46 protein-coding genes, 1 tRNA gene and 1 pseudogene are annotated in these 49,888 nt (G+C 72.5%); 24 read left to right on the top strand and 24 right to left on the bottom strand.

The features are described from left to right. Positions 1-126 (top strand): annotated as a pseudogene (locus ACFQSB_RS37940) (IS630 family transposase); the annotation flags it as partial. Here ACFQSB_RS37940 and ACFQSB_RS37935 read toward each other — a convergent pair. Next, positions 123-680, bottom strand: a complete 558-nt coding sequence (locus tag ACFQSB_RS37935) for a thioredoxin family protein (RefSeq protein ID WP_380832011.1) — start codon at positions 678-680, stop codon at positions 123-125. The pseudogene ACFQSB_RS37940 and the gene ACFQSB_RS37935 overlap by 4 nt on opposite strands. 360 nt (positions 681-1,040) lie before the next feature. Between ACFQSB_RS37935 and ACFQSB_RS37930 the strand changes: the two genes are divergently transcribed. Beyond that, positions 1,041-1,415: a VOC family protein gene (locus tag ACFQSB_RS37930; RefSeq protein ID WP_380832009.1), complete on the top strand. Its 375-nt coding sequence runs from the start codon at positions 1,041-1,043 to the stop codon at positions 1,413-1,415. A 217-nt stretch (positions 1,416-1,632) separates the two neighbouring features. On the opposite strand, the gene ACFQSB_RS37925 is transcribed toward ACFQSB_RS37930, so the two are convergent. Beyond that, entirely contained in the window at positions 1,633-4,149 is a 2,517-nt protein-coding gene (locus ACFQSB_RS37925; RefSeq protein WP_380832007.1) for a DNA gyrase/topoisomerase IV subunit A, read from the bottom strand. Positions 4,150-4,383: 234 nt separating this feature from the next. Between ACFQSB_RS37925 and ACFQSB_RS37920 the strand changes: the two genes are divergently transcribed. Both ACFQSB_RS37920 and ACFQSB_RS37915 read left to right on the top strand, forming a co-directional pair. Continuing rightward, the gene (locus ACFQSB_RS37920; RefSeq protein ID WP_380832005.1) at positions 4,384-6,600 is read left to right on the top strand and encodes a RecQ family ATP-dependent DNA helicase; all 2,217 of its coding nucleotides are present in this window, start codon (positions 4,384-4,386) and stop codon (positions 6,598-6,600) included. 65 nt (positions 6,601-6,665) lie between these two features. Further along, on the top strand, positions 6,666-6,836 hold the full coding sequence (locus tag ACFQSB_RS37915) for a hypothetical protein (RefSeq protein ID WP_380832003.1): 171 nt from the start codon (positions 6,666-6,668) through the stop codon (positions 6,834-6,836). A gap of 13 nt (positions 6,837-6,849) precedes the next feature. Here ACFQSB_RS37915 and ACFQSB_RS37910 read toward each other — a convergent pair whose 3' ends face one another. Continuing rightward, positions 6,850-7,743 carry a carbohydrate kinase family protein gene (locus tag ACFQSB_RS37910; RefSeq protein WP_380832001.1) on the bottom strand — a complete coding sequence of 298 codons (894 nt, stop codon included), beginning with the start codon at positions 7,741-7,743 and terminating at the stop codon, positions 6,850-6,852. A gap of 153 nt (positions 7,744-7,896) precedes the next feature. Between ACFQSB_RS37910 and ACFQSB_RS37905 the strand changes: the two genes are divergently transcribed. From ACFQSB_RS37905 to ACFQSB_RS37895, 3 genes are all read left to right on the top strand, one after another. After that, positions 7,897-10,674 (top strand): bifunctional acetate--CoA ligase family protein/GNAT family N-acetyltransferase, encoded by a 2,778-nt coding sequence (locus ACFQSB_RS37905; protein WP_380831999.1) that lies wholly within the window; start codon positions 7,897-7,899, stop codon positions 10,672-10,674. A gap of 257 nt (positions 10,675-10,931) precedes the next feature. After that, positions 10,932-11,522: a DUF5998 family protein gene (locus tag ACFQSB_RS37900; protein ID WP_354848421.1), complete on the top strand. Its 591-nt coding sequence runs from the start codon at positions 10,932-10,934 to the stop codon at positions 11,520-11,522. Between the two features lie 324 nt (positions 11,523-11,846). Then, complete coding sequence (locus tag ACFQSB_RS37895; RefSeq protein WP_354917683.1) at positions 11,847-12,650, top strand: sulfurtransferase; 804 nt, start codon at positions 11,847-11,849, stop codon at positions 12,648-12,650. Between the two features lie 82 nt (positions 12,651-12,732). On the opposite strand, the gene ACFQSB_RS37890 is transcribed toward ACFQSB_RS37895, so the two are convergent. From ACFQSB_RS37890 to ACFQSB_RS37870, 5 genes are all read right to left on the bottom strand, one after another. Beyond that, positions 12,733-15,018, bottom strand: coding sequence for a polysaccharide lyase 8 family protein (locus tag ACFQSB_RS37890; protein WP_380831996.1), 2,286 nt, complete (start codon positions 15,016-15,018; stop codon positions 12,733-12,735). Positions 15,019-15,225: 207 nt separating this feature from the next. Next, positions 15,226-17,844: a CHAT domain-containing protein gene (locus tag ACFQSB_RS37885; RefSeq protein WP_380831994.1), complete on the bottom strand. Its 2,619-nt coding sequence runs from the start codon at positions 17,842-17,844 to the stop codon at positions 15,226-15,228. Next, positions 17,841-18,533, bottom strand: coding sequence for a hypothetical protein (locus ACFQSB_RS37880; RefSeq protein ID WP_380831993.1), 693 nt, complete (start codon positions 18,531-18,533; stop codon positions 17,841-17,843). The genes ACFQSB_RS37885 and ACFQSB_RS37880 overlap by 4 nt, the downstream gene beginning before the upstream one ends. Beyond that, the gene (locus tag ACFQSB_RS37875) at positions 18,530-19,075 is read right to left on the bottom strand and encodes an RNA polymerase sigma factor (protein ID WP_380831991.1); all 546 of its coding nucleotides are present in this window, start codon (positions 19,073-19,075) and stop codon (positions 18,530-18,532) included. Before ACFQSB_RS37875 ends, ACFQSB_RS37880 begins: the two co-directional genes overlap by 4 nt. Before the next feature lie 43 nt (positions 19,076-19,118). After that, complete coding sequence (locus tag ACFQSB_RS37870; protein ID WP_380831989.1) at positions 19,119-20,147, bottom strand: S8 family peptidase; 1,029 nt, start codon at positions 20,145-20,147, stop codon at positions 19,119-19,121. 203 nt (positions 20,148-20,350) lie between these two features. Here ACFQSB_RS37870 and ACFQSB_RS37865 point away from each other — a divergent pair, with 203 nt between their 5' ends. Beyond that, positions 20,351-20,845 carry a DUF3145 domain-containing protein gene (locus ACFQSB_RS37865; protein WP_354917701.1) on the top strand — a complete coding sequence of 165 codons (495 nt, stop codon included), beginning with the start codon at positions 20,351-20,353 and terminating at the stop codon, positions 20,843-20,845. Positions 20,846-21,032: 187 nt separating this feature from the next. Here the strand turns inward: ACFQSB_RS37865 and ACFQSB_RS37860 are convergent, their stop codons facing one another. From ACFQSB_RS37860 to ACFQSB_RS37820, 9 genes are all read right to left on the bottom strand, one after another. Beyond that, entirely contained in the window at positions 21,033-22,460 is a 1,428-nt protein-coding gene (locus ACFQSB_RS37860) for an acyl-CoA carboxylase subunit beta (RefSeq protein WP_380831987.1), read from the bottom strand. A gap of 12 nt (positions 22,461-22,472) precedes the next feature. After that, positions 22,473-23,705, bottom strand: a complete 1,233-nt coding sequence (gene fabF, locus ACFQSB_RS37855; RefSeq protein WP_380831986.1) for a beta-ketoacyl-ACP synthase II — start codon at positions 23,703-23,705, stop codon at positions 22,473-22,475. A gap of 79 nt (positions 23,706-23,784) precedes the next feature. Continuing rightward, complete coding sequence (locus ACFQSB_RS37850; RefSeq protein ID WP_347632694.1) at positions 23,785-24,024, bottom strand: acyl carrier protein; 240 nt, start codon at positions 24,022-24,024, stop codon at positions 23,785-23,787. A 73-nt stretch (positions 24,025-24,097) separates the two neighbouring features. Then, positions 24,098-25,054, bottom strand: a complete 957-nt coding sequence (locus ACFQSB_RS37845) for a beta-ketoacyl-ACP synthase III (protein WP_380831985.1) — start codon at positions 25,052-25,054, stop codon at positions 24,098-24,100. Then, complete coding sequence (locus tag ACFQSB_RS37840) at positions 25,051-25,995, bottom strand: ACP S-malonyltransferase (RefSeq protein WP_380831983.1); 945 nt, start codon at positions 25,993-25,995, stop codon at positions 25,051-25,053. The genes ACFQSB_RS37845 and ACFQSB_RS37840 overlap by 4 nt, the downstream gene beginning before the upstream one ends. A gap of 117 nt (positions 25,996-26,112) precedes the next feature. Beyond that, positions 26,113-27,222, bottom strand: a complete 1,110-nt coding sequence (locus ACFQSB_RS37835) for a PucR family transcriptional regulator (RefSeq protein WP_354848788.1) — start codon at positions 27,220-27,222, stop codon at positions 26,113-26,115. Positions 27,223-27,350: 128 nt separating this feature from the next. Further along, positions 27,351-27,800, bottom strand: coding sequence for a DUF350 domain-containing protein (locus ACFQSB_RS37830; protein WP_354848451.1), 450 nt, complete (start codon positions 27,798-27,800; stop codon positions 27,351-27,353). A gap of 85 nt (positions 27,801-27,885) precedes the next feature. Further along, a complete protein-coding gene (locus ACFQSB_RS37825; RefSeq protein ID WP_380831982.1) occupies positions 27,886-29,040 on the bottom strand; it encodes a glutathionylspermidine synthase family protein in 1,155 nt (384 codons plus the stop codon). Position 29,041: 1 nt separating this feature from the next. Further along, a complete protein-coding gene (locus tag ACFQSB_RS37820) occupies positions 29,042-29,491 on the bottom strand; it encodes a hypothetical protein (RefSeq protein WP_380831980.1) in 450 nt (149 codons plus the stop codon). Between the two features lie 167 nt (positions 29,492-29,658). Between ACFQSB_RS37820 and ACFQSB_RS37815 the strand changes: the two genes are divergently transcribed. Together ACFQSB_RS37815 and ACFQSB_RS37810 are read left to right on the top strand one after the other, a co-directional pair. Beyond that, positions 29,659-30,690, top strand: a complete 1,032-nt coding sequence (locus tag ACFQSB_RS37815) for a PHP domain-containing protein (RefSeq protein WP_380831978.1) — start codon at positions 29,659-29,661, stop codon at positions 30,688-30,690. A 148-nt stretch (positions 30,691-30,838) separates the two neighbouring features. Further along, positions 30,839-31,537 carry a helix-turn-helix transcriptional regulator gene (locus tag ACFQSB_RS37810; protein WP_380831977.1) on the top strand — a complete coding sequence of 233 codons (699 nt, stop codon included), beginning with the start codon at positions 30,839-30,841 and terminating at the stop codon, positions 31,535-31,537. A gap of 65 nt (positions 31,538-31,602) precedes the next feature. Here the strand turns inward: ACFQSB_RS37810 and aceE are convergent, their stop codons facing one another. Beyond that, the gene (gene aceE, locus ACFQSB_RS37805; RefSeq protein WP_354848466.1) at positions 31,603-34,359 is read right to left on the bottom strand and encodes a pyruvate dehydrogenase (acetyl-transferring), homodimeric type; all 2,757 of its coding nucleotides are present in this window, start codon (positions 34,357-34,359) and stop codon (positions 31,603-31,605) included. 403 nt (positions 34,360-34,762) lie between these two features. Here aceE and ACFQSB_RS37800 point away from each other — a divergent pair, with 403 nt between their 5' ends. Genes ACFQSB_RS37800 through ACFQSB_RS37785 form a run of 4 tightly spaced genes read left to right on the top strand, consistent with a single transcriptional unit; the run spans position 34,763 to position 38,542 of the window. Beyond that, positions 34,763-35,281 (top strand): hypothetical protein, encoded by a 519-nt coding sequence (locus ACFQSB_RS37800; protein WP_380831974.1) that lies wholly within the window; start codon positions 34,763-34,765, stop codon positions 35,279-35,281. After that, positions 35,281-36,333 carry a peptidoglycan-binding protein gene (locus tag ACFQSB_RS37795; RefSeq protein WP_380831972.1) on the top strand — a complete coding sequence of 351 codons (1,053 nt, stop codon included), beginning with the start codon at positions 35,281-35,283 and terminating at the stop codon, positions 36,331-36,333. Before ACFQSB_RS37800 ends, ACFQSB_RS37795 begins: the two co-directional genes overlap by 1 nt. Beyond that, complete coding sequence (locus tag ACFQSB_RS37790) at positions 36,330-37,328, top strand: ABC transporter ATP-binding protein (protein WP_380831970.1); 999 nt, start codon at positions 36,330-36,332, stop codon at positions 37,326-37,328. The genes ACFQSB_RS37795 and ACFQSB_RS37790 overlap by 4 nt, the downstream gene beginning before the upstream one ends. Next, entirely contained in the window at positions 37,325-38,542 is a 1,218-nt protein-coding gene (locus ACFQSB_RS37785) for an ABC transporter permease (protein WP_380831968.1), read from the top strand. Before ACFQSB_RS37790 ends, ACFQSB_RS37785 begins: the two co-directional genes overlap by 4 nt. Before the next feature lie 29 nt (positions 38,543-38,571). On the opposite strand, the gene ACFQSB_RS37780 is transcribed toward ACFQSB_RS37785, so the two are convergent. Together ACFQSB_RS37780 and ACFQSB_RS37775 are read right to left on the bottom strand one after the other, a co-directional pair. After that, a complete protein-coding gene (locus tag ACFQSB_RS37780; protein ID WP_354917728.1) occupies positions 38,572-39,234 on the bottom strand; it encodes a response regulator transcription factor in 663 nt (220 codons plus the stop codon). Further along, positions 39,231-40,892 carry a HAMP domain-containing sensor histidine kinase gene (locus tag ACFQSB_RS37775; RefSeq protein WP_380831966.1) on the bottom strand — a complete coding sequence of 554 codons (1,662 nt, stop codon included), beginning with the start codon at positions 40,890-40,892 and terminating at the stop codon, positions 39,231-39,233. Before ACFQSB_RS37775 ends, ACFQSB_RS37780 begins: the two co-directional genes overlap by 4 nt. A gap of 122 nt (positions 40,893-41,014) precedes the next feature. Between ACFQSB_RS37775 and ACFQSB_RS37770 the strand changes: the two genes are divergently transcribed. The 7 genes from ACFQSB_RS37770 to ACFQSB_RS37740 all read left to right on the top strand — a co-directional run bounded on the left by ACFQSB_RS37770 (position 41,015) and on the right by ACFQSB_RS37740 (position 44,888). After that, positions 41,015-41,209, top strand: a complete 195-nt coding sequence (locus tag ACFQSB_RS37770; RefSeq protein ID WP_354848487.1) for a DUF1918 domain-containing protein — start codon at positions 41,015-41,017, stop codon at positions 41,207-41,209. Positions 41,210-41,219: 10 nt separating this feature from the next. Further along, positions 41,220-41,627: a secondary thiamine-phosphate synthase enzyme YjbQ gene (locus ACFQSB_RS37765; protein ID WP_354848490.1), complete on the top strand. Its 408-nt coding sequence runs from the start codon at positions 41,220-41,222 to the stop codon at positions 41,625-41,627. A gap of 135 nt (positions 41,628-41,762) precedes the next feature. After that, positions 41,763-42,191, top strand: a complete 429-nt coding sequence (locus ACFQSB_RS37760) for a DUF3052 domain-containing protein (protein WP_354848493.1) — start codon at positions 41,763-41,765, stop codon at positions 42,189-42,191. Positions 42,192-42,486: 295 nt separating this feature from the next. Then, the gene (locus ACFQSB_RS37755) at positions 42,487-42,945 is read left to right on the top strand and encodes a peroxiredoxin (RefSeq protein WP_354848496.1); all 459 of its coding nucleotides are present in this window, start codon (positions 42,487-42,489) and stop codon (positions 42,943-42,945) included. A 114-nt stretch (positions 42,946-43,059) separates the two neighbouring features. Then, positions 43,060-43,335 (top strand): hypothetical protein, encoded by a 276-nt coding sequence (locus ACFQSB_RS37750; protein ID WP_380831963.1) that lies wholly within the window; start codon positions 43,060-43,062, stop codon positions 43,333-43,335. Positions 43,336-43,684: 349 nt separating this feature from the next. Next, positions 43,685-44,776 carry an ROK family protein gene (locus ACFQSB_RS37745; protein WP_380831961.1) on the top strand — a complete coding sequence of 364 codons (1,092 nt, stop codon included), beginning with the start codon at positions 43,685-43,687 and terminating at the stop codon, positions 44,774-44,776. A 37-nt stretch (positions 44,777-44,813) separates the two neighbouring features. Next, positions 44,814-44,888: transfer RNA gene (locus tag ACFQSB_RS37740), tRNA-Val, on the top strand. A gap of 79 nt (positions 44,889-44,967) precedes the next feature. Here the strand turns inward: ACFQSB_RS37740 and ACFQSB_RS37735 are convergent. Then, positions 44,968-45,249, bottom strand: coding sequence for a tyrosine-type recombinase/integrase (locus ACFQSB_RS37735; RefSeq protein WP_380831959.1), 282 nt, complete (start codon positions 45,247-45,249; stop codon positions 44,968-44,970). On the opposite strand from ACFQSB_RS37735, the gene ACFQSB_RS37730 reads away from it, so the two are divergent. Continuing rightward, positions 45,200-45,670 (top strand): hypothetical protein, encoded by a 471-nt coding sequence (locus ACFQSB_RS37730; protein ID WP_380832013.1) that lies wholly within the window; start codon positions 45,200-45,202, stop codon positions 45,668-45,670. The genes ACFQSB_RS37735 and ACFQSB_RS37730 overlap by 50 nt on opposite strands. Before the next feature lie 148 nt (positions 45,671-45,818). On the opposite strand, the gene ACFQSB_RS37725 is transcribed toward ACFQSB_RS37730, so the two are convergent. Both ACFQSB_RS37725 and ACFQSB_RS37720 read right to left on the bottom strand, forming a co-directional pair. Beyond that, positions 45,819-46,268 (bottom strand): hypothetical protein, encoded by a 450-nt coding sequence (locus tag ACFQSB_RS37725; RefSeq protein ID WP_380831957.1) that lies wholly within the window; start codon positions 46,266-46,268, stop codon positions 45,819-45,821. Positions 46,269-46,700: 432 nt separating this feature from the next. Beyond that, on the bottom strand, positions 46,701-47,507 hold the full coding sequence (locus tag ACFQSB_RS37720) for a TetR/AcrR family transcriptional regulator (RefSeq protein WP_380831955.1): 807 nt from the start codon (positions 47,505-47,507) through the stop codon (positions 46,701-46,703). Positions 47,508-47,598: 91 nt separating this feature from the next. Between ACFQSB_RS37720 and ACFQSB_RS37715 the strand changes: the two genes are divergently transcribed. Then, entirely contained in the window at positions 47,599-47,922 is a 324-nt protein-coding gene (locus ACFQSB_RS37715) for a putative quinol monooxygenase (RefSeq protein WP_380831954.1), read from the top strand. A 236-nt stretch (positions 47,923-48,158) separates the two neighbouring features. Beyond that, a complete protein-coding gene (locus ACFQSB_RS37710) occupies positions 48,159-48,614 on the top strand; it encodes a hypothetical protein (RefSeq protein WP_380831952.1) in 456 nt (151 codons plus the stop codon). 300 nt (positions 48,615-48,914) lie between these two features. On the opposite strand, the gene ACFQSB_RS37705 is transcribed toward ACFQSB_RS37710, so the two are convergent. Beyond that, on the bottom strand, positions 48,915-49,888 hold a 974-nt coding region (locus tag ACFQSB_RS37705), incomplete at its 5' end, for a CE1 family esterase (protein WP_380831950.1).

Below are 49,888 nucleotides of genomic sequence, written 5' to 3'. Positions count from 1 at the left end.
GACATCCGCGCCTGGATCGCCCACTGGAACCAGAACCCCAAACCCTTCGTATGGACCAAGACCGCCGAGGAGATCCTCGAATCACTCGCTAAATATTTGGGACGAATTTCAGGCGCGGGACACTAGTCGTTCCCCGGCTTCCACTTGATGCCGCAGCCGAGGCTGGGGTTCTGCGGGCCGGGGACCGGCCGCCCGGCGAGCACCGCGTCGATGGCGCGGCGCAGCGACGAGCCGGTCACCGGAACCTGGTTGGACGGCCGCGCGTCGTCGAACTCGCCGCGGTAGGCCAGGCGGCGGCCGGCGTCGTAGAGGAAGAAGTCCGGCGTGCAGGCGGCGTGGTAGGCCCTGCCCACCTCCTGCGACTCGTCGACCAGGTAGGGGAAGCCGAAACCGGCGCGCTCGGCCTGCTCGGCCAGGTGCTCGGCGTCGTCGTCGGGGTAGTTCACCACGTCGTTGCTGCAGACGGCCACCGTGGTGACCCGGTCGCTGTAGTCGGCGGCCAGCGCGCCGATGCCCTCCTCGATGCGGCGCACGTAGGGGCAGTGGTTGGACAGGAAGACCACCAGCGTCGCCGGGGCCTGCCGGAGCCCGGCCAGCGACACGCGGCCACCGTCGATGGACGGCAGGTCGAACTCAGGCGCGGGGGTGCCCAGCGGCACCATGAACGAGGTGACGGCCATGCCGCCATTCTCCCGCACCGGCCCGGCCGAGATCCCCGTCCGCACCGGCCCGGCCGAGATCCCTGTCCGCACCGGCCCGGCCGGGATCCCTGTCCGCACCGGCCCGGCCGGGATCCCTGTGGGCGCCGGCCCGGCCGATATCCTCGTCCGCACCGGATCGGCGGGATCACGTCCCTCTCGCTCGCCGCCGCCGGGTCCCGCTCTTGGGACGCCGTTTGACCTTCTCCCATCGGGTAGGCGGATCACGGCCGCGCTTCGTCGAACCGGCCGGACAGGTGACAACGAAATGCCGGGCCCGGCGACACCACTGTAGGGTGCTCGCTGGTGCCGCACGGGTACGGCGGAGAAACGGGAGTGACAATGGCGGAGATCGCGCGCTTGCGGAATATCGTGCTCGACTGTCCCGACCCCAGGCCGCTGGCCGAGTTCTACGCGTCCGTGATCGGCTGGAAGGTCGCCTACGAGGACGATGAGTGGGTCAGCCTCAGCGACGGCGGCCAGGTCAAGCTGTCGTTCCAGCGGGCCGAGAGTTACCAGCCGCCCAACTGGCCGAGCGCCGAGCATCCCCAGCAGGCGCACCTGGACCTCACCGTGGACGACCGCAAGCAGGCCGAGATCGAGGTGCTCGCCCTCGGCGCCGTCAAGCACCCGCACCAGCCCGGCGAGTTCGACGGCAACTTCACCGTCTTCCTCGACCCCGCGGGCCACCCCTTCTGCCTCTGCGACGCCGGCTGACCCTTCCGCGCGCCGGCCGGCCGGCGCGCGGCTCACCGCCACCCCGGCCCCGGCCACCCCGGCCACCCCCGGTTTCACGCCGAGGAGCGGCCGAGCCCGGCTCAAGTCCATGCCGAGGAGCGGCCGAGCCGGCTCAGGTTCACGCCGAGAAGCGGCCGAGCCTGGAACCCTCACGCTCGTCTCCCCGGGCCGCCGGCGGGCGTCCGGCGGCCGGCGCTCAGGGCGTCTCGGCCGCGTCCAGGGACCGCCCATCGGCGGGGGAGGCGTCCAGGTCGTCGTCCGCGGCGCTGCCGAGCGCTCCGCCGATGGCGGCGACCGGAGCGCTCAGGCGCACGCCCGAGCCGTCGCGGCGTCCCAGCTCGACCGGCAGCTCGACCGGCTTGCCCGTGGACGACACGGCCTTGATCGGGGCCGGGCCCGCCCAGGCGAGGATGAGCACGTCCTCGCCCTTGAGGAAGCGCTGGGCCCGCACGCCGCCCGTGGCGCGGCCCTTGGGCGGGTACTCGGCGTAGTCGGAGACCTTGGCGCCTCCGGTCTCGGTGCCGGGCAGCGCCGTGGCCGCACCGGCGACGGTCACCACGCGGGCCTCGCGCGCCGGGTCGACGACGCCGAACCAGACGACCTTCGCGCCGCCGTCCAGCCGGATGCCGGTCATGCCGCCGGCCGGGCGCCCCTGCGGGCGCACCGACGAGGCGGAGTAGCGCAGCAACTGGGCGTCGGAGGTGATGAACACCAGGTCGTGCTCCTCCGAGGTCAGCTCGACGGCGCCGACCACGCTGTCGCCGGGCTTGAGGCCGATGACCTCGAAGTCGTTGCGGTTGGCCGGGTATTCGGGCACGACCCGCTTCACCATGCCCTGCGCGGTGCCCAGGGCCAGCCCCGCGCCTTCCGGGTCGAGTGAGCCGAGGCCGACGACCAGTTCGCCGGCGTTCAGCGTCACGTACTCGCTGACCGGGTGGCCGCCCGACAGCGACGGCGGGCTCGCCGACGGCGGCAGCGTCGGCAGGTCGACCACCGACACCCTGATCAGGCGGCCGGCGGAGGTCACCACCCCCACCTCGCCGCGCACGGTGGAGCGGACGACCGAGACCAGGACGTCGTGCGCCGAGCGTTCGTCGCCCGACCCCAGCGGCGAGGCGTCCGCGGTGCGGGCCAGCAGGCCCGTCGAGGACAGCAGCACCTGGCACGGGTCGTCGGCGACCTCCAGCGGGATGGCGCCCGGCGTCGTCACCGGGCCGCCTTCCAGCAGGACGGTGCGGCGAGGGGTGCCGTAGGTCTTGGAGACCTCGGCCAGCTCGTCGGAGACGACCTTGCGGAGGCGGTCCTCCGAGGACAGGATCGCGGTCAGCTCGGCGATCTCGTCCTGCAGGGTCTGCCGTTCGCGCTCGAGTTCCAGCTTGTCGTAGCGGGTGAGGCGGCGCAGCGGCGTGTCGAGGATGTAGTTCGCCTGGATCTCCGACAGCTCGAAGATCTGCATGAGCCGCGAGCGCGCCTCGGCGGAGTCCTCCGAGGAGCGGATGACCTGGATGACCTCGTCGATGTTGAGCAGGGCGATGATGAGGCCGTCGACCAGGTGGAGGCGGTCCTCGCGCTTGCGCCGGCGGTAGGTGGAGCGGCGGCGCACCACCTCGATGCGGTGGTCGACGTAGACCTGCAGCAGCTCCTTCAGGCCCAGCGTGCGGGGCTGGCCGTCGACCAGCGCCACGTTGTTGATGCCGAAGGTCTCTTCCATCGGGGTGAGGCGGTAGAGCTCGGCGAGCACGGCCTCGGGGTGGAAGCCGTTCTTGACCTCGATGACCAGGCGCAGGCCCTTGTGCCGGTCGGTGAGGTCCTTCAGGTCGGAGATGCCCGAGAGCCTCTTGGAGGTCACCAGTTCCTTGATCTTGGTGATGACCCGTTCCGGGCCGACGTTGAAGGGCAGTTCGGTGACGACGATGCCCTTGCGGCGCGGGGTGACCTGCTCGATGGTCGCCTTGGCCCGCATGCGGAAGGTGCCGCGGCCGGTCTCGTAGGCGTCGCGGATGCCCGCCAGGCCGATGATCGACCCGCCGGTCGGCAGGTCGGGGCCCGGCACGAACCGCATCAGCTCGTCCAGGGAGGCGTCCGGCCTCTTGATCAGGTGGCGGGCGGCGGCGACGACCTCGACGAGGTTGTGCGGGGCCATGTTGGTCGCCATGCCGACCGCGATGCCCGCCGCGCCGTTCACCAGGAGGTTGGGGAAGGCGCTGGACAGGACCGTCGGCTCGGTCTCCTGGCCGTCGTAGTTGGGCTTGAAGTCGACGACGTCCTCGTCGATCGACTGGACCATGAGCATGGCCGCGGCGGCCAGGCGCGCCTCGGTGTACCGCATGGCGGCCGGCTGGTCGTCGGGCGAGCCGAAGTTGCCGTGGCCGTCGACCAGCGGCAGCCGCATCGAGAACGGCTGCGCCATGCGCACGAGCGCGTCGTAGATCGCGGTGTCGCCGTGCGGGTGGAGCTTGCCCATCACGTCGCCCACGACGCGGGAGGACTTGACGTGCCCCCGGTCGGGGCGCAGGCCCATCTCGCTCATCGAGTAGAGGATGCGGCGCTGAACCGGCTTCAGACCGTCGCGCGCGTCGGGAAGGGCGCGCTGGTAGATCACGGAGTAGGCGTACTCCAGGTAGCTGGTGCGCATCTCGGTCGAAACGTCGATGTCGACGATTCGCTCCTCGAAGTCCTCGTCTTGCGGGGGCGTGGTAGTCCGTCGGGCCATATCGAACATTGTGCCGAAGCCCAGAGGCACTCCGCGACACGAAGCCCTTTTACCTCCCGGCGCACCGCGGATCCCTGGCGCCTTCCCCTCCCCCCTTCCAACCTGCGCCACCGCAGTTCCACCGCCGCTCCACCGCCGTTCCACCGTCCGGGGACGGCGCCTGAGGGGCGCGGGTCGTCCACAGGCGTGGCGCGGGCGGCCGGAAAGGTCGCCCGGACCTGATAGCAAGGAGTCATGGTTGACGACAGTGGCCTGCGGGCCGAGGCCGAGCTGAAGCTGCGGGAGCTCGCGGGCGATCACGCGGCTCTGCGCGATGACCAGTGGTCCGCCATCCGGGCGCTGGTCGTCGATCGGCGGCGCGCGCTCGTGGTGCAGCGCACCGGGTGGGGCAAGTCGGCGGTGTACTTCATCGCGACCGCCCTGCTGCGGGCGCGGGGCGCGGGGCCGACGGTGATCGTCTCGCCGCTGCTCGCCCTGATGCGCAACCAGATCGCCGCCGCCGAACGGGCGGGCGTCCACGCCGCCACGATCAACTCGGCGAACATCGACGAGTGGGACACCGTCCACGCCGAGGTCGAGGCCGGCGAGGTCGACGTGCTGCTCGTCAGCCCCGAACGGCTCAACAACCCCGACTTCCGCGACTTCATCCTGCCGAAGCTCGCGGCCGGGGCCGGCCTGGTGGTCGTCGACGAGGCCCACTGCATCTCCGACTGGGGTCATGACTTCCGTCCTGACTACCGCCGGCTGCGCACCCTACTGGCCGACCTCCCGCCGGGCGTGCCGGTGCTCGCCACCACCGCCACCGCCAACGCCCGGGTCACCCGCGACGTCGCCGAGCAACTGGGCACCGGCTCCTCCGCCGGCGCCCCTTCCGGCTCCGGTGCCCTGTCCGGCGCCCCATCCGATGTCATGTCCGGTGCCTCATCCGATGCCCTCTCCGACGCCTCGTCCGGCTCTTCGCCGCAGGCGCCTTCCGGCGCGTCCGACGGCGGCACGCTCGTGCTGCGGGGCCCGCTCGAGCGCGACAGCCTCCACCTCGGGGTCGTCCGGCTGGGCACGGCCGAGCAGCGGCTGGCCTGGCTCGCCGAGACGCTGCGCGACCTGCCGGGCTCGGGCATCATCTACACCCTCACCGTCGCCGCCACCCAGGAGATCGCGGCCTACCTGCGCGACCAGGGGCACGAGGTGGCGGCCTACTCCGGCCAGACCGACCCGGCCGAACGCCTCGCCGCCGAGCAGGCCCTGCTCGGCAACCGGCTGAAGGCCCTGGTCGCCACCTCGGCCCTCGGCATGGGGTTCGACAAGCCCGATCTCGGCTTCGTCATCCACGTCGGCGCCCCGGCGTCGCCGGTGGCGTACTACCAGCAGGTCGGCCGGGCCGGGCGCGGGGTCGAGCGGGCCGAGGTGATCCTGCTCCCCGGGCCGGAAGACCGCGACATCTGGGCCTATTTCGCCTCGCTGGCGTTTCCCCCCGAGCCGGTCGTGCGAGCCACGCTCGACACCCTGGCCGCAGGAGGCATGATGTCCACGGCCGCGCTGGAGACCCGGGTCGATCTCAGTCGCAACCGGCTCGAGATGATGCTGAAGGTCCTGGACGTGGACGGCGCCGTCAAACGGGTCAAGGGCGGCTGGCAGGCCACCGGCCGGCCGTGGGCCTACGACGCCGACAGGTACGCCCGGGTCGCCGCCGAGCGGGCGGCCGAGCAACGCGCCATGCTCGGCTACATCTCCACCACCGAGTGCCGCGAGGAGTATCTCCGTCGTCACCTGGACGACGCCACCGCCAAGCCCTGCGGCCGCTGCGACAACTGCACGGGCGCGCACCGTCCGGTCGAGATCGCCTCCGCCGCCGTCCACCGGGCCCGCGAGCGGCTGCACCGCCCAGGCGTGGAGGTCGAGCCGCGCCGCCAGTGGCCCACGGGCCTCAAAGAGCTCGGCCTGTCCGGCCGCATCCGCCCCGAGATCGCGGCGGAGCCGGGGCGCGCCCTCGGCCGGCTCACCGACATCGGCTGGGGCAACGTCCTGCGGCGGCTGCTGGCCGAGGGGGCGCCCGACGGGCCGGTGCCCGACGAGGTGTTCGACGCGGTGGTCGCGGTGCTGAGCGCGTGGCGCTGGGCCGAGCGCCCGGTGGCGGTGGTGACCATGCCGTCCGCGACCAGGCCGCTGCTGGTCTCCACCCTGGGTGAGCGGCTGGCCACCATCGGCCGGCTGCGCCACCTCGGCTCACTGACCTACCGGCAGGGCCCTCCCGGGCGTCAGCACAACAGCGCCCAGCGGGTGCGCGCGCTGCGGGGCACGCTGGCGCCGCCGGAGGCCGATCTCACCGGCGGCCCGGTGCTGCTCGTGGACGACCGCGTCGACACGGGGTGGACCATGACCATCGCGGCCGCCCTGCTCCGCCAGTCCGGCGCCCCGGCCGTCCTGCCCCTGGCCCTCGCCACCACCAACTGACAGAGATGAGGTAGACGAGTACCTCCCGATGGGGTCTGACCCATCAACTGACAGAGAGGTCGCACATGGCGAGCCGCACCACCGCCCCGGCGACACCGGTCGGCGACCCCCAGTGGGAACGGTCAGGACGCGGCGAGAAGATCGCGGGCGCGGCGGGAGCGCTCGCCGACGCCCGGCGCACGCCGTCGAGCGGCAGCGCCGAGGCGGGGTGGGAACGGTCGGTGCCGGAGGTGTGAGTGGCGTGGTGGGTCAGAGGCGGGGGCGGGCGCCGAGGTTGCTGATGGCCTTGGCGGCCAGGGCGTTGCCCGCGGCCAGCGCGTCGGCCGGCTGCTTGCCCTCCAGCCACGGCTGCAGGAAGCCCGCGGTGAAGGCGTCGCCCGCGCCGGTGCCGTCGACGATCCGCTCGATGTGATCGGCGGGCGCGCGGACCGGCTCGGGCCGATTGTTGGTGTACCACAGGGAGCCCTCGGCGCCCATCTTGATCACGACCTGCGGGAACCAGGCGGTGAGCACCTTGGCGGCGGAGGCGGGGTCGTCGCGGCCGGTCAGCACCTTGGCCTGGGCGTCGTTGGCGAACAGCAGCTTGGCGCTGTGGGTCCACTCGAGGAACGGCTCGGCGCCGGTGCGCTCGAGCGGTGCCGCCGAGGCGCAGTCGATGGAGATCGACATGCCGGCGCGGCGGGCGTGGTCGAGCGCGGCCAGCCCGGCGTCACGCGAGCCGTCGTTCAGCAGGGTGTACCCCGAGACGTGCAGGTGACCGCCCTGGGCGAACAGGTCGCGCGGCAGGTCTTCGGGAGACAGCGCGGCGTTGGCGCCGGGGTCGGACAGCAGGGTGCGTTCGCCCTTGTGGGTGACGAGCACGACGCAGGTGCCGGTCGGCCGTTCGGGATCCATCACGAGGCGGGCGTCCACGCCGTACCCCATGAGCTCCATGTCACGGTTACGGCCGGTGATGTCGGCGCCGCGGCGGCCGACGAACGCGACCTCGGCGCCCTCGACGGCGAGCCAGGACGCGATGTTCGCCCCGGAGCCGCCACCGTGCATGGTGACGACGGCCGGAGTGTCGCTTGCCCTGGCGAGAGGGTAGCGGGCGCGTGCGACCGCATCGGTCATCAGATCGCCCACCACGACAACCCGGGTCATGATGTCACCACCTTGCTGGCACTACAGGAGGCTGCTGACAGAAAACCTAACAGCTTCAAGCCGGGGCGTGGGGCATAGAGCGGACACCCGTGCACAGTCGATGCACAAGCGTTGCCCAACGAATCGGACAGACGGCCGCTTACCCTCATCAATGTGGAACCTCACTACCCGGCCCACTGGGAGGCCGACGTCGTGCTCGCCGACGGGGGCACCGTACACGTGCGTCCCATCCGGCCCGAGGACGGCGACATCCTCCGCGCCTTCTACTCCCGGCTGTCGGAACAGTCGATCTACTTCCGGTTCTTCGGCCCGCGTCCGCGGCTGTCTGACCGCGAGGTGGCCTGGTTCACCACCGTCGACTACGTGGACCGGGTGGCGATGATCGCGACTCTCGGCACCGAGATGGTGGCGGTCGTCCGCTTCGACCGCCTGGGCCGGCAGGACGCGGCCGAGGTGGCGTTCCTCGTCGAGGACGCCCACCAGGGCAGGGGCGTCGCCTCGGTGCTCATGGAACACCTGCGGGCCGCGGCGCGGGAACGCGGGATCAGGTCCTTCATCGCCGACGTGCTGCCGGCCAACAGCCGCATGATGGCGTTCTTCCGTCACGCGGGCTACACGGCGCAGAGCCAGTTCGAGGACGGCGTCGTGCGGATGACGCTGGACCTGGCGACCACGGAGACCTCCCGCGAGGTCACCATGGCACGCGAGCACCGGGCGGAGGCCCGCTCGATCGAGCGGCTGCTCACCCCCACCTCCGTCGTCGTCGTGGGCGCGGGCCGCGAGGCCGGCGGCATCGGCCAGACCGTGCTGCGCAACCTCCTCGGCGCCGACTTCAACGGTCCGGTGTACCCGGTGCACCGCGAGGTGCGCGCGGTCGCCGGCGTCCGGGCCTACAAGAGCGTCTCGGCGATCGACGGTGACGTGGACCTGGCCGTGGTCGCCGTCCCCGCCGACGCCGTGCTGGACGTGGTCGAGGAGTGCGCGGAGAAGGGCGTCAGGGGCCTGGTGGTCGTCTCGTCCGGCTTCGGCGAGACCGGACCCGAGGGCCGTGCCCGCCAGGACGAACTGGTGCGCATCGCCCGCGCTTACGGCCTTCGCGTGGTCGGGCCGAACTGCCTGGGCATCGCCAACACCGACCCCAAGGTCCGCCTGAACGCCACCCTCGCCGCCCGGCTGCCCGGCAGAGGGCGGGTCGGCTTCTTCAGCCAGTCCGGCGCGCTCGGCACCGCGCTGCTGCAGCGGGTGGCGCAGCGGGGCATGGGCATCTCGACGTTCGTGTCCGCCGGCAACCGGGCCGACGTGTCCGGCAACGACCTGCTGCAGTACTGGGAGCAGGACCCGGCCACCGACGTGATCCTGCTCTACCTGGAGTCGCTGGGAAACCCGCGCAAGTTCGCCCGGCTGGCCCGGCGGACGGCCCGCGAGAAGCCGATCGTCGTCGTCAAGAGCGGCGGCGTCACCCAGGGCGTGCCGGTCGGGCACGCGGCCCCGGTGCTCGGGCTGCCGGACACCGCGCTGACCGCGCTCTTCGAGCAGGCCGGGGTGATCAGGGTGGACGACCTCGCGCAGCTCTTCGACGTCGCGCAACTGCTCGCCTACCAGCCGCTGCCCGAGGGGCCGAGGGTCGGGGTGGTCAGCAACTCCGACGCGATGGCGCTGCTGGCCGTGGACGCGTGCGTGGCGGCCGGGCTGGAGCCGTGCCCGCCGGCCAACCTCGGCGCCCGCGCCGGGGCCCTGGACTACCGCCGGGCGCTGGCGGACATGGACTGCCAGGTGGACGCCATCGTCGCGATCTACATGCCGCCGGTGCCGGGAAACGCCGCCGAGGTCGCGGCCGAGCTGGTCCGGGTGGCCGAGGAGACCGGCAAGCCGCTGCTGGCCACCTTCGAGGGCCGCATGGGGATGCCGGAGGAGCTGCGCGTCCCAGGGGAGGGCGGCGACCCCGGCAAGGGGTCCATCCCGTCCTATCCGGCCGCCGAGGAGGCCGTGCGCGCTCTGGCCCACGTGGTCCGCCACGCCCTGTGGCGCCGTACGCCGCCCGGCATGCCCCCCGGCCTGCCGGACGTCGACACCGCGGCGGCCAGGGTGGTGGTCGACCGCGTGCTCGCCTCTCCCGAGGCGCATGACGGCGCCCGCGGACAGGACCGGCAGGAGCCTTCACGGCGGCCGCCCGAGGAGGGGGCCGCCGATGGGGAGACCACCCCCCCACAGGGGCCGGCGTCCCTGGCCGCCCGCGAAGGGCCGGCGGCGTCGCCGGTCGCCGGGGCGGTGGAGGCCGACGCCACCGAGTTGCTCGCCTGCTACGGCGTGCACGTCTGGCCCTCACGGATCGTCTCCTGCTCGGAGGAGGCCGTCGAGGCGGCGCGGGAGCTGGGCTGGCCGGTGGTGGTGCGCGCCGACGACCCGGAGATCTCCCACCGGGCGGGCACGGTGCGGCTCGGCCTGTCCGACGCCGGCGGCGTCCGGCTGGCCTACGACGACCTGGCGGCGCGGCTCGGACCAGGGGTGAGGCTGTCGGTCCAGCGGATGGCGCCCCAGCCCGCCGTGGCGACCGTGGTCAGGGCCGTGGACGACGCCGACTTCGGCGCCGTCGTGTCCTTCGGGCTCGGCGACATCACGGCCCGGCTGCTCGGCGACGAGGCGTTCCGGCTGGCGCCGCTCACCGCGGAGGACGCCGCGGCGCTGGTGCGGTCGGTCCGCGCCGCGCCGCTGCTGTTCGGGCGCCACGGGTACCCGCCCGTGGCGGTCGGCGCGCTGGAGGACCTGCTGATCCGGGTGGGACGGCTGGCCGACGAGCTGCCGGGAGTGGTGCGGCTGGTGCTGGACCCGGTGCTGGTGGGGGAGTTGGGGGTCAGCGTGGTCGGCGCCCGCGCCCTGCTGCGGGGCGGCGTCGGCCCGCGCCCGGACCGGGGCCCGCGCCGTCTCCGATGAGCCGGGCACCTCCGGCGAAGGGGGGCGCGGTTCCGCCGGGCGTCGCGCTGTTCGTTTCACGACCGGACGCCGCGCGAGCCACACGCTCGCCCTGAGCGTAGAAGGCCGCCTGTGGAAGTGACGGCGGACGTCTGCTGTGGTGGAAGCGGCGGATGGTCGCCGATCGCGGCGCGGCGCGGGCTCTCCCAGGCCGAAGGGCGCCCAAGGTGAGCGCCCATGAGGTGAAACACCGTGCCGAGACAGGGCAGGATGGACCCATGAGGGAAACCCGAGTCTCGGCCGCTGGTTTGCGCGAGGCTATCGAACGCAGCGGTTACTACCCCGATCTCGTGGCCGACGCGGCGGAATCCGCGCTGGGTAAGGAGCAGGTGACGGCGTTCGTCGTCCACCATGAGGCCACATTCGACCCTGCGATGGAGGTCCGCAGGCATGTCACCGTCGTGATCCTCTCACCCACGCGGCTCCTGGTGTGCCACACCGACGAGCACCCGCCCGCCGATGGCATGCCCACCTCTCACGCCTCCACCACCACCGAGGCGGTGCGCCTGAGCCGCGTCCAGTCGGTGGCGGTCACTCGGGTGGTCCCCGACCCCGCGGCGTACGTGCCGGGGGTGCCGCCGACCGAGGTGACGCTCACCATCGGCTGGGGCGCCATCTCCCACGTCGATCTCGAGCCGGCCACCTGCGGAGATGAGAACTGCGAGGCCGACCACGGGTACACCGGCGCCATCACCGCCGACGACCTCTCGCTTCGCGTGAGCGAGGCCGCCGATGGACCGGAGGCCGTCGGCAACGTGCTGGCCTTCGCCAAGGCCCTGTCCGAGGCGACCGCCCGCTCGGCGAGCTGACACCCTCCGGCGCCCGCGCGGCGCCGGCCGCGCGCGGCGCCGCCCCGCCCGGACCGCCGGGACCGCCGAGGTCCCGGCCCGTCCCGGCGGGCGGGCCACCGTGACGCCTCCGTAGGGGTGCCACAGACGACACGCCGATCACCTGGTGCGGCGGACGCCCGGCGTGGTTGACTCCGGGAACGCGGGCCGGTGACCTTCTCACCACCGGTGACGGCCGCGACCAGCAGGGGGCGGGCCGGAGACCGGCCACCACACGCACACGAGAAGGAGGCAAGGGGCTACCTCCCATGGCCGACACGGCAGGGCGTCCGCCCCGGAATTCCCATGAGCCCGTTGATCAGTCCTGGTGACCTTGGCGACGCGACGATCCTTGATGTGCGGTGGCGGCTGGTAGGCGCGCCCGGCATCGACTCCTACCGCGAGGGGCACCTCCCCGGCGCGGTCTTCTGCGACCTGGACCGCGACCTCGCCGCCCCGCCCGGCGCGGGCGGCCGCCACCCGCTGCCGGACGCCGGCGCCTTCCAGGAGGCCATGCGCCGCCTCGGGGTGTCGGCCTCGCGAAGGGTCGTGGTCTACGACGAGGCCGATTCCACGGCGGCGGCCCGCGCGTGGTGGACGCTCCGCTACTTCGGGCACCCCGACGTGCGCGTGCTCGACGGCGGCTACCGCAGGTGGGCCGAGGAAGGCCACCCGGTGACCAAGGAGGAGCCGGCCGTCGAGCCCGGCGACTTCACCGCCCGTCCGGGCGGGATGCCGATGCTGGACGCCGCGCAGGCGGGCGCGCTGGCCGGGGAGGGGGTGCTGCTCGACGCCCGGGGCGCCGAGCGGTACCGCGGCGAGGTCGAGCCGATCGACCCGGTCGCCGGGCACATCCCCGGCGCCGTCAGCGCGCCCACGATGGAGAACGTGGACCCGTCGGGGCGGTTCCACCCCGCCGAGTTCCTCCGCGAGCGCTTCATCTCCTTCGGGGCCCTGCCCGAGGTGCCGGTGGGCGCGTACTGCGGCTCCGGCGTCACCGCCGCCCACGAGGTGCTGGCGATGGAGATCGCGGGCGTCCACGCCGCCCTGTACGTCGGCTCCTGGTCCAACTGGGTCGCCGACTCCTCCCGCCCGGTCGAGAAAGGCTGACCGCCCCGGCCCGGCGCGTCCGTACGGCGGCCCGTCCGCCGTACGGCGGCCCGTCCGCCGTACGGGGGCGGCGCACCGGCGGCTAGCCGAGGCGCACGGTGATCGTGTGGGAGGCGCCTTCCCGGTCCGCGAGCCGGCCGAGGCCGAGGGTGAGCGCCGCGCCGGTCCGCGCGCCGGTCACCAGCGGGTGCCCGTGGAGGACCTCCGCCACCGGGCGGCGCCAGGTGACGGTGAGTTCCGTGAGGTCCCGGCGGGGGTCGGCCACGGTGACCGTGGCCGTGCCGTCGCCGGGCTCCCTGACCAGGACGGCGCACGGCGCGGAGGCGGACAGCCCGCCCGCGGCCCCGGCGTCCCAGAAGTTGACGGCGGTGATGCCGAGCGAGGGGACGTGGACGCTCTGCAGGCGCGGGGTGTTGGCGAGCACCTGCGCCCAGCCGGGGTCGGCGGCGCGGGCCCGCGTGGTCGCGAGGCTCGCGCCCGGCAGGAGCAGGTACACGTAGCCCGCCGAGACGGGGTCCACCCCGTGGTCGAGCCACAGTGTCACGTAATCCCGTCCGGCCGGTTCGGGGCCCTCGCTTCGTCGTCGCTCTCGCACCGTGCGCAGGGGCGCGCCGCCGGGCAGGACGTAACCACCATGCCCGGTCAGATGCGCCCAGGTGGCCTCCACCATGAGCGCCGCGCCGGTGCGGCGGTTGTCGACGATCGTCTCGACCGGGACGCCGTCGCGGGAGGTGATCCCCGCGCCCAGGCACACCACGGCGTCGTCCAGGAACACCCAGGACTTGAACGCCTCCATCGTGCTCTCCAGGCCGTTCAGATGCTGGCCGACCGTGGCGTACACGCCGTCGGTCGCGCCGCCCACCCAGCGCCCCGGCGGGCAGGTGTCGCCCCATCCCTCGCCGGCGCCGTCGGCCAGCCGCCGGGTCGAGACGGTCGTGCCGGGCAGCCGATAGGGGTCCACGGTCGGCCAGAAGGAGTCGGAGTACTGGTCGCCATGACCCTCGGCCCACCAGTAGAGCATCCCCGAGCCGGTGTGCCAGCCCCGCGGGTTCTCGCCGTTGCCGTGCTCGTAGTGGCCGATGCGCGAGGAGGCCATGCTCAGCCCCGCGCACCAGCCGGGCCTGCGGTGCACCGCGCGGGCGCTCATCGCCATCAGCCGGTGCCCGACCGGCTCCGCGGCCGCCGGGACGGCGTCGTCGGCGAGGACCGCGGACAGGCGGGCGTGGAAGCCGAGGTCGACCGCCTCGGCCGTGCCGAGCATGGGCACGCAGGTGTCCCGCAGCGCCCACCCCTTCACCATGGCCCGCCAGCGCGCCCGTTCGGCGGCGGAGGCGGACTCACCGAGCAGCAGGGTCGCGGCGGCGATCTGGTGCCCCCTGCCGTGGTCGCCGTACGGCCTCCTGGCGACGCCGCGTCCGCGCACCATGTCCATGCAGAAGCCGTCGTGCACCACCGGTGCGAACGCGTTCTCGACGCTGTCGAAGACCACCTGCGCGTTCGGGTCGTCGATCTCCCAGGGAGATCCGCGCAGCACGGCGAACAGCGTCGCCAGGCCGGACAGCAGCGATGCCCCGTACGCGCCCTGGTAGGGGACGTAGGTGTGCTGGATGAAGGAGCCGTCCCGGTAGAACCCGTCACCGTCGCGGACGTAGGGGAAGACGGGGGACAGGGCCGAGACCGCCAGGGCCGCCTTGCGCGGGTCGGACCTCAGCATGGCGCACAGCAGCATGACCACGCACAGGTCCACGCGGTTGGCCCCGGTGCTGGTGCCGCTGTAGGAGGCCAGACGGCGCTCGGGGACGAAGTGATCGACCGCGTCCCTGAGTGCCCTGCTCTGCGCGTCGGTGAGGTGGGGGCCGATCAGGACGGCCGCGTCCAGCAGTCGCTTCGGGACGCCGATCTGCCAGTGCCACCAGTTGCCCACCTCCTCGGCGTCCGCCGCGTACACGCGCCGCCGGTAGTGGTCGATGCCCGCCGCCACCGCGGCGGCCAGGCCGGGGTCGCCGGTCAGCCCGGTCCCTGGCAGGGCGTAGGCGCGGGCCATGGCGCGCAGCCGCTCCAGGGTGGAGACGAACGACGGGAACGGCCGGTCCGGCCACACCCACGCGTCGGCGGGCGCCATGGCATCACGGTGCCGTGCGGCCCTCGCCCCGAGGGCGGCCAGCCGGGCGCGGTACGGCTCGGCCGCGGGATCGAACCCCGTCCCGGCCGTCACCTCGCGCCACCGTCGCCGCAACCGGGCGAAATGACCGGCGAACAGAGCGGTGAGGGCGCCTTCCCCCACCGGCCCCGCCGACCCCGGGACCACGAGCCCGGCCGCGACCATCCCGCCGAGCCGAAGAAACGACCGCCTGCTCCGCCCGCCCACGCATGGATTATGACCTGATCTTTCGACCTTTACGGCCCTTCCGGCTCGATGCCCGGCACGTGGCCCCTGTCCGGCGAGAGCCGGCGACCGTCGTCTCGACGGGCCGGGCAGGGGAGGGACGCGGCGTCCTGGAGGAAGAACGGCTTCTCGGCGGCCGTGTGGCCACAAAAGGCGGCGCCCCGGTGTCGTGCGTGTAGAGAGTGCCCCTCATCGGTCGTGCGACCGGAGGGGGTGGCCGAGGGAGCCGAAGCAGGCGAACCCGTGCACGCCGGTGCGCTCCGACGCGATGGCCAGCGCCTCGGCCGGAGCGTGCCCGCGCACCAGCAGCTTGTGCAGCAGCGTCATCAGGGTGAGCGCCTCCTCGTCGCGCACGGGGACCAGTCCGGCGATCACGCAGGCCGAGCCCTGGTCGAGGAAGGCGCCGGCCAGCCCCAGGGCGGTCCCGTCGACCGGCGCGTGGGCCATGCCCGCGTCACAGGCCGACAGCACCACCAGCCACGGCGTCCGGCGCAGTCCCAGCAGGTCGTACGCCATCAGCGCTCCGTCGTCCAGGGCGATGCGCGACAGCAGCGGGCTGCGCGCCGAGAAGAACCCGTGGGCGGCGATGTGCACGACCTCGGCCCGGCCGAGCGCGGCGAGCACGCCGGCCGTGGTGGCGGCGACGCGCACCGCCGTGGCGGCCGGGTCACCGGGCGGCCGGCGGGTCGTCGCGGTGCGGGCGGCCTCCTGGTAGGCGCGGACGACCCTCGCCGCCTCGGTGCCCGCGTGCTCCAGCCCCGGCCCGGCCACGGCCGCCACCAGCGGCGCACCCACCACAACAGGGCCGGCGACACCGTCGGACGGTGGTACCGGCGCGGGGGACGGCCGGACGCCGGAGGGCGGGTCAGGGTGACGGGAGGTGGCGGTGAGCCAGGCGCCGGCGCTGGCGGCGACGCACAGGGCCCGGCCGTGCAACGGCGGCAGCGTCGCCCATGGGAGCGTGTGAAGCGCTCCGGTCGGCACGATCACCAGTGGGCGATCGGCGATGTCGGCGGCCAGCGGGTCCACGAGCCGTGCCGCGAGGGCCCCGGCCTCCACCGCCACCCCGGGCGGGCCGGAGCCGGTGTCGCGCAGACCGGCTCGCCGCAGGCCGTACCGCAGCCGGATCGTCGCCTCGGCCGCCTCGGTGTAGGAGCCGAGCGACCGCAGCACGCGATGTTCGGCGGTGACGACCACGGCGGCGAGCAGGTCGTCGTGGCGCACCAGTTGCACCAGCGCGGCGCCGCCCAGCGCGGCGCGCAGGTGATCGATCGGCATGGCCTCCCCGGCGTGCCCCCGGGCGACCGCGCGGCAGTGCTCGGCCCAGCCGAGGACGGTGTCCGGCCGCCCGTCACGCAGGGCCAGCGACAGGCCGAACCCGGCGAGCCGCTCACCCGCCCGTACCGCGTGCGCCCGCACTCCGGGGTCGCTCAGCCGCTCGCTGCCCGCGGCGGCCTCCCTAAGACCCTCGCGCAGCGCGGAGAACGCGGCCGGCGGATCGCCCCGGAGACTGTGCCGGAGCGCCACCGCATGATGGCGCACGACCCGGTGCGCCCTCCCCGCCGCCGGCGCCCCGTTGATGACGAACTCCAGATCGCCCTCCACCACATCGGGCACCGAACCTCCGGCGTCGGTGGGCCCGGCCGTGGTGAGCTCCGCGGCGGTGAGGCGGAGGGCGGCGGCGGGGGCGGGCCATCCGTGGGCGGCGAGCCGGGCGGCCAGGGAGCGGGCCTGCTCCGCCAGCCGTGGCGACGGCCGCTCGACGGCGATGCGCGAGCGCAGGATCACTTCCTCGGCCAGCGGGACCCAGGCGTCGCGGCCTTGGCCGTCCAGCTCGCGGGCCGCCGCCTCGGCGGCCGCCCGCGCCTGGTAGGGGTCGCCGACGAGCAGTTCGACCTGCGCCAGCAGCAACCGTGACTCGGCCAGCGCGACCAGGGCCCCGGTGGCGGCGAGGTCGGGGACGGCCTGCCTGAGCAGCGCGCGGGCCTCCCCGGGGAGATAGGCGGCCAGCAGCGCGCCCGCGAAGTCGGCGCGCATGGCGGCGAGCCGTTCGGGATATCCCGTCAGCGCGCGCTCGGCTGCCTCGTAGCCGGTGAAGGCGGCCTGGACGTCCCCGCGCCGGGCGGCGACGAACGGCACGTTGGCCTCGGCGAGGGTGGCGATGTGGTCGAGCCCGGCGTCCCGGGCGAGGGCCGCACAGGCGGACAGGTCGCGTGACGCCGCGTCGTAGTCTTCGAGGAAGGTGTGCGCGAGGCCCCGGTTGAGCAGCGCGCCCGCCAGGAAGCGGGGGTCGCCGGCTCCGGTGAGCCGTTCGACGGCCCGGTCGCAGTGCGCCACCGCCTCCCCAGGACGGCCGAGGCGCACCAGGGCCACCGAGCGCTGGACGCCGAGCCGCGCGGCGTCCAGGCCGCCGAGGCCGCCCTCGGCGAGGTCGGCGACGCGGAGGGCGCCGACGGGGTCGCCGAGTTCCGTGCGGACCGCGACCAGCGACATCCGCGCCTGGGCCGCGCGTCCGGGCAGGTCGCGGGCCACGCGGACCGCCTGGTCCAGATGGTCGGCGGCGGGCCGGAGGTCTCCCAGCTCGCGCGCGGCCAGGCCGAGCGCGCGGTGGGCGATCGACTCGGCCTCCCGGCAGCCCCACGCCCTCGCCCGGTCGAGAACGGCGAGCGCGTCCCGGCGCGCCCGTTCGGGGTCGGCCCCCGAACCCTCGACCGCCCGCTCGGCCGCCGCGACCAGGTGGCGGTGCTCGGGCGGCTCGGTCGAAGGGCGGCTGAGGGGGGCGGTCGTCGTCAGGGGGTCGGGGGTCATGGGCGGACGCACTGCCAGCGGGTGGCCACGGGTGGGGCGCCGGTGCGGTGGTACACGACGCTCACCCATCCGTGGGGCAGTCCTGTGGTGGCGAACTCCCCGGTCTCGGTGGGCAGGCGCATCTTGCTGACGTGGGGTGTCCTGATCTCGACGCGGGCTCCTTCGCCCGGGGCGGGGAGCACCTGGCCGGCCAGGTCGAGATGGGAGTCGCAGACCGTGATCTCGACGTCGATGGTGAGCTCCTCGGCGGCGAAGCGCAGCAGGCGCGGCTCTCCCTCGGACGCGTGCCCGTCGGAACGCACCCCGGCCGGCGGCTTGGCCCGCGCGAACGGCGGCCGGACGCCGGAGACGGGCGGCCGGGTGCCGGACGGCGGCGGCCGGGTGCCGGAGAAGGACGCCGCGCCGAGCGGGCGGCCGAACCGGGGCGCGGACCTGCCCTCGCCGGGTGATCCTGGTGGACGGCCGTCGAGCAGGCGATGGACCTCAACCGGGGAGACGTCCCGGTGCGGCGGCGAGTCCTCGGCCTCGGGCCCGGGTGGCGAGTCGTGGAGCGGGACCAGGTCGGCGATGACGGCGTCGGGCAGGCGCAGGGCGTGGACGGCCTGAGCGTCGGTGATGACATGGGCCGGGACGGGATCGGCGCCGGCCGCGAGACGAAGGGCGGCCAGCAGGTGGTCGTCGTCGGTCATCGCTGGTCCTCCACGAGTGATCTCAGGCGTTTGAGGCAGCGGATGCGGGTGGGGCCGATGCTGCCGATGGGCATGCCCAGCCGCCGGGACAGCTGGGCGTAGCTGGCGTCGGGCGCCAGGACGATCAACCGCACCAGGGCCCCGCACGGCCGGGGCAGGGTGTCGACGGCCGCCCAGAGCCGCCGTCCCTGGTCGTCGCTGAGCAACGCCGCGACCGGATCGCCGCCGCCGGAGCCCGGCGGATCGGCGCCGCTGGGGGGTGGCAGGTCGGTGGGCAGGCCGGAGGGCCGGGCGCCCGCCCGCGCCCGGCCGATGCGCATGGCCTCGTGCCGGGTGGTGGTGATCAGCCAGCCGCCGACGCGCTCGGGGTCGCGGATGGTGTGCCCGCTTTCGAGCAGGCGCAGCCAGGCGGCCTGGACGGCGTCGCCCGCGTCGGCGGGGTCGAGCCCGGTGGCCCGGGCCACGGCCCACATGCGGTGCCCGAAGCGGGAGACCAGGTCGCGCCAGGCCGTCTCGTCGAGGAGGTCGAGGTCGTATGGCATGGGAACACTTCGCGTGATGGGGGAATCGCACTCGGTGATCAGACTAGCGAGGACCGGCGACGTGGACCCCGAGATCGGGAAATCGGGTGCCGGTGGCGTGCAGGACCTGGTGTGCCGCCTCGCCGGTTGGCATGCGGCGTGCGGCGGCGGCGATGGCCCCGCCCACGACGGCGGCCGCGAACGACGTACCACTCCACATGGCATAGCCGTCGAATGGGTGAAAGTCCACGAAACTGCTGGTCAAGGCCTCACCACGCGCGCACGCGTCCACCCAGGGGCCGTAGGCGGAGAAGCGGGCCCGGGTGACCTCGGCCGAGTCGAGGGCGCCCACGGCGATCACTCCGGGCAGCGCGGCGGGCCAGAAGGGCCGCGAGGAGGCGGTGTTGCCCGCGCAGGCGACGACCACGGTGCCGGTGAGCGCGGCCAGAGCGCGTTCCACCAGAGGCGACGCCCGGTCGTCGTAGGTGTGGCAGCCGAAGGACAGCACCAGCACGTCGACGGGCGCCTCACGCAGGGCGCCGAGGGCGCGCAGCACGCCGGCCTCGTCGCCCACGCCGTGGCTGTCCAGAGCCCGCACGACGCGCAGCCGGATGCCCGGCGCCTGGCGCAGCAGCAGCCCCGCGATGAACGTGCCGTGCCCCGCCTGGCCGTCGAGAAGGCCGTCGCCGTCGGCGTCGAGGACCTCGCCCGGCTGGCCGGGGAACCAGTCGGCGCCGGTGAACCAGGGGTGCGGGGCGAGGCCGGTGTCCAGCACCGCGGCCGTCACCCCGGACGGCTCGCCGCCGCCCAGGGCGAGGGCGGGCGCGGGCCGCGGGGCGCCGGAGGGGCCGCCGAAGAACAGCGGCTGCCCCACGACGACATGGTTGGGCGAGGCGTCCTGCCCCCTCTCACGCAACGAGGCGGCGATCTCGCACGGGTCCGCCCCGTGCGACAGGCGCAACAGGAACAGTCCGTCGGTGTGGTGCGCCGACTGGGTCCACCGCCCGGCGGCGTCGGGGGAGCGGGCGAGCAGCTCGCCCGGGCGGATGAAGGCGCGGCGGCCGGGGAGGTGTTCGACGGCCTGCACGTTCACGGGGGGACTCCTTATAGGGAGCGCATAGGGACGGCAATCACAGGATGCATCTTTCCCTATGCGGAGAGTTGTCAAGCGTGATTAGGTATGACCCGGCTCTGGTGCCCCGCCACGACGGACGGTAGTCTCTCCCTCAGTCACTTGTGATCATCCCAGTATGAGGACGTTGGGGAAGGCGCACCTCGTACGAAACGGGAGGTCCGGTGTCTGCTCGTGGCGTGCTGTACGTCCACTCGGCTCAGCCCGCGCTGTGCCCGCACATCGAATGGGCGGTCGCGGGTGTCCTTGGCATACCCGTCGACCTGTCGTGGACCCCGCAGCCAGCCCAGCCTGGCACCGTGCGCACACAGGCCGAGTGGGAAGGTCGTCCCGGCACGGCCGCGGCGATCACGTCGTCCCTCATGGGCTGGCAGCGCATCCGTTTTGAGATCACCGAGGATGCCTCGCCGGGCGTGGACGGCTCGCGGCATGCCTACACGCCGACGCTCGGCGCCTTCACGGCGATGATCGGCGTGTCCGGCGACATCATGGTGCCCGAGGACAGGCTGCGCAACGTGATGCTGATGGCGGCGCAGGGCCGGGTGGTCCTTGAGGAGGAACTCGACAAGCTGCTCGGCAAACAGTGGGACGAGGAGCTCGAGCCGTTCCGGTACGCCGGCGACGGCGCCCCGGTCCGGTGGCTGCACGCGGCGGTGTGACGCGGCGGTGCCGTCCGGATCCCGCCGACATGCCGGGCGGCGGCGAACAGCAGGTTCGGCTGCCGCTCGGCCGCCGGGAGGCCGGCGGTGTGACGCGGCGATGTGAGAGGGTTCCGCAACCGGAACGCCGGTGCGGAACCTTTTTCGTGAGCCCCGGTGAGCCTCGGAAAGCAGGGGCCGTTCCCGGCTACAGCGGGATGTTGCCGTGGGCGCCGCGTGCGGGGGTGGCCTGGGCGAGGACCCTGGCGATGGCGCCGCGGGTCTCGGCGGGCTTGATGACCTCGTCCACCACGCCGATCTGGATGGCCCGGTCGAGGCCGCCGGCGATCTTCTCGTGTTCCTCGGCGAGCCGAGCCTCCACGGCGGAGCGCTCCTCCTCGGGGGCGGCGGCGATCTCGCGCCGCTTGAGCACGCGCACGGCGGCCAGGGCCCCCATGACGGCGACCTCGGCGGTCGGCCAGGCGAACACCCTGGTGGCGCCCAGCGCCCGGGAGTTCATCGCGACGTACGCCCCGCCGTAGGCCTTGCGGGTGACCAGCGTGACCCGGGGCACCGACGCCTCGGCGAAGGCGTGCAGGAGCTTGGCGCCGCGCCGGACGACGCCGTCGTGCTCCTGGCCGACGCCGGGAAGATAGCCGGGGACGTCCACCAGGACGACCAGCGGCACCCCGAAGGCATCGCACATGCGCACGAACCGGGCGGCCTTCTCGGCCGAGGCGGAGTCGAGGCAGCCGGCCAGCCGCATCGGGTTGTTGGCGATGACGCCGACCGTGCGGCCGCCGAGGCGGCCCAGCGTGGTGACGATGTTGGGCGCCCACTTGGGGTGCAGCTCCACCCCGGGCTCGTCCAGCAGGCCGGTGACCAGGGGGTGCACGGAGTACGCGCGGCGCGCCCGGTCGGGCAGCAGGCCGGAGAAGTCGACGTCCTGCACCGACTCGGGGCGCAGGCGGCCCTGGTGGCCGAGCAGCACGGCCAGGCGGCGTGCCTGCAGCAGGGCCTCGCCGTCGGTCTTGGTGACGACGTGGACGACGCCGCTGCGCCTGCTGTGCGGCTCGGGGCCGCCCAGGGCGGCCATGTCGATCTGCTCGCCGGTGACGCTGCGCACGACGTCGGGGCCGGTGACGAAGATGCGGCCCTGGTCGGACAGGATCACCAGGTCGGTGAGGGCCGGCCCGTAGGCGGCGCCGCCGGCGGCCGGACCGAGCACCACGGAGATCTGCGGGACCAGCCCCGAGGCGCGGGTCATCGCGGCGAAGACCCGGCCGACGGCGTGCAGGGACTCGACGCCCTCGGCGAGCCGGGCGCCGCCGGAGTGCCACAGGCCGACGACCGGGACCCGCTCGCGGACCGCGACGTCGTAGGCGTGCACGATGTGCTCGCAACCGGCGGTGCCCATGGCACCGCCCTGGATCCGCGCGTCGCTCGCGAACGCCACCACCGGCACGCCCTCCACGCGCCCCATGGCGGCCAGCGTGCCGCTGCGGTCGTCGTCGGGGGAGAGCGGCTGGACCGTGCCCTGGTCGAACAGGGCGGTCAGACGCGCATGCGGATCGCGAGGGTCGGCAGGCTGCTGTTCGTGAGCCTGGGCCGTCACCCCGTCGTCGAGCACGGTCACGGGCTCTCCCACTCAGGCGCTGGTGAAGGCCACGGCGACGTTGTGCCCGCCGAAGCCGAACGAGTTGTTGATCGCGGCGATCTGGCCCTCGGGGAGCTTGCGCGGCTCGCCGCGCACGATGTCGACCTCGACTCCTTCGTCGAGGTCGTCGATGTTGATGGTGGGCGGGACCACGCGGTCGTACAGGGCCTTGATGGTGAAGACCGACTCGATGCCGCCGGCGCCGCCGAGCAGGTGTCCGGTGGAGGACTTGGTGGCCGTCACGAACGGGTGGTCACCGATGATCTCCTGGATGGCGATCGCCTCCACGACGTCCCCCGCCGGAGTGGAGGTGGCGTGCGCGTTGACGTGCAGGATGTCGCGTCCGGTGAGCCCGGCGTCCTCCAGCACCTTGCGGGCCGCGCTGCGGATGCCGGCGCCCGTCGGCTCGGGCTGGGCGATGTGGTGGGCGTCGGAGGAGTAGCCGACGCCGGCGGCCTCGGCGTAGATGCGCGCGCCGCGGGCCAGGGCGTGCTCCTCGGACTCAAGGACGATGATGCCCGCCCCCTCGCCCAGGACGAACCCGTCGCGGCCGGCGTCCCAGGGACGCGAGGCGTGCGAGGGGTCGTCGTTGCGCGTGGACATGGCGCGCATGGCGGCGAAGGAGGCGATGTTCAGCGGGTGGATGGCGGCCTCGGTGCCGCCGGCCACGACGACGTCCGCCCGTCCCGTCCTGATCATCTCCATGGCGTAGCCGACGGACTCGGCGCCGGTGGCGCAGGCGCTCACGGTCGCGTGGACGCCGGCGGTGGCGCCGAGCTCGATGCTGATCCATCCGGCCGAGCCGTTGGGCATGAGCATGGGGACGGTGAAGGGCGACAGCCGCTGCCAGCCCTTCTCCTTGTAGGTGTCGTAGGCGGCCAGGATCGTGGTGATGCCGCCGATGCCGCTGCCGACGACGACGCCGAGCCGGTCGGGCGCGACCTTCGGTGTCCCGGCGTCCCGCCAGGCCTCGCGGGCCGCGATGAGCGCGAACTGCTCGGCACGGTCCAGGCGGCGGGCCTCGGGGCGGGGCAGCACCTCACCCGGTTCGACGGCGACCTTGGCGGCGAACTTCACCGGCAGGGTGTCGACCCAGTCCTCGGTGAGGGGCCGCACGCCGGACTGCCCGGCGAGGAGCGCCGACCAGGACGAGGCGACGTCTCCGCCGAGGGGCGTTGTCACGCCGAGCCCGGTGACAACGACACGAACTCGATCTCTGCTCACGTGGGGCGCTCCTTGTGGTTCGAGGTGAAGCGTGGGGGGCTCAGACGCCCGGTCGTGCGGCCGGACGCCTGAGGTGGATCTAGTTCTGGATGAAGTTGATGACGTCCTTGACGGTCTTGAGGTGCTTGAGCTGGTCGTCGGGGATCTCGACGCCGAACTCGTCCTGCGCGGCGACGGCGATCTCGACCATGGAGAGCGAGTCGATGTCGAGGTCGTCCACGAAGTTCTTCTCGGGGGTGACCTCGGTCGCCGGGATGCCCGTGATCTCGTTGATGATCTTGCCGAGGCCCGCGAGGATCTCCTGCTCGGTCAGTGCCATGTCGCGATTTCTCCTTGGATTCGGGTGTTTCTCTTGGTGTGTACGGCGCGCCGTGCGGGCCTTCCGTACAAGCTCAGGGGATCTCTATCACTTGGCCGGCGTAGGTCAGGCCCGCGCCGAAGCCGAGCAGCAGCGCCAGGCCGCCCGACTGGACCTCGCCGCGCTCGATCATGCGGCTCAGGGCCAGCGGGATCGAGGCCGCCGAGGTGTTGCCCGCCAGGACGATGTCCTTGGCGATGACCGCCTTGTCCGCGCCGATCTTGCGGGCGATGGCCTCGATGATGCGCAGGTTCGCCTGGTGGGGGACGAAGGCCGCCAGCTCGGAGGGGTCCACGCCGGCACGCTCACACGCCTGCCTGGCGACCGGGTGAAGCGCGGTGGTGGCCCAGCGGAACACCGTCTGGCCTTCCTGGTGGAGGAAGGAGTCGCGGTCCCTGACGATGATCGCGTCGGACTTGTCGCCGGCGCTGCCCCAGACGACCGGCCCGATGCCCGGGGTCTCGGAGGGCCCGACCACGGCCGCGCCGGCGCCGTCCGCGAAGATGACGCAGGTGGCGCGGTCGGTCCAGTCGACCCACTGGGAGAGCTTCTCGGTGCCGACGACCAGCACGTTGGTGGCCGAGCCCGCGCGGACGGCGTCGCCCGCGGCGGCCAGGGCGTAGCAGAAGCCGGCGCAGGCGGCGTTGACGTCGAAGGCGCCGGGGGAGTCGATGCCCAGGCGGTGGGCGACGCGGGCGGCGGCGTTGGGGATCTGCGCCTCGAGGGTGCAGGTGGCGACGACGACCAGGTCGATCTCGTCGGCCGACAGCCCGCTGGCGGCCAGCGCCTTGCCGCCGGCCTGCACGGCGATGTCGATGTCGGTCTCTTCGGGGCCGGCGACCCGGCGTTCCTTGATGCCGACGCGGCTCTGGATCCACTCGTCGTTGGTGTCGATGGTCTTCGCCAGGTCGTCGTTGGTGACGACGCCGGCCGGCTGGTATCCGCCGAAGGCGAGCACCCTGGCGCCCGGGGCGCCTCGCATGATCCTCACTGGCCGGTCTCCTTGCTGATAAGGGCGCGTGCGGCCTCGAGGTCGCCGGGGGTCTTGAGCGCGACCGTCGCGACGCCGGGCAGCGCGCGCTTGGCCAGGCCGGTGAGCGTGCCGCCGGGCAGCAGTTCGATGACGGCGGTGACGCCGAGCCCTGCCATGGTGGCCATGCACAGGTCCCACCTGACCGGGCGGGCCACCTGGTCGACCAGCCGCCGGACGAACTCGCCGCCGCCGGCGACGGCCTGGCCGTCGGCGTTGGACAGCAGGGTCGCGCGCGGGTCGCCGGGGGTGACGCCGGCCGCCTCCGACCGCAGGTGCTCGACGGCGGGCGCCATGTGGCGGGTATGGAACGCTCCGGCCACCGACAGCGCGCGAAGCCGCGCCCGCGCCGGAGGCTCGGCCGCGAAGGCGGCGAGCTGCTCGGTGGTGCCGGCCGCGACGATCTGCCCGGCCCCGTTGATGTTGGCCGGGGTGAGGCCGTGCCGCTCGATGGCCGACAGGACCTCCTCCTCCGCGCCGCCGAGCACGGCCGTCATGCCCGTCTCGGTGACGGCGGCGGCCTTGGCCATCGCCTGGCCGCGCTGCGCGACCAGGCGCAGGGCCTCCTCCGGGGTGAGGACGCCGGCCAGGGTCGCGGCGGTGAACTCGCCGACGCTGTGCCCGGCGAGCACGTCCGCGGCGGGCGCCGTCCCTGCGGCGCCGTCACCCTCCGTGGCCGGCAGCACCTCGGCGACGGCGAGGCCGGCGGCCACGAGCAGGGGCTGGGCGACGGAGGTGTCGCGGATCTCCTCCGCTCCCGCCGTGGTGCCGTAGGAGATCAGGTCGAGGCCGACGACGTCCGACCACGCCGACAACCGGTCGCGCAGACCGGGGATCTCGAGCCACGGGGAAAGGAAGCCGGGAGTCTGGGCGCCTTGCCCGGGAGCGACGATGACGAGCACAAAATCCACCATGCCCTGTAGGAGTTCACCACACTGCTAATGATCCGTACGAACTTTGTCGGTGGGTCTTTGTAGGAATCCTCTATCAGAGGTTTCCGGACCGTTACCGAACCCTGGTTAGGTCGCGGTTGCCCGCGAGAGCCTGCCGAGGATCAGGCCGACCTGCAGAGTGAAGGCCGACCGGCCCTCGGTGGGCTGGTAGCCCGTCAGTTCTGTGATCTTTTTCAGACGGTAACGCACGGTGTTCGGGTGGACGAACAACAGACGGGCCGTGGCTTCCAAAGATGTGCCCTGCTCCAGGTAGGTCGCCAGTGTGTCGAGCAGCGGAGTGCCCTCCAGGGGCTTGTACACGTTCTCGATGAGCTGCTCGCGGGCGTCGGTGTCGCCGTCGATGGCCCGCTCGGCGAGCAGGTCCTCGGCGAGCACCGGGCGGGGGGCGTCCGGCCAGCCCTGCGCCGCCCGCAGGCCGGCGACGGCCGCGCGCGCCGAGCTCGCCGCCGCGTGCAGGTCGGGCACCTCGGGACCGATGACGATGGGCCCCGGGCCGAAGCGCGGCACCACGTGCCGGGCGGCGTCCTTGATGCTGTCGGCCCCGCCCACGATGACGATCAGGCGGTCGCCCTGCACCCCGGCCAGCAGGTCGTGGCCGAGCCTGCGGCCCTTGTCGCGCATGCCGTCGATGACCGTCTGGGGGTCGGCGTCGGGGGCGTAGCCGGCGAGCACGACGACGGGGGAGGAGGTCCAGCCGAGCGCCGCCGCCCACGAGTGCAGCCCTTCGTCCACCTCGCCGCGGACCAGCGCGTCCACGATGAGCGCTTCCAGGCGGGCGTCCCACGCGCCGCGCACCTCGGCCTCGCGGGCGTAGACGTGGGCGGCGGCGAAGGCGACGTCGCGGGTGTAGCGCAGCATGGCCTGGCGCAGCAGTTCCTCGCCGCCGGGCGCCGCGAGCTCCTGCACCTCGGCCTCGACCACCTCCACGACGATGCGCACCAGGTCGACCGTCTGCTGCAGCGAGACCGACCGCTTCAGCTCGCGCGGAGCGGTGCCGAAGATCTCGATGCTCGGCGTCGGCCTGCCCTCGTCGGCGTGCTGGAACCACTCGACGAAGGCGGCGATGCCCGCCTGCGCGACCAGTCCGACCCATGAGCGGTCCTCCGCCGACAGGGCGCGGTACCACGGCAGCCTCTCGTCCATGTGGGTCATCGCGGCGGTGCCGAGACTTCCCATCGCCCGCTCCAGCCGTCGTGCGGTGTCCTCGCGTACCCGGTCATTCACATCCCTAGGGTGCCAGGTCAGCGTGAGTGCGACAGCCGGAGGTGCCGTATGTCACCGCCGGTGCGGCGCGCGGTGGAAGGTCAGATCACCGCGACGGCGGTGATGAGCCCGATCGCCACGTGGGTCACGGCGAGCAGGACGGCGCCCGGCTGCAGCCCCGGCTCGCGCACCAGGTCGCGCACCGAGATGCCGGCCACCCGGTCGAACAGCAGCATGCCCAGGGCCTGCACGACGATGCCGGTGACGCCGAACACCAGGGTGGCCAGCAGCCCTTCCTGCAGGGCGCCGCCGGAGGACCAGATGGACGCCGCGACGATGAGGCCGACGGCGGACAGCCCCGACGAGGTGAGCAGCGCCGCGTTGGGGTTGCGGTCCTGCTGGATCACCTTGCTGAGCCGGCCGGGGGTGGCCAGGTCGATCACGTAGAAGCCGGCGATCATCAGCAGGACGCCCAGGACCGCGTACGCGAGGATCGCGAGGGCTCCTCGGCCGAGCGCCTCCCCGAGGGGACCGGCGAGCGCGATGGTCATGTCTTGTGCTCCTTGGACTGTGTCAGGCGGGGGGTGGGGACGCCGCGCGGGCCGCCCTCGGGGGCGGCGGCGCGGCGGTCACGGGTCAGAGGGCGATGCGGTGCGGGACGAACGAGGAGGTGTCATCGGTGATCAGGCCCGAGGTCTCCCGGATGCCGAGCCCGGCGGCCTCGTCCCCGACCACCCAGGCGCCCAGCACCGGGCGCCAGCCGTCGAAGTCGGGCAGCGCGCGGAACTCCTGGTAGACGTAGCCCTCGGCGCCGTAGTCGCCCTCGGTGCTGTGGGCGCCGTCCGGGGTGACGACGCGCATGCTCGCGCCCTCGCGGCCGAGCAGGGGCTTGGCGATGTGGGCGGGCAGGTCGCGCGGGCCGTCCAGGTAGGCGGGGAGCAGGTTCGGGTGGCCGGGGTGCAGCTCCCACAGCAGGGCCAGCAGCGCCTTGTTGGACAGCAGCATCTTCCACAGCGGCTCGATCCAGGTCATCGAGACCTGCCCGCGCACGGCCCGCGGCCCGAACGGGTCGGCGACCGCCCACTCCCACGGGTAGAGCTTGCACAGCGTGCGGATCACCCGGTGCTCCATGTCGACGAAGCGCAGTGCCCGGGAGTCCCAGCCGATGTCCTCCATGGCGATGGCGACCGTCGCCCGGCCGGCCTGCTCGGCGGTCTCCTGCAGGTAGCCGAGCGTCATGGCCTCCTCGCCGGTCTCGTCCATGTTGGTCCAGGCGAAGTGGGCGGGGCCGGTCTGCAGCGGCAGCTCGCGCCACCGGTCGACCAGGCGCTCGTGGATGGAGTTCCACTGGTCGTCGGCGGGGTGGACGTCCTTGAGCCAGAACCACTGGACCAGCGAGCTCTCGACGAGGCTCGTCGGGGTGTCGGCGTTGTACTCCAGCAGCTTGGCCGGCCCCCGCCCGTCGTAGCGCAGGTCGAACCGGCCGTACACGTGCGGGTCGCGGCGCCGCCAGGACGCCTCGATCTCCGGGGCCACCCACTCGGGGATCGCGAAGTCGCGGTAGCGGCCGGCGGCGACCACGTGCTCGACGGCCGCAAGGCACATGGCGTGCAGCTCCTCGACCTGGCTCTCCAGGGAGAGGACCTCCTCCATGGTGAAGGCGTAGTGCACGGCCTCGTCCCAGTAGGGCCGGTCGAGGCCGGACGGGTGCGCCGAGCGGTGGTAGGCCAGGCCCTGCGACTCGATGGTCTTCTCCCAGCCGTCCCGCCGCGCGGACCTCTGCCTGCGCACCTCAGCTTCCCCCGACGCCGCGGCCGCCGAAGCCGCCGCGCTGGAGCACGGCGCCCGATCTGCTGCTGACGTGGGCGTTCGGCGGCCTGACGGTCGTGCCGCGCAGCACCCGGCCGGCCTGCCTGACGCCCCCGTAGTACCAGCCGAAGGCGCCGCGCGACCCGTAGTAGCCGGAGCGGTGGTCGTCGCAGTGGTCGTCGTCCACGACCTGGTAGGACCCGTCGGCCGTGCGGCTGCGCAGGTCCACGCAGTCGGCGGTGACCTTCTCGGCGAAGGTGCCCTGGGCGGCGCAGAAGCCGACCACCAGGGTGGAGAGCAGTCCCATCGTGCCCAGCGTGATCGCGGTGGAGGACAGCTTCCTGCCGCCGGGCGGCGACGTCGCCGCGGACCTCACCGCGTCTTTCGCCAGCGGATGTGGCGGTCGTACGGGCTTGGGGCGGGGTGTCGCCATCGGGGTCCGTCTCTCGAAAAAGTGTGCAAAGCCTACGTTTGCCCGGTTAACGCGGCAAGCGCGGCAGAAGTTTCTGATGCCTGATGAACAGCGTTATTTCAGTGCTTATCGGACCACAGGCCGTGCGACGCGGGAACGCTGGGTAGATTCGCAGCTGTGGAGCAGCAGTGGAACCGGTAGAAGCGCTGAAGCGCATCGCCTTCCTCCTGGAACGGGCCGGCGAGCCGACCTACCGGGTGCGGGCCTTCCGCGGCGCCGCCTCCGCCATCGGCGACCTCCCGCGCGACGAGCTCGCGCGGCTCGCCCGCTCCGGCGGGCTGCAGGAGCTCAAAGGCGTCGGCAAGGTCACCGCCCTGGCGATCACCGAAGCCCTGGACGGGCACGTCCCCACCTATCTGCGCCGCCTGGAGGACACCGCCGGCCTCGACCTGGACGAGGCGACGGCCGCCCTGCGCGCCGCCCTCAAGGGCGACCTGCACAGCCACTCCGACTGGTCCGACGGCGGCTCGCCCGTCCGGGAGATGGCCGAGGCCGCCCGCGGGCTCGGCCACGACTACCTCGCCCTCACCGACCACTCGCCGCGGCTCACCGTCGCCCGCGGCCTGTCCCCCGAGCGGCTGCGCGAGCAGCTCGACCTGGTCGCCGGGCTCAACGACAAGCTCGCGCCGTTCCGCGTCCTGACCGGCATCGAGGTCGACATCCTGCCCGACGGCTCGCTCGACCAGGAGCCCGAGCTGCTCGACCGGCTCGACGTGGTGGTCGCCAGCGTCCACTCCAAGCTGCGCATGGACGCCGGCGACATGACCCGCAGGATGGTCACCGCCATCGCCGACCCCCGCGTCGACGTCCTCGGCCACTGCACCGGCCGCATCGTGCGCGGCGACGGCCGCCGCGGCGGCCTGCGGCCGGAGTCGGCGTTCGACGCCGAGATCGTCTTCGAGGCGTGCCGCAGGTTCGGCGTCGCCGTCGAGATCAACTCCCGGCCCGACCGGCTCGACCCGCCCAAGCGGCTGCTGCGGCTGGCCTACGAGATGGGCTGCCTGTTCTCCGTCGACTCCGACGCCCACGCGCCCGGGCAGCTCGAATGGCAGCACTTCGGCTGCGAGCGGGCCGCGCGGTGCGGCGTCGAGCCCGCCCGCGTCGTCAACACCTGGACCCTCGACGCCCTGCTCGACTGGACCGCCGGCGCCTCCCGCTGAACCGGCGGAGGCGCTCCAGCGCTCCTGCCGAGCTTCTCCATGATGGCCAGGGTCGCGGCCGGCATGGAGACGGCCGCACGCGGCCGGACCGCCCGGCCCGCCGGGCGCGTGCGGCGCGAATGTCGGTGCCCCGGCGTAGGTTCGGGATGTGAACCGTACCGATCGGCTCTACGCCCTCATCGAGGAGCTGCGCGCGATCTCCCCCCGGTGCCGGTCCGCACGGGAGCTGAGCGAGCGATTACAGGTGGGCGCCCGCACCGTCGAGCGCGACATCGAAGCGCTGCGCGCCGCCGGCGTGCCCGTCCGCGCCGAGGACGACGGGTACGCCCTCGACGAGCCCGCCGCGCCCTCGCCCCTCGACCTCACCTCCGACGAGGCGGTGGCCGTCGCCGTCGCCCTCAGCAGGGCCGGAAGGCGTCCCCTGGCGGGCGGCGCCCGCAGCGCACTGCGCAAGCTGATCGCCGCGACACCGCCCCCCGGCGCGCCCGCGACACCGCCCCCCGGCGCGCCAGCGGCGCGGCCTGCCGCGACCCCCGGCGGGCGGGCCGCGGTCGCCCGGGTCATCGACGAGGCGCTGCTGCACCGGCGGGTGCTGCGCATCACCTACGACGCCAAGTCGGGCGAGACGACCGAGCGCGATGTCGAGCCCGGGGTGTTCATCGGCGGGCGCGGCGGCTTCTGGTACCTGGTGGCGTGGTGCCGTCTCAGGCAGGACGTCCGGGTGTTCCGGCTCGACCGCATCGCGAGCGCCGCGCTCACCGAGGAGGAGGCGCTGCCCCGCCCGTCCCTGGAAGAGTACGCTCCGCGCATCCCCGACCTGATCGCCCAGGACCAGACCCCCGGTTGAGCACCACCTGCGGCGGGCCCTCGCGCGAAGTCGCGCGAGGGCCCGCCGGAGACGCCGCGGAAGGGTCAGACCCCCATGGACTGCGTCTCGTTGCTCTCAGGGGTCGCCTGGGCGACGACCTCGGTGACGCCGTTCTTCAGGTGGTAGCGCGCGATGGCCTCGCGCAGCACCTCCTGCTTGACCTCGCCCCGCCTGGCGAGCTCGGTGAGCACCGCCAGCGTGATCGACGCGGCGTCCACGTGGAAGTGGCGGCGCAGCGCCGAGCGGGTGTCCGACAGGCCGAAGCCGTCGGTGCCCAGCGAGGTCCAGTCGCCGGGGACCCAGCGGGAGATCTGGTCGGGGACCGCGCGCATGTAGTCGCTGACCCCGACGAAGGGGCCACGTGCCGTCGAGAGCACCTGGGTGACGTAGGGCACCCGCTGCTCGGCCTCGGGGTTGAGCAGGTTGTGCTCGTCGCACGCCAGCGCCTCGCGGCGCAGCTCCGACCACGACGGCGCCGACCACACCGCGGCCGCCACCCCCCACTCTTCGGCCAGCAGGCGCTGGGCCTCCAGCGCCCAGCGGCCGGCCACGCCGGAGGCCAGGATGTTCGCCCGCGGGCCCTCGATGTCGGGAGCCGCGGCGAAACGGTACAGGCCCTTGAGCACGCCCTCGGCGTCCAGGCCCTCGGGCTCGGCCGGCTGCGGGTAGGGCTCGTTGTAGACGGTGAGGTAGTAGAAGACGTCCTCGGGCTGCTCGCCGTACATGCGCCGCAGGCCGTCCTGGACGATGTGGGCGATCTCGAACGCCCACGCCGGGTCGTAGGACACGGCGGCGGGGTTGGTGGAGGCGATCAGCGGCGAGTGGCCGTCCTCGTGCTGGAGGCCCTCACCGTTGAGGGTGGTGCGGCCGGCCGTCGCGCCGAGCAGGAAGCCACGGCTCATCTGGTCGCCCATCGCCCACATCTGGTCGGCGGTGCGCTGGAACCCGAACATCGAGTAGAAGATGTAGATCGGGATCATGTGCTCGCCGTGGGTGGAGTACGCGGAGCCGGCGGCGATGGCCGACCCCATGGACCCCGACTCGCTGATGCCCTCGTGCAGGATCTGACCCTCGGTCGACTCCTTGTAGGACAGCAGCAGGTTGCGGTCGACCGCGTCGTAGGTCTGCCCGTGCGGCGAGTAGATCTTGGCGGTCGGGAACATCGCGTCGAGACCGAAGGTGCGGGCCTCGTCCGGGATGATCGGGACGAAGCGCGAGCCGATCTCCTTGTCGCGCATGAGGTCCTTGAGCAGGCGGACGAAGGCCATCGTCGTGGCGACGTTCTGCTTGCCCGAGCCCTTCTTCAGGTCGGCGTAGACCTTGTCGCCGGGGAGCTTCATCGGCTTGGCCCGCATGACGCGCTTGGGCAGGTAGCCGCCCAGCGCCGCGCGCCGCTCGCGCATGTACGCGATCTCCTCGTCGTTCTCGCCCGGGTGGTAGTACGGGGGCAGCTCGCCCTCGAGGTCCTTGTCGGGGATCGGGAGGTAGAGGCGGTCGCGGAACTCCTTGAGCTCGGCCTTGGTCATCTTCTTCATCTGGTGCGTGGCGTTGCGCGCCTCGAAGTCCTTGCCCAGGGTCCATCCCTTGATGGTCTGGGCGAGGATGACCGTGGGCTGCCCGACGTGCTCGCGGGCGGCCTTGAACGCCGCGTACACCTTGCGGTAGTCGTGGCCGCCGCGCGACAGCTTGCGGATGTCGTCGTCGGACAGGTGCTCGACCATCTTGCGCAGGCGCGGGTCGTCGCCGAAGAAGTTCTCGCGGATGTACTCGCCGGACTCGACGGAGTAGGTCTGGAACTGGCCGTCAGGGGTGGTGTTCATCTTGTTGACGAGCACGCCGTCGACGTCGGCGGCCAGGAGCTGGTCCCACTCGCGGCCCCATACGACCTTGATGACGTTCCAGCCCGCGCCGCGGAAGTACGACTCGAGCTCCTGGATGACCTTGCCGTTGCCGCGCACCGGCCCGTCGAGCCGCTGCAGGTTGCAGTTGATGACGAAGGTGAGGTTGTCGAGCTCCTCGCGGGAGGCGAGGCCGATGGCGCCGAGCGACTCGGGCTCGTCCATCTCGCCGTCGCCGAGGAAGCACCAGACGTGGCTGCGGCTGGTGTCCTTGATCTTCCGGTTGAGCAGGTAGCGGTTGAACCGCGCCTGGTAGATCGCCCCGATCGCCCCGAGGCCCATGGAGACCGTGGGGAACTCCCAGAAGTCGGGCATGAGGCGGGGGTGCGGGTACGACGGCAGGCCCTGGAAGCCCTGGGACAGCTCCTGGCGGAAGGCGTCGAGCTGAGACTGGTTCAGGCGGCCCTCGAGGAAGGCGCGGGCGTAGATGCCCGGGGCGGCGTGGCCCTGGATGAACACCTGGTCGCCAGACTCGCCGTGGTCCTTGCCGCGGAAGAAGTGGTTGAACCCCACCTCGTACAACGACGCGGCCGAGGCGTAGGTGGCGATGTGGCCGCCGACGTTGGTGCGGGCGTTGGCCCGGGTCACCATGACCGCGGCGTTCCACCGGATGTAGGCCCTGATGCGCCGTTCGACGTACTCGTCGCCCGGGAACCAGGGTTCGCGCTCCGGCGGGATGGTGTTGATGTAGTCGGTGCTCCGCAGCCCTGGCACCCCGACCTGGTGTTCTCGGGCCCGCTCGAGCAGGCGCAGCATCAGGTAACGGGCTCGGGTGCGACCCTCGGTCTTGACGACGTTGTCAAGCGACTCGAGCCACTCCTGGGTCTCGCTTGGGTCGACATCAGGCAGCTGGCTGGGTAGGCCGTCGCTGATGATCGAGAAACGCTGGCGTCCGGAAGCCACTGGGTCTCGCCTTCCGAGGATGGACGGGTAAGCCTCTTCTTCGTGGTCTAGGTCGTCTTCCATCCTGGCTGCTTACTCCGGAAAGTGCATCTCTACCGTCCGGTAACCAAGATGTCCCTGCTGGCAGGGCGACATATATGGCCTAGACCATCGATCGCAGGACGATGTTCGCGGGACGTAACAAATCATAACGATCCGGGGGTCGGTCCAGGTCACCCCTGGGGGACCCCTGTAGGCCCCCGTTCCTCCCTGCCTCCCCCTCCGGAGGGAGTTCCAACCCCGCTCACGCGCGATGTGCGGCACGGCCCCCGCCGCGAGCCTTGGAAGCGCCACCTCGCCGGCCGCCGCGCGCCCGAGCCGGGCCGCGGCGCCGGCCCCGACCTCCGACAAGGCCAGGGATCCCATGATCAGACGAACCACAGCGCTGCTCGCCGTCGCCGCCGCGCTCGCCGGATGCGGCTCGGGGCAGGGAACGCCGGCCGCCACCTCGGCCCCCACGGCGACCCCCGGGCGACTCGCCGTCTACCGGGAGCTCACCCAGTGCATCCGGACCCACGGCATGCCCGGCTTCCCCGACGTGGTGCCCGACCCGCGCACCGGCAAGATCACCCTGCCGCCCGGCACCCGCGAACCGACCGCCGCCGTCATGCGGGCATGCCGGTCCATCGCCGACCGCCTCCCGCCCGAGGGCAGGTCCCGGCCGCCGGTGACGGCCGCCGACGTGGCCAAGCTCCGCCGGTTCGCCGCGTGCATGCGCTCCAACGGGCTGCGCGACTGGCCCGATCCCGACGCCGACGGCGACTTCCCGCTGTCCAGACGCCTGCTGGGCCTGGGCAAGAAGGGCATGAAGCGCCAGCTCGAGGCCTGCAAAGAGCACTTTCCCGCGAACGGGCTCTCGATCAAGAACCCTGAGGGCTCCTGATGGCCGGCGCGCTGCGGGCGTCGCTCGCCGGGGCCGTGGCGCTGGCCCTGGCGGGCGGCGGCTGGGTCCTGCTGCGCGACACGCCGGCGGCCCCCGCCGCCGCGCCCGTCGCCACCGGCACCGTCCCGGTGACCGTGGGCGACGTCACCGCGCGGGAACTGGCGAACGGCACGCTCACCTACGCGGCCACCTACTCGGTCAACGGCGCCGGAGGCGTCCTCACCCGGCTGCCCAAGCTCGGGGCGAGGATCACCCGCGGCCACGCCGTCTACGAGGCCGACGGAGGCAGGGCCGTCCTCATGTACGGCCCCCGCCCCGCCTGGCGGGCATTCGCGCTGGGGATGACCTCAGGGGCGGACGTCGAGCAGCTCGAACGCAACCTGCGGGCGCTCGGCTACACCGGCTTCACCGTGGACCGCACCTATGGCCTGTCGACCTACTACGCCGTCCGCAGGTGGCAGCACGACGCGCACCTGCCGGTCACCGGCGCCGTGCCGCTGGGACAGGTGGTGTTCCTGCCGAGGCCCCTGCGCGTCACCGGCCACGACGCCCAGGTCGGCGACGCGGCCGGCGGCCGCGTCCTGCACGGCACCAGCGCGGTGCCCATCGTGTCGGTCCAGCTCGACCCGAGCATGGCCCCCCGGGTCGGCAAGGGGGACAGGGTCACCGTCATCCTCCCCGACGGCCGCAGACGCGGCGGCCGGGTCGCCACGATCAGCACCGTCGCCGTCACCCCGGACCAGCCTCAACAGGACGGCGACCCCGCGCAGTCGTACGTGCCGATCACCATCACGCTCGCGGGCAGGCCGGTGCGGGCGCTGGACCAGGCCGTCGTGCAGGTCGAGATCACCGTGGAGCGGCACAAGGACGTCCTCACCGTGCCGATCCTCGCCCTGCTCGCCCGGCCCGGCGGCAGGTTCGCGGTCGTGACCGTGCAGGGGAGCCGCCGCACGACCGTCCCGGTCGAGACCGGGCTGTTCGACGAGACCGAGGGGACCGTCGAGGTGACCGGCGTCCCCGAGGGCGCCCAGGTGGAGGTGCCGAAGGAATGACGCCCGCACGCACGCCGCGCCCCCCGGCCGGGGCGGCGCCACCTGAGGGCACGCCGGTCGTGTCCCCGAAGCCTTCCGCGGGCCCGGTCGTCCCGCTGGAGCCGCCCGCGGACCGGGCTCGCCCGGCCGGCGACCCGGGGAACGGGGACGGCGCCTGGACCGGGCCGGTGCTGGAACTGACCGGCGTCCGCAAGGTCTACCCCGGCGAGCCCCCCGTCGAGTCGGTGCGCGGCGTCACGCTGAGCGTGGCCGCGGGAGAGATGGTCGCCCTGCTCGGCCCGTCCGGGTCGGGCAAGTCGACGCTGCTCCACCTCATGGCCGCGCTCGACCGCCCCACCTCCGGGACCGTACGGCTGGCCGGCCACGCCGTGGAGTCCTGCGGGGACCGGCGGCTCGCCGGGCTGCGCGCCCACCACGTCGGCGTGGTCTTCCAGCGGTTCTTCCTGCTGGAGAGCCTGAGCGCGCTGGAGAACGTCGCCACCGGGCTGCTGTACCGCGGCGTGCCCGCCGCCGAGCGCCGCCGCCTGGCCGCCGACGCGCTCACCAGGGTCGGGCTCGGGCACCGCGTCCGGCACCGCTCGGCCAAGCTGTCCGGCGGCGAGCGCCAGAGGGTCGCCATCGCCCGCGCGCTGGTCGGCCGGCCGTCCATCGTCTTCGCCGACGAACCCACCGGCAACCTCGACTCGGCGAACGGCAGGGAGATCGTCTCCCTCCTGCGCGAGCTCAACGAACAGGGAACCACTTTGATGATCGTCACGCACGACGCCGGGATCGCCGCCGCCTGCCCCCGGCGGATCGACCTGCGCGACGGCCGGGTCGTCGGCGAGCACCACGACGACGCCCCACAGTACGGGGCCGGCGGGCCGTACGGGGCCAGTGGACTCGACGGGGACGCCCCGCCTCGCGGGGACGTCGTGCCGGGTCGAGACGCCGTGCCCGGCGGGGACGTCGCACCACGCGGGGACCGCGGGACGCACGGGGACGGCGTCCGATGAGGGGCCCCCGCCCGCCGGCCGGCGCCCCCGCCGGCCGGTTGCGCGCCGTGGACCTGCTCGCGGTCGGGACGCTCGGGCTGCGCGCCCGCAAGACCCGCGCCCTGCTCTCCGCGCTCGGCATCGCCATCGGAATCGCCGCCATCGTCGCGGTCCTCGGCGTCACCCGCTCCAGCCAGGCGGCGCTCCTGGAACAGATCGACCGGCTCGGGACCAACCTGCTGACCGTGGCCAACGGCCGTGACCTGGGCGGCGCCGAGGCCCTGCTGCCGGTCGGCGCCACCCGCATGCTCCGCCGCGTGGACGGCGTCACCGGCGTCGCGCCGACGACGCAGCTCACGGACAAGAACGTCTACCGCAACGACCACGTGCCGGAGGGCATGACGGGCGGCCTGGCCGTGCGGGCCTGCGACACCACACTGCTGGCCACCCTCGACGGACGGGTCCGGCAGGGCCGCTTCCTGGACGCCGCCACCGCGGGCTACCCCGTCGTCGTGCTCGGCCACCAGGCGGCCCAGACCCTCGGGATCAGCCGCGTCGACGCCTCGACGCGCGTCTGGATCGGCGGCCACTGGTACACCGTCTCCGGCATCCTGGACCCCCTCGTCCTGGCCCCGGAGATCGACCGGTCCGCGCTGGTCGGCTTCCCGGTGGCCGCGCGGCTGCTGGGCTACGACGGCCACCCCAGCCGGCTGTACGTCCGCGCGCGGCAGGAACGCGTGGAGGCCGTGGCCGGCCTGCTCGCGCCGACCACCAACCCCGTCCACGCCGAGCAGGTCCAGGTGGTCCGTCCCTCGGACGCGCTCACCACGCGCGTGGCCGTCGCCGCGTCCTCCGCCACGCTGTTCCTCGGGCTCGGCGCCATCGCGCTGCTGGTCGGCGGCATCGGCATCGGCAACATCATGGTCATCTCGGTGCTGGAGCGCCGCGGGGAGATCGGGCTGCGCCGGGCTCTCGGGGCCACCCGCCGGCACGTGGCCGGGCAGTTCCTGACCGAGTCGCTGGTCCTCGCGGCCATCGGCGGCGCCGGGGGAGTGGCGATCGGCTGCCTGTTCACCCTCGTCCTGGCCCGCACCCGGGGCTGGACGGTGCTGGTGCCGCCGGAAGGGCTGTGGGGCGGCTTCGGGGTCGCCGTGGTCGTGGGCGCCCTGGCCGGCCTCTACCCGGCCCTGCGCGCCGCCCGCATGCCCCCCACCGAGGCCCTGCGCACCACCTGACGGGGTCGTCTCACCTCTGGACGGGGGCGCTACTCCTTCGGGGTCTCCGGCTCCAGCGCCTCTTCCAGAGGGACCAGGCCGTGTTGCAACCCGAAGATCGCCGCCTGGGTGCGGTCGGCGACGCCCAGCTTGGCCAGGACGCTGGACACGTGCGTCTTCACCGTCTCCTTGCCCAGTGAGAGCGCCCGAGCGATCTCGCTGTTGGAGCGGCCCCGCGCGAGCGCGGTCAGCACCTCGCGCTCGCGCGGGGTCAGGAAGTCCAGCGGGGTGCGCCGTTCCCCGCCGCGCACCTGGCGCACCAGCAGCGCGGCGACGCCCGGCGCGAGGACGCTGCCCCCGTGCGCGGCCGCCCGCACCGCCTCGACCACCCGGTCCACCGCGGTGGTCTTCGGCAGGTAGGACAGCGCGCCGAGCCGGACGGCCGCCACGACCCGCTCGTCCTCCTGGAAAGAGGTCAGGACGATCACCGCCGGCCGGTCCGGTCCGAGGCGCCGCAGCACGTCCAGGCCGTCCATGCCGGGCATCACCATGTCGAGCAGCACGACCGACGGCCGCACCGCGCGCACGGCGGCCAGGGCCTCGGCCCCGTCGCCGCACTCGCCGACGACCTCGATGCCCTCCTCCTGGTCCAGGACGAACCGCAGTCCCTGTCGCACGACCTCGTGGTCGTCGACGATCAGCACCCGGATCACGGCGCCTCCGCCGCCGGCGGCGCACACGGGACGGGCGGCGCCGGCGGGAACGGCGGCACGCCGAACGCGGGCACGGGCGGCCCGACGGGGCGGACGGGCAGGGACGCGCGGACCACCGTGCCGGCGTCCGGCCCGCTGGTGACCGAGAAACGGCCGCCGAGCTCCTCCACTCTCTCGCGCATGAGCCTGAGCCCCATCCCGTGGCTGAGCGTGGGGCGCGAGGGGTCGAATCCGCGGCCGTCGTCGCTGACGACGATCTCGGTCTCGCCTCCGGCTCGCCGCAGCCGCACCTCGATGGCGGTCGGCGCCCCGTGCCTGATCGCGTTGCCGACGGCCTCCTGCGTGAGGCGCAGCACCGCGTGCTCGGCGGCCGGGGTGAGCGGCACCGTCTCGAGCGACGCGCGCATCGTGATCCCAAGACGCGTCTGGTAGGCGTTGCACAGTTCCCGCAGCGCGGGGACCAGGCCCGCGTCCTCCAGCGCCACCGGGCGCAGCTCGAGCAGCAGGGCCTGCATCTCGCGCATCGTCCGGGCGGCCGTCCGCTCCATCGTCTCGGCCTCGCGCCGCAGCTCCTGTGGGGCGGCCCTGCGCATGCCCGCCGCCAGCAGGCTCAGGGAGAACAGGTCCTGGGAGATGGAGTCGTGCAGTTCGCGGGCGATGCGCGTCCGCTCGGCCTGCCGCGCGTCGGCCCGAGCCGAGCGCCGTTCGGCCTCCACGGCCGCTCCGAGCCGTTCGGTCATCCGGTTGAACCCCGCCTCCAGCTGCCCGACCTCGTCGGCGCCGCGGACGCCCACCCTGTGGCCGAAGTCCCCCCTCGCCACCGCCGTCGTCACCTCGGCCAGCCGGGTGATGCGGCCGATCAGCCGGCGGGTGCTCAGCATGCCGAACACCACGCCCACCGGCACGACCAGCGCCAGGACCAGCGCGCCGGGCACGAGCAGCGGCACGGTCGCCTTGGCCGAGGCGGTCTCCTCGCCGAGGTCGGGCGGCGCCTGCACATAGACGTATCCGACCGTCTGCGGCGCATTGCCCTTCCCGGACGGCTCCCAGGGGCCGGTCTCGTCTTCGACGACCACGGAGTCGCCGTCCGCGAACAGCTTCAGGGTCCCGCCGGCCGACGGGCCGAAAACCGGGCTGATCCACCACGCCGCGGCCCCGGCCGCCGTGTCGCTCTTCCCGCCCAGGCCCTGGCCGCCGGTGGGCAGCCGCACCGGCAGCCGCCCGCGTACCGGGTAGGAGGCCGTCGCCGTGCTGGTGATGATCACGCCCTGGGCGTCGAGCAGGACCTCGACCGGGACGCGGTCCGCCTTCCCCGTCACCCTGCGGAGCGGCACGCTCTGCTCGGCGTCCCGTGCCGAGCCGCCGAACCCGGTGAGGCCGTAGGACGACTTCACCGCCCTGGCCAGCAGGTGGGGCAGGTCGTCGCCGGGCGACACCGTGGCCAGCTTGGCGGCCGTCGCGCTCAGGATCTTCGCGTCCTTGCCGGCCTGGTCCTGCAGGCGTGCCACCAGGTCCGACCCGCTCGCCGAGGAGATCACGAGCCCGAGGAGGACGGCCTCCACGATGAGCACGGCCGCGGTGGTGACCAGGACGTAGGAGGCCGCCGTGCGCGCCCGGAGCCCCAGCCGCCCCGTCCTCCGGAGCCAGAAGCGCCACATCCTCGCAGGGTAACGTTTCGGTCTTTATTTCCCCTCCCTCCGCCGGGGGAGGGTCTCTCCCTCTTTTCGCCGGGAACGAGCCGTATGAGTCTGGAAGCGGCCGTGAGGAAGGAGGGATCTTCGTGTACGCGACCATTGGGGACCGGCTCCTCGTCCACGGGAACGCTGTGGGAGAGAGGGACCGGCCGGGCTTGATCATCGAGGTGCGAGGGCCGGACGGATGCCCGCCGTACGTCGTGCGTTTCGACGACGGACACACCGGGTTGGTGTTTCCCGGGCCGGATGCGGTTGTCGTCCCAGTTCAGCGGGGATCATAAGATCCGTCAGGTGAGATCTCAGACGTTCGAGGTGAGGACCGGGAACAAGGAACGGGTGCACGACATCACCCGGCAGTGCGAGGAGTTCGCGCGCTCGTGCGGGGGGGACGGTCTGCTGAACGTCTTCGTCCCGCACGCGACGGCGGGGGTGGCGGTGCTGGAGCTCGGCTCCGGCAGCGACGACGATCTGCTGAACCTGCTGGACGATCTGCTTCCGGCCGACGACCGATGGCGCCACGCCCACGGCTCGCGCGGTCATGGCAGGTCACACGTGATGCCGGCGCTCATCCCGCCGTACGCGACCGTCCCGGTCCTGGGCGGGCGGCTGGAGCTGGGAACATGGCAGTCGATCGCCATCGTCGACCTCAACGTCGACAACCCGGAACGGCGTGTACGTTTGTCTTTTTTGTCGGACTAGCAGATAACGGTGCGGGTCACCGGTCGTGGCGACCGTTGACGACGATGGGTCACAGCGTGTGGACTGTGCCGAAGCGGCCTCACAGGGGCCGGGTAAACCGCGTAACGCGGGGCCATTCAAGCAGGAGGGATAAACGTGAGCGCGACCGCGGGTCAGGCGCAGGGCGAGCGCGGCCTGGCCGAGCGACTCGGTCTGAAGCCGGGTCAGGTGGTGCAGGAGATCGGCTGGGACGAGGACTCCGATGAGGAGCTTCGCCAGTCGATCGAGGAGCTGACCGGCAACGAACTGGTCGATGAGGACTCCGAAGAGGTCATCGACGTCGTGCTGCTGTGGTGGCGCGACGGGGACGGCGACCTGTTCGACGCTTTGAGTGATGCGATGGCCGGGCTGGCCGACGGCGGCCAGATCTGGCTGCTGACCCCGAAGGTCGGACGAGACGGTCACGTCGAGCCGAGCGACATCGGGGAGGACGCCGCCACGGCGGGTCTTTCGCAGACCAGCAGCGTGAGCGCGGCCCGCGACTGGTCGGGCACGCGACTGGTCACTCCCAAGGGCCGCCGATAGGCCGATAGCCCACCGGCCGTCGCCAGGGTCTCCGGCCGTCTCCAGGACGTCCGGGACGTCGTCGTAGTGGCCGGGTGCCGGGCTCCGATCACCGGGGGGTGTCCGGAGCGGCCGGCCGTTCCCACGCGACCGGTCCCGTCGGGTCCGTCACGACGCCGCCGCAGCTCAGCGACTCCGCTTTCCCCTGCCGTACGGCGCACACCGGCCGTACGGCAGGCCCGATGCGCTCGCCGTGCTCGACGCGCGTTCATCTTCTATGCACCTTCTAGGCGTTTTCGGTGGGGAAAGGACCGGCATGGCGGTCGACGTGGGAGACAAGGCGCCGGACTTCGAGCTGAAGGACCAGCACGGCACCCCGGTACGGCTGGGCGACCTTCGCGGTCACCGGGTGCTGCTCGTGTTCTACCCGCTGGCCTTCAGCGGCATCTGCCACGGCGAGCTGTGCGCGATCCGCGACGAACTCGTGACCTCCGTGCCCGATGATGTACGGGTGCTGACCGTGTCGGTCGACTCCCTGTTCAGCCAGCGGGCGTGGGCCGACAAGGAGGGCTTCACCTTCCCGATGCTGTCGGACTTCTGGCCGCACGGCGAGGTTGCGCAGGCGTACGGTGTCTTCGATGAGCAGGGGGGTCGCGCCCTTCGCGGCACCTTCCTCATCGACGGCGAGGGCGTGGTCCGGTGGAAGGAAGTCAACCCGGTGCCCTCGGCGCGCGACATCTCCGGGTACCGCAAGGTGCTCGACGAATTCTCATGAACCGCGCCGGGCGGCGGCCCGGCGAAGACGGAGGCGGTGGCGACGATGCCCTGCTATCGGTGCGGCGTCCGGCAGACGGACCCGGTCCGGGGCGCGAGCCCTTGGCGCCGCGGCGTGCGGCGTGAACGGCAGGTGCTCATCTGCCCGTCCTGCCAGCGCGAGCACGACCTCGATCTCGACCTCGACCGCTGCGGGTCCTGCGGCTCCACCAAGCTGATCTGCAGGCTAGGCGAGGTCGAGTGCCGCTCCTGCGGCGCCGTACGGCTCGCCGACGGCGAGGACGCCGATCCGGACGACCGCCCGTCCCTGGTACGCGCCGGCGCCCCCGGCCTGTCCGAAGAGGTAGAAGCAGCCCTCAACCGAGTCCTCGGCCGCCGCCCCTCCTCCTGATCCCGCCGGCCCACGCACCACGGCCACACCGGTTACGGCACGGACCGATCAGCCGCAGTACGGACGGATCAGTCACGGTACGAACGGATCGATCACGGTACGGGGAGACCAGTCACGGCATAGGGGGAACCGGTTGCCGTACGGGCGGACCGGTGACGGTACGGGCGGACCAACCGCCGCACCTCCTCCCGCGGTTTTGACTCATGCACCCATTTGGGCAAAACTGCGCGTGAATGCGCATTTCTCTGGGCCGTCCGGCGGCCCGTCCGGCCGCGGAAGTGGGGAAGAACCCGGTGCTCGAGTCCAGCCACCAGCCCGTCCACCGGAGCGTCGGCGTGGGAGCGGCGGAATGAGTCCCAAGGCCTACGTCGTCGCCCTCGATGTCGGCGGCACCTCCATGAAAGGCGGGCTCGTCACCTCCGGCGGCGAGGTCCTGCTCACCGACCGCCGCCCCACCCCCCGCGACGAAGGCCCCCTGCGCGTCATCGAGGCCATCCGCGCCTTCATCGACCACCTCGCCGAATCGGGCCGAACCCTCCTCACCTCCACTGATCCCTCCCACCCGCACCCCACCGGAACGCCGTCCATCTATGACGCGCCGTCTCCCTATGGCGCGCCGTCCGTCCATGGTGCGCCGTCCGGGATCGGGCTCGCCGTGCCCGGGCTGGTCAATACCGACACCGCCCTCTACTCGGCCAACATCGGCTGGAGAGACGTGCCGGCCACCGACTTCACCTCACTCGACGTGCCCATCCGGCTCGGACACGACGTCCGCACCGCAGGCCTGGCGGAGCGAATCCTGGGCGCCGGACGATCGGAGCCGGACTTCCTGTTCCTCCCGATCGGCACTGGTATCGCCGGCGCGTCCATCGTGCACGGCGAGCCGTACGGCGGGTCGGGAGGGTGGGGCGGCGAGATCGGTCACATCCCCGTGTTCCCCGACGGCGAGCGCTGCGCCTGCGGCCAGATCGGCTGCCTGGAGACCTACGCCTCCGCCGCCTCGGTGGCCCGTCGCTACTCCGAACGCCTCAGCCGCGTGGCCTCCGTGCGTCCTTCGACGCCGCCGCCCACCGGAGCCGGTCCGGCCGCCGAGGACGTCGTGGCGCTCGCCATGCGCGGCGACCCCCACGCCTCCGCCGTCTGGGACGAGGCCCTGGAGGCGCTTTCCATCGCCCTGGCCTCCTACACCCTGCTCCTGGACCCCTCCTCGATCGTCATCGGCGGGGGACTGGCCGAGGCGGGCGCGGCGCTCTTCGACCCGCTGGGCGAGCGCCTGCAGTCCAGGCTGGCCTTCCGCCCCGCCCCTCCGCTGCGCCACGCGGCACTGGGCGTCAACACCGGGATGCTCGGCGCGGCCCTCCTCGGCTGGCAGGCGGCCGGCGTCCCCGACGCGGGATCCACCTGGGCGCTCAATGTGCTCAGGTCCCCTTCCGTACCGTAAGGTGTAGCCCACCCGCCCTTCACGACCAAGGGCACCCGGGCGCTTAGCTCAGCGGTAGAGCACTCGCCTTACAAGCGAGGGGTCACTGGTTCGAACCCAGTAGCGCCCACCAGCCAAACAGCCCCGTCTCCCACCTCGGAAAACGGGGCTCGTGCCATTACCGTGCCATTAGCACTCATCGGTGATCTTGCTCAGTGACCACTCGCCTTGGCCGGTATCACGTGCGCGATCTTGCCGTCCATCGCATCGGCGATCTTCCGGTCCGCCTCCGCCGTGCTGTGCTGACAGATCATCGCGGCGCGCACACTGTCGTGCCCCATGCGCTCCATGAGGTCCCGAAGACTCGCCCCCGAGCCGGCCGCGAGCGTGCTGCCGGTATGCCGGAGATCGTGGAAATGCAGCCCCGGGAAGCCGATCTTCCGCGTGACGCTCGCGGATCTCGGCGACCAGTTACCCGGGTGTCTCGCCGCCATGGTCCGACGCCCCGGATCTCGCGAGAAGATCGAGTGGAGCCTGACGTACACCTGGCGGACCGTCGGCCCCGACAAGCGCCGATGGCTTCGAGAGGCCTTCGCTCAAGTCGGCTATGACCATCGCCATCTGTTCCCGGATCACGGGGACAACGACAAGTACGACCAGGCGACCAAACTTGGCAAGCGGATCCGAACCGCCCGAACCGCTGCTGAAGCAGAGCTGGTGGCGCAGGGGCACGACAAACAGGCATGGACCGAAGACGACTGGCACACGCTGGAAGAGATCGCACGACCGGACGGCCTGCGGCCCTGCGTGATCTTCACGTTTTCGCCCCGATCCAGGCTCGCCCGCCGGCAGAGGAAGTCCCCTCTGACGGTGGCCGTGGATGTTGAAACCAATAAAGCGATCATGCTGCCATAACGGACGGACGAAACTGTCGTGTGACAGCTCACCGGATTGGGTCCCTGTAGTGTCATGTGACGATCTCTTCTCTCTCACCTTCTCCGACAACTCGTGGCGGCGGCCTGTGAGGCTGACAGGATGGTGGGGCCTTCGTCGTCAACTGCTATCAGCGGCGCTTCCAAAGCGCACGCCACATAAGGTATCCGGGCCCGAACAGAAAGGTCAGGCTGATCCCGAGGAAGAGCAGCGGGCCAATGGGATCGAAATAACCCGGTCGGTGCACCACGACTCCGTGCCCTGTATCGAGAGCCGGCACGCGGGATCCTTCGGTCAGCTCAGGCGCATAGTAACCGTTGATCCATACCCTCGCCCGAGCTGTCTGGCCATCGTCGGATTTATAGGAGCCCCACCAGCGGCAGGGGCCGCGCCCCCTGCACTTCAATTCCTCGGCGACGAAGGACCCCATCGTGCCCTGGCGCAGGGCGGCGCGTGCCTCCCATTTGATGCCGTCAGAGGCGACCAAACCGAAAATTACCGCGAACATCGTTGCTAGTGGCACAAGCAACCCAATGGCGATCACCAGGCATCCAGCGCCGCAGCCGTTTCGCTCCTCCATGCCGCCGACTCCCGCCCGTGCGGAAAGGAAATGCCTAACCAGGGCAACGTAGGGTGAGGCGTCCAGGTTCCGCCGATTCTGACGGCGATGGTCCAACCTTCGCCGTGAATCATGTGGGAAGCTGCGCGGGACCGCATTGGGTGATGCCTTCGTAGTTGCAGTTCTAGTTGCGGTCCTGTCCCGTACGACGCCGTTCCGGGTCGACCGGCGCAGGCCGCTGGTCCATGTGGGACTGATCGGGACGGGCAAGATCCGAGCTGCACAAGCCTTGCCGGCTGGTCTTGGCGACGGTCTGAGCGGCAGGGGCGTCGAAGGTCTGGAACAACTCCGAGTGGCGAGCTCCGGCCAGTGCCCTGCGGGAAACGTTTATACCTACGTATATGAACTGGTCAACGGCAGACCGGTATCCCCGCTGACTGTGGGTCGACAACGTCAGCCGGCGGGTATTCGCCGATGCGCGTCAGAGAGCAGGTTGTGCATGGCGCCGCGGAAGACCTCCGCCTGCAACGGGCCGATGAAGGCGGTGTGCCCGAACACTTCCAGGACCACGAGGCCGTGCAGGTGGCCCCAGACGCTGATGAAGAGGGCGGCGGCCTGCGGCGGAAGTCCGCCGACCGCTTCGGGCGGCAGCTGCTCGAAGCGGGCACGGAGTGCGAGGCTCAGTGGTGGAACCTCGGTGCGGGCCAGTTGCTCATCGGTGAACGCACCGAACAACTCTCGGAGGAAGACGGCCGCGATCCTGCGGGCACCGGCGGTCGTGCGGCCGTCGGAAGGCGCCTGGTAGTCGAGCAGCGGTGTCCCGTAGATGAGCTGAAACCGTGCGGGGTTGTCGAGACCCCATCCCCGGAACGCTTCCGCGGCGGTGATGAACGTCGGCAGGTCGCCGTCCGGCGGTGCGGTGTCGAGCGCCGCTTGGACGGCGTCGGCGAGGTGGTGGTACGCCTCGGTGATCAGCGCTGTGGTCAGCTCATCGCGGCTGGGAAAGTAGTGGTAGAGCGCCTGCACGGTCATCCCGAGGCTGCGGGCGACCGATCGCAGGGACAGGCCGGAAGGGCCGTGTAGCGCGATCTGCTCCTGCGCCGCGTCGAGGATCTCACGGGTGGCGGCGGCCCGTCGGCGCAGGCGCAGAGGTACCGGGCCGGCGTCAGGCGCCCTGGGCTCGTCCGTCATGCCGACACCGTACTGTCTGCCTGACACTGTTAAGCAAATCTGGCACTGCCAAATGCGGGCGAACGTCATTAGCGTCGTTCCCGGCCGCTCCCCACCGATCACCGGCTGTGCAACGGCCGGTGATCGAGACCGAGGCCACCCGCTGTCCAAGGAGGAATCCGTGCACTTCACGGTCGTCAAGTTCACCGTCCGCCCCGAGCGGGACGCTGCATGGCTCTCGCTCGTCGAGGACATCACCCAGGCCACCCGGGCCGAGCCGGGCAATGTCTTGATCGAGTGGTTCAAGAGCGTGGACGACCCGCACCAGTACGTGGTGGTCGAGGGGTACGCCGGCCTCGAGGCGGCCGAAGCACACACGAACTCTGAGCACCTCAAAACGGCGTTCGCCGAACTGCCGGACATGCTCACCAGCACCCCTGAGGTCATCAGCGCCCAGACCGAGGAGGGCGGCTGGAGCCCGATGCCGGGTGCCGTCCCGCGCTAGCGGTAAGGAGGCGAAGCTTCTGGGACGGGAGCGTCCGCCCGCTGTCAGCCGCCCCGTTCCCCATTCCTGACGTTCGCGTCGGGGACCAGAAAGGGCGCCACTCAGGTGGGCCCCATCCCCAGCGGCAGCCGTCCGGTGCCGCCGTACAGCGCCTCCCGTCCGGGCCGTGGACGCCATGCGGTCATGACCGGCCGGCGCTCACCCCGGAGCGATATCCCTCACCACAAGGAGTCCTCATGGCCACTGGAGCCGACGCGTCTCCTCCCGCCGGCCGTCCGTCCCCTTGGGCGGATCGGATCGGGCGCACGCTGATGGCCGTCGACGCGGCCGCGACACTCGTCGCGTTCGCGGGCGGGATCCTCATCATGACCAGCGTTTCCGACGACCGCGTCATCACCGAAGCCTGGCGGACGCTCGCCTACATCGTCTTCGCGGGACTGTGGATCGTGCTCGCCGTCGCACCGCGCCGACAATGGGGACTGTGGGAGCTTCTGCTCTTCCACAAGGGCGCGATCACCGTCTACTGCTTCGTCATGTGGGACAAGCCCGACGCGGCGCAGACCGCGATCATCGACCTCTTCGTCCTGGTGACGACCGCCGTGGCGTACGTGCTCTGCCGCGGCTGGACCAGTTGGCGGACCGGTGCCTCCGAGCCGGCCCGCGGCCGGGGGCCCGCGACCTCGGCCGGGTGACGCGAGTCGATCGGGCTGCGGTGAACGCGCTGGTCTCATGGTCGACGTGCAAGGCTCACCATGTCCTCAGGTACGGATCCCGAGATCGGCCTGCCGGGTCGGTCGCGTCGCGGGCGCGAGTATCGCCGAGACCTACATTCCGCTGGAGATGGAGACGGGTTGCCTTGCAGGTTCCGGACGAGTCGCAGGTGGAGTCGACGGCGGACACGTACCAGAGAAGCCGGTGCACCGGTGCGGGTGAGCGGATGAGCGTCAGGGGTGGAGCCCGGCCGGGTTCCACCCCTGACGGTTGGTCCTGGGTCAGGCGATGGTGCACGCCGCGCCGTTGAGGGTGAATGACGTGGGTTTACCGGTGTTGCCGGTGTGGGTGGCCTGGAAGCCGATGCTGACCGAGGCGTTGGGCGCGATGGCGCCGTTGTAGGAGACGTTCTTCGCGGTCACCTGGCCGCTGGTGGGGGAGTAGGTGGCGTTCCAGCCGGAGGTGATGGTCTGGCCGCCGGGGAGGGTGAAGACCAGCGACCAGCCGTTGATCGCGGCGGTGCCGGTGTTGGTGATGGAGATGTCCGAGGTCAGACCGGAGTTCCACGCGTTGAGGGTGTCGGTGACCCGGCAGGCTCCGGTGCCCGGCGTGGGAGTCGGAGTCGGGGTGGGGTTGGGGGTCGGCGTCACGGTCGGCGTCACGGTCGGCGTCGGAGTGGGGGTCGGGGTGGGGTTGGGGTCGGTGCCCGCGAACTGGGTGAAGAACTTCCACACCTCGGCCGGAACCCAGGTCCTGGAGCCGCTGTCGCCGGTGGCGCCGTCCTGCGGGGCGGCGATGTGGCCTTCGTCGAAGGCGGCCCAGACGACCGGGTAGCCGGATCGGCATCCGGAGTAGGTGGTGATCCGGTGGGTCAGGCTGCCCTGCGTCGGCTCGGGCGGGTTCTGCGCGGTGCAGCCGTTGTTCTTGACGAACCTGTCACGCAGCGATCGTCCGCCGGAGATGTTCAGCACCGAGTCCCTGATGCCGTGAATGCCCATGTACGCGATCGGCTTGCTGCCGTCGCTGCATCCGCTGAGCACCCCGCCGGACTGGACGGCGACCGCACGGAAGACCGTCGCGCGGCTGCACGCCAGCGAGTAGGACATGGCGCCGCCGTAGCTGAAGCCGGTGGCGAAGAGCTGTGTGGTGTCGACGCAGAGGTCTGTCTCGATCTGCCGGACGATGTCGTCGATGAAGGTGACGTCCTCGCCGCCGGAGTTGGCCCAGCCGTTGTTGAAGCCCTGGGGCGCGACGA

Source organism: Sphaerisporangium rhizosphaerae (genome assembly GCF_042665155.1).
Taxonomy (GTDB): domain Bacteria; phylum Actinomycetota; class Actinomycetes; order Streptosporangiales; family Streptosporangiaceae; genus Sphaerisporangium; species Sphaerisporangium rhizosphaerae.
Note: the sequence above shows the minus strand (reverse complement) of the source record. Positions and strands in the feature narration are given on the sequence as shown.

What these genes read in the sequence shown, in the direction of transcription:
- ACFQSB_RS37900 (WP_354848421.1), top strand. Translation starts at nt 10,932, where the DNA reads ATGAGGGAAACCCGAGTCTCGGCCGCTGGTTTGCGCGAGGCTATCGAA.
- ACFQSB_RS37820 (WP_380831980.1), bottom strand. Translation starts at nt 29,491, where the DNA reads ATGGCGACACCCCGCCCCAAGCCCGTACGACCGCCACATCCGCTGGCG.
- ACFQSB_RS37935 (WP_380832011.1), bottom strand. Translation starts at nt 680, where the DNA reads ATGGCCGTCACCTCGTTCATGGTGCCGCTGGGCACCCCCGCGCCTGAG.
- ACFQSB_RS37915 (WP_380832003.1), top strand. Translation starts at nt 6,666, where the DNA reads ATGGCGAGCCGCACCACCGCCCCGGCGACACCGGTCGGCGACCCCCAG.
- ACFQSB_RS37785 (WP_380831968.1), top strand. Translation starts at nt 37,325, where the DNA reads ATGAGGGGCCCCCGCCCGCCGGCCGGCGCCCCCGCCGGCCGGTTGCGC.
- ACFQSB_RS37800 (WP_380831974.1), top strand. Translation starts at nt 34,763, where the DNA reads ATGATCAGACGAACCACAGCGCTGCTCGCCGTCGCCGCCGCGCTCGCC.
- ACFQSB_RS37790 (WP_380831970.1), top strand. Translation starts at nt 36,330, where the DNA reads ATGACGCCCGCACGCACGCCGCGCCCCCCGGCCGGGGCGGCGCCACCT.
- ACFQSB_RS37775 (WP_380831966.1), bottom strand. Translation starts at nt 40,892, where the DNA reads ATGTGGCGCTTCTGGCTCCGGAGGACGGGGCGGCTGGGGCTCCGGGCG.
- ACFQSB_RS37830 (WP_354848451.1), bottom strand. Translation starts at nt 27,800, where the DNA reads ATGACCATCGCGCTCGCCGGTCCCCTCGGGGAGGCGCTCGGCCGAGGA.
- ACFQSB_RS37930 (WP_380832009.1), top strand. Translation starts at nt 1,041, where the DNA reads ATGGCGGAGATCGCGCGCTTGCGGAATATCGTGCTCGACTGTCCCGAC.
- ACFQSB_RS37925 (WP_380832007.1), bottom strand. Translation starts at nt 4,149, where the DNA reads ATGGCCCGACGGACTACCACGCCCCCGCAAGACGAGGACTTCGAGGAG.
- ACFQSB_RS37850 (WP_347632694.1), bottom strand. Translation starts at nt 24,024, where the DNA reads ATGGCACTGACCGAGCAGGAGATCCTCGCGGGCCTCGGCAAGATCATC.
- ACFQSB_RS37795 (WP_380831972.1), top strand. Translation starts at nt 35,281, where the DNA reads ATGGCCGGCGCGCTGCGGGCGTCGCTCGCCGGGGCCGTGGCGCTGGCC.
- ACFQSB_RS37885 (WP_380831994.1), bottom strand. Translation starts at nt 17,844, where the DNA reads ATGACCCCCGACCCCCTGACGACGACCGCCCCCCTCAGCCGCCCTTCG.
- ACFQSB_RS37920 (WP_380832005.1), top strand. Translation starts at nt 4,384, where the DNA reads ATGGTTGACGACAGTGGCCTGCGGGCCGAGGCCGAGCTGAAGCTGCGG.
- ACFQSB_RS37710 (WP_380831952.1), top strand. Translation starts at nt 48,159, where the DNA reads ATGGCCACTGGAGCCGACGCGTCTCCTCCCGCCGGCCGTCCGTCCCCT.
- ACFQSB_RS37835 (WP_354848788.1), bottom strand. Translation starts at nt 27,222, where the DNA reads ATGGGAAGTCTCGGCACCGCCGCGATGACCCACATGGACGAGAGGCTG.
- ACFQSB_RS37910 (WP_380832001.1), bottom strand. Translation starts at nt 7,743, where the DNA reads ATGACCCGGGTTGTCGTGGTGGGCGATCTGATGACCGATGCGGTCGCA.
- ACFQSB_RS37720 (WP_380831955.1), bottom strand. Translation starts at nt 47,507, where the DNA reads ATGACGTTCGCCCGCATTTGGCAGTGCCAGATTTGCTTAACAGTGTCA.
- ACFQSB_RS37735 (WP_380831959.1), bottom strand. Translation starts at nt 45,249, where the DNA reads ATGGCGGCGAGACACCCGGGTAACTGGTCGCCGAGATCCGCGAGCGTC.
- ACFQSB_RS37895 (WP_354917683.1), top strand. Translation starts at nt 11,847, where the DNA reads ATGAGCCCGTTGATCAGTCCTGGTGACCTTGGCGACGCGACGATCCTT.
- ACFQSB_RS37755 (WP_354848496.1), top strand. Translation starts at nt 42,487, where the DNA reads ATGGCGGTCGACGTGGGAGACAAGGCGCCGGACTTCGAGCTGAAGGAC.
- ACFQSB_RS37880 (WP_380831993.1), bottom strand. Translation starts at nt 18,533, where the DNA reads ATGACCGACGACGACCACCTGCTGGCCGCCCTTCGTCTCGCGGCCGGC.
- ACFQSB_RS37875 (WP_380831991.1), bottom strand. Translation starts at nt 19,075, where the DNA reads ATGCCATACGACCTCGACCTCCTCGACGAGACGGCCTGGCGCGACCTG.
- ACFQSB_RS37725 (WP_380831957.1), bottom strand. Translation starts at nt 46,268, where the DNA reads ATGGAGGAGCGAAACGGCTGCGGCGCTGGATGCCTGGTGATCGCCATT.
- ACFQSB_RS37745 (WP_380831961.1), top strand. Translation starts at nt 43,685, where the DNA reads ATGAGTCCCAAGGCCTACGTCGTCGCCCTCGATGTCGGCGGCACCTCC.